Genomic DNA, 57,671 nt, shown 5'->3' with positions numbered 1-57,671 from the left:
CCGGGGAACTGCGGCTCGGCGCCGACGCCGCCGCCGGCGAAGGCTGGCTCGGCTGGATCTGCTACCAGCGCGCCGACTTCGCGGCGGCGCGCGCGGCGTTCGCGCGGGCCGCCGGGCACGGCGCCGAGCAGGGCGACGAGAGCGCCCGCGTCCTCGGTGAACTCGGCCTCGGCCTGACCGGCCACCGGCTCGGTGACCTGGACGCCGCCGAGACCCGGCTGTCGGACCTGCTCGCGGGCATCCCCGAGGACGGCGCGCCGCCCCTGTACCTGCCGCTGGTGCTCGTCGGCCTCGGACAGATCGCCGCGACGCGCGGCGAGACGTCCCGCGCCGTCCGCCTTCACACGCGCGCGCTGGACGCGGGCCGCGCGCTGGACGCCCCGCGCGACGTCGCCTTCGCCGTGGAGGGGCTGGCCGCCGCCGTCCACGGCGCGGGCGACTCCCGCCGCGCCGCGCGCCTGCTCGGCGCCGCGACGGAGACACGCGTCCGCGCCGGTCTGCCCCGCGCGCCCGTCGAGCGGCAGGACGCCGACCGCCTCACCGAGGACCTGCGCGCCGCGCTGGGCGACGACGCCCTGGCCGCCGAACTGGCGGCCGGGGCCAAGGAGGACGTCCCATGACGAAGGCCCGGCTCGGAGGCCGGGCCTTCGTCGGAAGCGGTCAGGACCTGCGGGCGCCGAGCGCCTTCATCGCGACCGGGAACTGGGCGTGCATCTCGCGCTTCCAGTAGCCCCAGGAGTGCGAGCCCTCACCGTAGAGGTTCGCCGAGACGGGGACGCCGAGCCTCTGCGCGCGGGCGACGAAGTCCTTGGTGGTCCGCTCGACCTGGCCCTCGCTCAGGTAGCGGATGTCCCACGGCGCCTTGCCCTCCGGGTCGAACGGGCCGGGCTTGCCGTTGCCCGCCGACACGTGCACCTGCGTGCCCTTGAGGCGGCTGAGCAGCGACGTCGGGTCGTGCGCCGCCCAGTTGCTGCGGTTGACGACCGGGTCGCCCCAGATGTCGGTCGCGTTGGTGCCCGCCCGGGTGTTCGTGTACATGAGCAGCGCCGGGACGCCGGGGCTGAGGATGGAGATCACGCCGCTGAACGAGCCGACGTACCGGAACAGGCCCGGCTGCCGCGCGGCGTAGGTCATCGCGCCCTGCGCGCCGGACGAGATGCCCATGGCGGCGCGCTCGCCGCCCGCGCGGAAGTTGCGCTCCAGCAGCTCGCGGACCTCGATGGTGTGGAAGGTCTCCCACGCCGGGTTGCCGCCCCGGCCGCCGTTGTACCAGTTGACGTACGAGCCGTTCACGCCGCCCTCGGGCATCGCGACGAGCGTGTCCCACTTGGACGCCACGGCGGCGATGTCGGTGCTGCGCGTCCAGGAGACCCACTTGTCGTTGCCGCCGTGGAACATGTACAGCGTCGGCCAGGTGCGCTGCGCCGTCCGCTTGTACCCCTTCGGCACGATCACGCGGACGTTGACCGACTTGCCGAGCGAGGGCGACTTGACGGTGAAGTCGAACTGCGACTTGCTCTTGTTGACCCACTTCACGCCGGTGATCGTCGCGCCGGTGGAGGCCGCGGTGTAGGCGGAGGGCTTCTGGAGCTGCGGGCCCGGGTTCGGCTGCGTCCCGCCGCCGGGCGGGGGCGTGCCGGCGTCGATGGGGGGCAGCGGGGAGTTGCCCTGCGGCTGCGTGGGCGGAGGCTGCGCGACGGTCGTCGGGGTGGGCGGCACCTGGAGCGGGCCGTTGAGCTGGGCCGCGGCGGGGTCGGCCAGCGGGCCTCCGTCGCCCGGGTCGTCCTTCCCGGAGGGGAGCAGGACGAGGACCGTGGGGACGATCGTCACGAGGGCGATGCTGCCGATGGCCAGGACGGCGTCGGTCCTTTTCCGCACTTGACTCTCCCTTGGGGTGGCAGCCAGACCTTAGCGGAGGAAGGCCGCAGCCACGGTGCGCACGGGATGAACGTGAACGAAACGATACTTGCGAGTACGTTAGCGCTTGCCGACAGGTTCCGGCCAGCGTCCCCCGAACACAGTTCACCGGCCGGACTCACGTGCTTGAGAGACAAACGACGCCGCCCGCCATGCCCCGGGAACGCCGAAAACCCGCCGCGCGGTGAGCACGGGGCGGGTGGACGGCTGAAGATCTCGCTCGATGCCACGCGCAGCGACGGCGCGGCGACGGACAGCGGTGCGGCTGCGGCCGGCAGTCGGACGCGGGCGTCGGCACGCCGACGTTCACGACGGCCGCGCGCCCACGGCCGTCAGCGGGCGCGCGGCCTTTAGTTGGTCGCGACGCGCAGCAGGAGCGTGACGAGCGTCAGCACGCCGACGCCCACGGCGGGCAGCATCCGCTGCGCCGAGTCGTGCGCGCGGCTGTGCAGCACGACGGCGCCGATCATGAGGACGAGCAGCGCCAGCGCGGCCAGAACGCCGAGCCAGCCCGCCCACAGCCCGACGACCAGCGCGGCGGCGCCGACGAGTTCCGCGATGCCGATCTGGCGGTAGCGGTCCCACGGGACGCCGAGGTGCGCGGCGATCTCCTGCTGCTGCTTGACGCCCTGGACCTTGCTCAGCCCCGCGGCGACGAAGACGGCGGCGGTGACCAGCGTGAAGATGACTGTGAGCACGAACACGAGGTCGGCATGCCCCGGTCTCGTTCAGGGAACGCCGGTCCGCAGCCCAAGTTACGGCCAACCCGGCACGGGCCCGACGTAGACCCAGGCCCCGTCCTCCCGGCTGAACGCGCTGTGCTCGGTGACCACCTCGTCCCGTCCGGCCTCGGTGTAGGCGACGGAGAACCGCACCGTCCCCTGCCGCTGCCCGGCACCCCCGGCCCCCGTCCGCTCGATCGTCAACCCCCTCCAGACGACCCGCCGGTCGAGCTCCATCACCCGGGGCCGCGTAGAGGAGTGCCAGCTCCCCAACAGGTAATCGGCGTCCCCGACGACGAACGCCGAATACCGCGACCGCATCAACTCCACCGCGGTCTCCGCCACCGCCTCCCCCAGATGCAACCGCCCACAACACTCGCCATAACCCCGCCCAAGATCACAAGGACAAACCCGCAACACCATCCCCCCATCCTGCCGCCCCCTCAACCCCACCGCCATCGACGCACCGGCCATACGCGCATCTCACGACAAAGCTGCCGAAAACCTGAGACGGGTTGCTGCGGGCTGCTATCAGTGAGGGGCGGTGGCGGTGACGGCGGCGAGGTGGTCGATGGCGGCGGGCGGATCGGCGGGGGAGACGGCACGGCGAGCGCGGGAGTACGCGCTGGAACTGTCGCGGCGCGCCGGGGCCGCGTACGCGGCGGCGGGACGGTACGCGGCGGCGGCCGCGGCCGAGCGGGCCGTCGCGGCGGTGCTGATCGCGCTGACCGGAGCCGGATGGCGCCTGCTGGTGGACCGCCGCTGGCCCGGTACCGCATCGGCGAACGTCGACATGATCCTGGTCGGTCCCGGCGGGGTCTACGTGATCGACGTCAAGCGCTGGAGGGACGCCCCGTCCGCCGCCGACGGGCACCTGCTCGCGGGCACCGAGCGCCGCGACGCCGAGATCGGCAAGCTCCTCGCCCAAGCGGCGGCGGTCGAGCGCGCTGTCGGGACGCTCGGCATCTCCCCGGTCGCCGTCCGCCCCATCATGATCTTCACCGGGCACCGGATCGACTCCGCGCTCGGCCGCGTGCGGCTGCTCGACGAAGGCACCATCGTCCGGACGCTCGTCGCCGAACCCCGCCGTTTCATGCCCGCGATGGTCCGCGCCGTCGCGACCTGCCTGGAGGAGGAGTTCCCCGCCTACGACGTCCCCGCCCTGGACGACACCCGCCCCGCCTCGCCCGGCCCGGCGGCCCCGCTTTTCGAGGTGGACGACGTCGTCGCGGCGGCCGTGCGCGGCGCCCTCGCCGAGCCGATCGAGACGTGGATGACGTTCCTGCACCCCGAGCAGGCCGCGCTGACCCGCCGCCACTGGAACGGCCCGGCGCGCGTGCGCGGCCCGGCGGGCACCGGCAAGACCGTCGTCGGCCTGCACCGCGCCGCACACCTGGCCGCCCGCGGCGCGGACCGGCTGCTCTTCCTCACCTTCAGCAGCAGCCTGCCGCGCGTCCAGGGCCGCCTGTTCGCGCGCATGGCCCCGGCCGAGGCGGCGCGGGTCGAGTTCGCCAACCTGCACGCGTGGGCGCTGCGGTTCCTGCGCGCCAGGGGCGTGCCCGTCCGGCTCGACCCGCGCCGGGCCGCCGACGCGTACGCGCGTGCCTGGCGGATGGCCGGGCAGGACAGCGTGCTCAGCGAGCTGGAGGCCAACCCGTCCTACTGGCGCGAGGAGATCGACCAGGTCGTCAAGGGCCGCGGCCTTGCCACGCTCGGCGCCTACCGGACCGTCGAGCGGCACGGCCGCCGCACGCCGCTCCAATTAGTGCACCGCGAGGCGGCATGGCTGCTCTACGAGGAGTACGAGCTGCTCCGCGCCGACGCGGGCGTCCACGACTACAGCGACGTCCTGCTCGCCGCCCTCGCGGAGCTGCGCGCCCGCCCCGAACGGTACGCGGCCGTCATCGTCGACGAGGTACAGGACCTGACCCTCACCGGCGTGCGGATAGCGCACGCCCTCGCGGGCGACGGCCCGGACGGCCTGCTCCTCATCGGCGACGGCCAGCAGTCGGTCTATCCGGGCGGTTTCCGGCTGGCCGACGCGGGCGTGGACGTCCGGGGCCGGGGCGCGGTGCTGCGCACCAACTACCGCAACGCCGCTCGGATCATGGAGGCGGCGTTCGCGGTCGTCTCCGGTGATCCGTTCGACGACCTGGAGGAGGCCAGCGCCGACGGCCGCCGCGACGTCGAGCCCACGCACCACGGCGGCATCGTCCTCACCGAGGTCGCGCCGGACGCCGCAACCCACGACGCGTGGCTCGTGCGGGCCGTGCGGGAGCACGCCCCCGACCCCGGCGGCGCGGCCGTGCTGTGCCGGACGCGCCGCGAGTGCGACTACTACGCGCGGTTGCTGACGCGCGCGGGCGTGCGGGTCACGCGGCTGGAGCAGTACGACGGGCACCCCGGCCCCGAGGTGAAGATGGGCACGTATGTCCGGGCCAAGGGGCTGGAGTTCAAGTACGTCTTCCTGCCGCGTCTCGACCTCGCCGTCGCCGAGCCGGAGGGCGGTCCCTCGGCCGAGGAGCGCGGTGCGCTGCGGCGGCGGCAGGTCTTCGTCGGGATGACGCGGGCCAGGGATTTGCTCTGGCAGGGGACTGTCGCGCCGTGACCTGCGGTTTCGGGAGTGTTGTGCGGGTCACATAGAGGGGCATGAGTCAGCCCGAGGAAGAGAAGCCGCTCGCGGATCGTCGTCGGCATCCTGAGACGCAGGTCGAGGGGGACGAGGATCTGGGGGACGAGTTCACGACGGGGCCCAGTGATCCGCCGAACGCCGACCAGGAGTCGGCGACCGGCGGAGAGGCCGAGGGGTATTCGTCACAGACGGAGATTCCCTGATCTTTCGCGCAACCCCCCGCGCGGTTCGCTCCGAAGGTCTTCGGAGACGGTGATCGAGCGGAAGGTGCGGGGGGGTCGGCGCGTGCGAGACGGCAGACGGATACGGACGGTGCCCGGGCGGACGGATCGGGTCGTGGTCGTCGGCGCCGGATTGTCGGGGCTGGCGGCGGCGCTGCACCTGCGGGGCGCCGGACGGGACGTCACCGTCGTGGAGCGCGACGCCGGGCCCGGCGGACGCGCCGGACGGCTCGACGTCGACGGGTTCCGCATCGACACCGGCCCGACCGTCCTCACGATGCCGCACCTGCTCGGCGAAGCCCTCGCCGCCGTCGGTGAGACGGTCGAGGACCGGCTCGACCTGGTCCGGCTCGACCCCGCCTACCGGGCGCGGTTCGCGGACGGGTCCGTCATCGACGTGCACACCGGCGCCGACGCGATGGCCGCCGAGGTCGAACGGGTCGCCGGGCGCCGCGAGGCCGACGGCTACCTGCGGCTCCGCGACTGGCTGACCCGGCTGCACGCCGTGCAGATGCGGCGGTTCATCGACGCGAACTTCGACTCGCCGCTCGACCTCCTCGTCCCCGACCTCGCCCGGCTCGCCGCACTCGGCGGCTTCGGCCGCCTCGATCCCAAGATCGGGCAGTTCGTCACCGACGAGCGGTTGCGGCGGATCTTCTCGTTCCAGTCGCTCTACGCCGGTGTGTCGCCGCAGAAGGCACTCGCCGCCTACGCCGTGATCGCGTACATGGACACCGTCGCGGGCGTGTACTTCCCGCGCGGCGGAATGGCCCGCATGGGCGAGGCGCTCGCGGACGCCGCGCGCGACGCGGGCGTCCGCTTCCACTACGGCGAGCGCGTCACCGCGCTGGAGCGCGGCGGCGACCGCGTCACCGCCGTCCGCACCGAGCACGGCCGCCACCCCTGCGACGCCGTCGTCCTCACCCCCGACCTGCCGCACGCCTACCGGCTGCTGGGCCGGACGCCGCGCCGCCCGGTGCCGCTGCGGTTCGCGCCGTCCGCCGTCGTGCTGCACGCGGGCACCGACCGCGCGTGGGACGGCTGGGGGCACCACACGATCTCGTTCGGCGGCGCCTGGCGCCGCACCTTCCAGGAGATCATCCGCGACGGCCGGATGATGAGCGACCCGTCGCTGCTCGTCACGCGCCCCACCGCCACCGACCCGTCGCTGGCGCCGGACGGCCGGGAGCTGCTCTACATCCTCGCGCCCGCGCCGAACCTGCGGAACGGCCAGGACTGGCGCGCGGACGGCCCGCGCTACCGCGACGCGCTCGTCCGCACCCTCGCCGACCGCGGCCTGAAGGACCTCGACGTCTCGATCGTCACCGAACGTCTCGTCACCCCCGCCGACTGGTCGCGCCGGGGCATGGCGTTCGGCACCCCGTTCGCCACCGCCCACACCTTCGCCCAGACCGGCCCGTTCCGCCCGCGCAACCTGGTGCCCGGCACCGCGAACGCCGTCCTGGCCGGGTGCGGCACCACGCCCGGCGTCGGCCTCCCCACGGTGCTCATCTCGGGCAAGCTCGCCGCCGCCCGCATCACCGGGGAGACGGCCCGGTGAGCACCGTCTCCGAACTCGACGCCGCCGGCATCCACGACCCCGGCCTGCGCGACGCCTACACCCGCTGCCGCGCGCTGCACGCCGAGCACGGGCGCAGCTACTACGCCGCGACCCGCGTCCTGCCGCCGGGACGGCGTCCCGCCGTGCACGCCCTGTACGGGTTCGCCCGGTGGGTGGACGACATCGTCGACGACCACGAGCGCGACGACGTCGCCGCGCTCACCCAGCTCGACGCGATCGAGGACGACCTGGTCACCGCGCTGGACGGCGGCCCGGCGCGGCGCCCGGTCGTCCGCGCCGTCGCGGACACCGCCGCCCGCTACGCCCTCGACGCCGACTACTTCACCGCGTTCTTGGCGTCGATGCGGATGGACCTGCGCGTCACCCGGTACGCCACCTACGACGAACTGCGCGCGTACATGTACGGTTCCGCCGCCGTCATCGGGCTCCAGGTGCTGCCCGTCCTCGGCACGTCCGTGCCGCGCGAGCGGGCCGCGCCGCACGCCGCCGCGCTCGGTGAGGCGTTCCAGCTCACCAACTTCCTTCGCGACGTCGCGGAGGACCTGGACCGCGGCCGCGTCTACCTGCCCGCTGACGTCCTCGCCGCGCACGGCGCCGACGCCGACCTGCTCGCCCGCTGCCGCCGCCGCGGCGTCCAGGACCCGCGCGCCCGCGCCGCGCTGGCCGAGCTGGTCGCGCTGAACCGGGCCGTCTACCGGGAGGCCGCGCCGGGCGTCGCGATGCTGCACCCGGTGTCGCGCCCGTGTGTCGGCACGGCGTTCCACCTCTACCAGGGCATCCTGGACCGTATCGAGGCCGCCGGGTACGACGTGTGGTCCCGGCGGCACCGGGTACCGCGCACGCGGCGCGCCCGCGTCGTGCTGCCCGCGTTCGGCCGCGCGCTGACCGCCCGTCTGCTCACCTCCTGACCGGAAGGACCGGCATGCCGTCCCCCGCTCGGCGCCTCCCGCTGCGCCGGATGCCCGCGACCACCTGGGCCCGTCAGGCCCCGACCTGGCGGGAAGCGACCCCGGCGCGCATCGACGGCGCGCTGCAACGGGCGCTGCTGCGTCCGTCGGGGAACTGGTTCGTGCTGGCGGCGGCGGACGAGATCCGCGCCGACCGGCCGTTCGGCCGCGTCGTCGCGGGCGTCGAGGTCGTCGCCTGGCGCGACCCGGACGGCACCCCGCACGCCGCGCCGGGCGCCTGCCCGCACCTGGGCGCGCCGCTGTGCCGGGGCGCCGTCGAGGCGGGCAGCCTCATCTGCCGCTGGCACGGCCTCGCGCTGTCCGGCGCCGGGTTCCCCGGCTGGCAGCCGTTTCCCGTGCACGACGACGGCGTCCTGCTCTGGGTGCGGCTGGACGAGGCGGGCGGCGAGGAGCCGCTGCCCGCGCCCGTCCTGCCCGAACGCCCGCAGGAGGCGGGGTCGCTCGCGGCGGTGGCGACGCTGGCGGGACGCTGCGAGCCGCAGGACGTCGTCGCCAACCGGCTCGATCCGTGGCACGGCTCCTGGTTCCACCCGTACTCGTTCGTCGGGCTGAAGGTCGTGGAGGTCTCCGACGGCAAGGACGGCGGCCCCGACCGCATGGTCGTGGACGTCGCCTTCAAGGTCGCGGGGCGTCTCGGCGTCCCGGTCCGCGCCGCGTTCTCCTGCCCCGAGCCCCGCACGATCGTCATGCACATCGTCGAGGGCGAGGGCACCGGCAGCGTCGTGGAGACCCACGCGACCCCGCTCGGCATGGACCGCGACGGCGTCCCCCGCACGGCGGTCATCGAGGCGGTCATCGCCACCTCACCGCGCCGGGGCTTCACCGCCGCCCGCAAGGCCGCCCCGGCCCTGCGCCCCCTGATGCGCCACGCCGCCCGCCGCCTCTGGCGCGACGACCTGGCCTACGCCGAACGCCGCTACTTCCTGCGCACCCGCTGACGGGCGCGGCGGGCGAGAGCGCGGGCGACAGGGGAGCGGCCCTCGGCAGGGACGGTCCACAGGGTGTGGCCGGGGAGGCCCCAGCGCGACAGCAGGTCGTTGGCGGCGAGGAAGCCCGTGGTGGCGGCGCGTTCCATGAGCGCGACGGGCAGGTCGGCGCGGACGTGGTCGCCCGCGACGACGACCCACGGGGACGCGCCCGTCACCGGGACGCGGCGCGCGTAGCCGCCGGGCGGGAACAGCGGGCAGTCGGCGCGCAGTTCGTGCCGCTCGTCCACGATCGCGGCGTTCCGCGTCTCGGGGTAGACGGTGTGCAACTGCTCGACCAGCCGGGCGCTCTCGGCGCCGACGTCGGCGTCCTCGGGCAGCGCGTACGCGTGCAGCTCGACCACCGAGCCGCCGGTGCGGGACGCCCACGCGCGCGACTCGTCCTCGTACCGCTCCAGCACGCTGATGTTGTCGAGCGTCGGGAACCCGCCCGTGCCCAGGAACCCGGGACGGGACGCGGCGACGGGACGGTCCAGCCAGAGCCGCGACACCAGGAACGGCGGCGCGCTCGGCACGTCCGCGACGAGCTTGCGCCACTCGGGCGCCCCCAGCTCGGGCGACGCCTCGCTCAGCCCGCGCAGCGCACCCGGGTCGGTGGCGAGCACGACCGCGTCGTACTCCTCCTCGACGTTCCCGGCCCGCACCGCGTGCGCCCGGCGCGTCCCCGCCCCGACCGACGCCACCGGCGCGCCCGTCCGGATCTCGGCGCCACGCCCGGCCAGGTGCGCGGCCAGCGGGTTCCACAGCGCCGCCGGGAACGGTCGGCGCGGGACGTCGAACAGCAGGCCCTCGCCGGACCCCAGGAAGTACAGATGGAACATCACGGCCAGCTCGGCCGCCGACAGCCGCCGCGGATCGGCGAAGAAGCTCCGCGAGAACACCTCGAACGCCAGATGCCGCGCCCCGGCCGGGAACCGCAGGACGTCGAGGAACGTGACGGCGTCCACCGCGTCGAGCCGCTCGTACACGCCGGGGACGTCCACGTCGAGCAGTTGCAGCGCGGCGGGCACGTTCACGCCCGCGACCTCCCGCAGCGGGAAGCTCGGGCTGCGCAGCGCGAGCGCGAACGCGTTCCACGGCGGCGTCGCCGGAAGCCCGGTGAACGTGTCGCTGCGCCCACCGGCGTCGACGAGCGGATAGTCGGTGAGCGGCGTCAGCATCGACAGTTCGGGGTCGCCGCGCCGCAGCAGCGCCCGCAGGTTGTAGTACTGCCGGAAGAACGCGTGGAACCCCCGGCTCATCGTGACGGACGAGCCGTCCGCGAGGGTCGTCTCCCAGCCGCGCAGCCGTCCGCCGAGGCCGTCCTCGCGCTCCAGCACGACGACCTCGACCCCGCGCTCGGCCAGCGCCGTCGCCGCCGCCAGCCCCGCGATGCCCCCGCCGACGACCGCCACGCGCGGCGTCGCGGCGGGCCGAGCGCCGCGCGGCGCCTCCGGCGGGATCGTCCGCGCCTTCGGGTCGCGGCCGGGAACGCTCACGCGCCGCCGCCGGCGCGGGCGAGGAACGTGTGCGTGATGCCGCGCTGCCAGCCGGGCAGCGGCACGGCGCGGACGGTGTCGTACCCGGCGGCCTCCAGCCGGGCGCGCAGCCCGGCGGGCGGGTCGAACTGGAGGACGCTGCGCCACAGGTACCGGTACAGCTCGGTGCGCCCGGTGAAGACGCGTCCCGCCGGGATCACCACGCCCCAGCACACCGCCGACCACACCGCCCGCGCGGCGGGGCCGTCCACCGAGTACTCGTGCAGCGCGACGCGCGCCCCCGGCTTGGCCAGCCCCCGGATGCCCCGGAGCACCTGGTCGGGGTCGGGGCAGTTGCGCAGCAGGTACGCGGCGAACACCGCGTCGACCCGGCCGCCGGTGTGCTCGCTCGTCAAGTCCTCCGCGCGGCTATGGACGAACCGCACGTTCGGCGGCCACCGCTTCGCGCGCGCCGCCGCGAGCATCCCCGCCGACGCGTCCACGCCGACGATCTCGGCGGCGGGCAGCACCCGCGCCAGCGCCGCCGTCGACGCGCCCGTTCCGCAGCCGAGGTCGAGCACCCGCAGCCCCGCGCCGTCGCGCGGCAGCCCGAGCCGCCGCGCCGACATCCGCAGATGCCGGTGGTAGCCGGGGTTCGCGCCGACGAGCCGGTCGTAGGACGGCGCCGCGACGTCGAACTCGTCGATGACCGCCCCGTGCTTCATCTCCCGCGCGGAAACCCCCATGCCCCTCCTGTCAACGGCTGGCACCCTTCCCACGTGCGATGCTATCGGGATGCGCGAGTTCGACGTGGTGGTCGTGGGCGGCGGCGCCGCCGGGCTCTCCCTTACCCACCGCCTGCGGCACCTGAACGTGTCCGTCGCGCTCCTGGAGGCCCCTCCCGGACCGGCGCGCTCCCCGGAACGCACCTGGTGCTACTGGGAGGAGGGGCCCGGCCGCTGGGACGCCGCGCTGACCGCCCGCTGGGACCGCCTGCGCGTCCTCGGCCCGGACGGCCGGGGCCGCACCGCGCCGACCGCGCCGCTCACGTACAAGATGCTGCGCTCGACGGACTTCGACGCGTATGTGCGCGCCGGGCTCGGGGGAGTGGAACAGGTCGAGGCGACCGTCACCGGCGTCACCGACGGCGCCCGCCGCGCGACCGTGCGCGCCCTCGACGCGTCCGGCGCCGAGGTGACGTACGCGGCCCGCTGGGTGTTCGACTCGCGGCCCGTTCCGCCGCCCCCGGCGCGGACCGCGCTGCTCCAGCACTTCCGGGGCTGGTTCGTCCGCACGTCCGCGCCCGACTTCGACCCGTCCCGCGCGACCCTCATGGACCTGCGCCCCCCGCAGCCCCCCGGCGGCGTCGCGTTCGGCTACATCCTGCCGCTGTCGCGGCACGAGGCCCTGGTCGAGTACACCGAGTTCACCCGCGCGCCGCTGACGTCCGGCCAGTACGACGCGGCCCTGCACGACTACACGAAGAACGTCCTGCGGCTGAGCCCGTTCGAGGTGACGTCCGTCGAGCAGGGCGCCATCCCGATGACCGACGCCCGCCACACCACCGCCACCGGACACCGCACGTTCCGAATCGGCGCCGCCGCGGGCGCCGTCCGCCCCGCCACCGGCTACGCCTTCAGCGGCATCCAACGCCAGACCGCCGCCGTCGCGCACCTCCTGGCGACGGGCCGCCGCCCGCTCCCGCCGGTCCCGCACCGCCCCCGCCACCTGACCATGGACGCCATCCTCCTCCGCGCCCTCGACACGGCCCGCGTCCCCGGCGCCGCCTTCTTCACCACCCTCTTCCGCCGCAACCCCCTCCCCAAGGTCCTCGCCTTCCTCGACGGCACCACCACCTTCCCCACCGAACTCCGCCTGGGCCTGTCAACCCCCCTCCTCCCGATGACCCTGACCACCACCGACCACACCACCGCCCGCCTCAGACGCGGGCGGGGGTGATGCGCAGCGTTCGCGTGCGGTGCAACTCCCACAGCAGCCAGCCGACCGAGACGGCCCCGAGCACCGCGTAGGCGGCGACGCCGCCGATGCCGTCCCAGCAGGCGTGCAGGGTCACGGTCGCCGCGAGCGTCAGCGGGACGGCCGCGAGGGTGCGCGGCGACGGCGCGGCGGCCCAGCGCCACAGCGCGCCGCACGCGAGTGCCGTCCACGCCATGTGCCCGGCCGGTGAGAGCAGCCCCCGCAGGAAGAGGGTCTGCTCGACGGCGCCGACGTCGCCGCGCGAGGCGATCAGGGCCGTGAACGCGTACCCCATCGTCTCCAGCACCGCGAACCCGAGGCCGACCGCGATCCCGAGCACGAGCCCGTCCGCCGTCCGCACGTCCCGCCGCCGCAGCACCGCCCACGCGAGCATGGCCACCGGGACGATGAGCTTGGCCGCCTCCTCGGCGAGCCCGATCCCGACGGCGGGCAGCGCCCCCAGCCGCCGGATCGCGTCGTACTCGACAATCCCCGCGGTGACCGTCCCCACGACGCCGCCGAACAGCGCCGCCGCCGCGAGGGTCGTCGCCGCGAGCTGCCACTCGCCGCTGCGGCCCGCCGCGAACGTCAGGAACGTCACCGGTACCAGCGCCGATCCCAGCAGGATCACCGTCGGCACGAAGTTCGGGTTCCCGGTCGCGACGAGCGTCGCCAGCACCGCCCCGAACAGCGCGCCTCCCACGACGAGCACCCCGGCCCACGCCCACTGCCGCATCACGTCCACGACCCACCGCCCGCCGCCGAAACCCGCAGAATGCCGGAATCCTAGGGAGCCGCCGACCCCCTGAGAACCCCTTCGGCCGTTGACCTGTCCCACACCGGCGAACCGCCATAATCGGGGTCCGATCGTCCCGGCGCCGCGAAACCGGTCGCCGCTCCCGCGAGGAGACCGAGCCATGAACCCCGACGGCACGAGCGACGGCGCGGCCGGTATGGCCGGGCGGCTGGACGCGGCGCGGCGGCGCCGGTTCGTGGGACGCGCGGACGAGCTCGAACTGCTGCGGGCCGCGCTGGCGGGCGACGCCGCGTTCTCGGTGCTGCACGTGCACGGGCCCGGAGGGGTCGGCAAGACCGCGCTGCTGCGGGCGCTGGGCCAGGTCGCGGACGAGGCCGGGGTGCGGGTCGAGCGGGTGGACGGCCGCGCCGTCGAGCCCTCGCCGCGGGCGTTCGCGCGGGTGCCGTCCGGCGAACGGGTCGTGCTGTTGATCGACACCTACGAGTCGCTGCGCCCGCTGGACGGGTGGATTCGGGAGGAACTGGTCCCCGGGCTGCGGGCCGACTCGGTCGTGGTCGTCGCCGGACGGGAGCCGCCGACCGCCGGCTGGTCCGCCGACCCGGCCTGGCGCGACCTGCTGCGCGTGGTGCGGCTCGGTGACCTGCCGCCGCGCGACGTCCGGGCGTACGCGCGAGCCGAGGGCCTCGGCGAGCCCCAGGCCGCACGGCTCGTCGCCGCCGCGCGCGGACACCCGCTCACCGTGACGCTCCTGGCCGACCTGCTCCGCGCGGACCCGGACGCCGACCTCGACCTCGCCGGCGCGCCCGACGTGGTCGGACGGCTCGTCGAGTGCTTCGTCGCCGGAGCCCCCGGCGAGCGCCACCGCCGCGCCCTCCAGACCTGCGCCCACGCCCGGTTCACCACCGAACCGCTGCTGCGCGCCGCGCTGGAGGCCGACGACGTCGCGGAGGTCTTCGGCTGGCTGCGCGGCCTGCCGTTCATCGAGCAGGGACCGCTCGGCCTGTGCCCGCACGACCTGGTGCGCGACGTCGTCTGCGCCGACCTGCGCTGGCGCGACCCGCCCGCGTTCGCCGCGCTGCACCACCGGATCAGGGACCATCTGCTCGGCCGGGTCCGCGCCACGGCGGGCCGCGAGCAGCACCGATGGGTGATCGACACCAGTTTCCTCATCCGGGCCAACCCTGCCGTCAGCGGCTACTGGGACTGGACCCGCGTCGGTGAGCACTACGCCGAGCCCGCGACCGCGCGCGACCGCCCGGCGATCCTGGCGATGACCGAGCGGCACGAGGGACCGGAGTGCGCCGCGCTCGCCGCGCGCTGGCTGGACCACCCGGCCGCCGTGACCACCGCGGTGCGCGGCGGGGCGTCCGGCGAGGCCGTGGGGTACGCGCTCGTCCTGCGGCTGCACGAGCTCCCGCCCGGCGACCTTGCGGCCGATCCGGGCGCCGCCGCGGCGTGGGCGCACGTGCTGGCGCAGGGGCCGCTCGAACCGGGCGCCGAGGTGACGATGAGCCGGTTCTTCATGGACGCCGAGCAGTACCAGGGTCCGTCCGCGACCCGGAACACGGCGATGGCGTGGCACACCCAGCGGCTGCTCACCAGCCCGGAGCTGGCCTTCGACTTCCTCTGCTCGTTCAGCGGCGACGCGCGCGCCTACGAGCCGATCATGGCGCATGTCGGATACGACCGGCTCGCCACGGCGGACTTCAAGGTCGGCCGCACCCGGTACGCCGCCTTCGTGCGCGACTGGCGGGGGCGGACGCCGCAGAGCTGGCTGGACATGATGGGCGACCGCGACCTCGGCGTGACCGGACCGGCCACGCCTCCGCCCCCGCCGTCGCGCGCCGACTTCGCCGACTGGGTCCGGCTCGGCCTGCGCCACCTGCACACCCCCGACCGGCTCGCCGTCAACCCGCTGCTGCGGTGCCGGATCGCGGGCGCCGCCGACCCCCTGGTGCTCCGCGAGACGCTGTGCGCGACCGTCCGCGAGGTCGGTGACGACCCGCGCACGCACGGGCTCTTCCTCGTCCTGGACCGCACCTACCTGCGGCCCGCACAGACTCAGGAGAAGGCCGCCGAATCCCTCGGCCTGGCGCTCAGCACCTACCGCAGGCACCTGGCGCGGGGCCTGGACCGCGTCACCGAGCTGCTGTGGGCCAGAGAACTGAACACCACCCGGATTGACGCGCGAATGACCACCGATCGGCCTGGCGGGTGAGCGTTCGCGCGGGACACCCTTCGCTCCCGGCGGCCTGTGGGGGCCGTGAGGAGGGAGCGTCATGGTCAGAACGATGCTGCGGCTGGGGGCGGTGGTGGTCCTGCTGGCCGCGTCCACCGGTCCGGTGTCGGCGGCGGACGCCGGGACCGCGTCCGCCGTCGTCCGCACCGAGGCGGGCGACGTCCGGGGGATCGCGGACGGCGCGCGGCGCGCGTTCCTGGGCGTCCCGTACGCGGCGCCGCCGGTCGGCGCGCTGCGGTGGCGCGCACCCGAACCGGCGCGTGCGTGGACCGGCGTCCGTGACGCGACCCGTCCGGGGTCGTCCTGCCCGCAGCTCGGCGTCCCCGGCGCGCCCGGACAGGTCCCCTCGACCGACGAGGACTGCCTGCACCTGAACGTCGAGACGCCGCGCGCTCCCGGCCGCGACCGGCCCGTCCTGGTGTTCGTGCACGGCGGGTCCGGGATCAGCGGCGCGGGGTCGCTCTATCCCGCCGCGACCCTGGCCGAACGGACCGGGACGGTCGTCGTCACCGTCAACTACCGGCTCGGCGCGCTCGGGCACCTGGCCCTGCCGGACCTGCGGGCCGAGGCGCCCGCGCTGAACTACGCCCTCCAGGACCAGCAGGCCGCCCTGCGCTGGGTGCACCGCAACATCGCCGCGTTCGGCGGCGACGCGTCCCGCGTGACGCTCGCGGGCGAGTCCGCCGGAGGCCAGGCCACCTGCGCGCACCTGACCTCGCCCGGCTCCGCCGGGCTGTTCCACCGGGCCGTCGTCATGAGCGGCGCCTGCGACCTGTCGTACCTGCCCGCCGAACCCGAACGGGCGTTCGCGATCAGCGGGAAGTACGCGGCCGACGTCGGCTGCCCCGACGGCCCCGGCCGGCTCGCGTGCCTGCGCGCCAAGCCCGTGGCCGACCTGCTGGGGACGGCGCCTCCGGCCGGCGACGGCCCCGCCGCGGCGATCCCCGGCTGGCCGCTCGTCTACGACGACGCGGTCGTTCCCGGCAACCCGCTCGACCTGCTGAAGAAGGGCAGGGGCGCGCGCGTTCCCGTCATGGTCGGCGTCACCCGCGACGAGGGCCGGATGCTCACCGCCGTCCAGTTCCAGGCGGTGACCGGCCGTGCCGTCACCGAAGAGGAGTACCAGCGGCTCCTCACCTCGGCGTTCGGGCCGCTGGCCTTCGTTCTCGGCGGGGTCTACTCGTCCCGGGGGTACGGCTCGCCGGAGAAGGCCCTGGCGGCGCTGTACACCGACACCCTGTTCGCCTGCCCCGCCGCGAAGATCGCCGCCACGCTGGCGCCCCGGACCCCGACCTACGCGTACCGGTTCAGCGACCGTGACGCGCCGAACTGGTACATCCCGGTCACGAACGTGGACCTGGGCGCCTACCACGCGGGCGAGCTCCCGTACCTGTTCGACATCCCCACCGAACGTCCGTTCACGGCGTCCCAGCGCGCGCTGTCGCACCGGATGATGGACCACTGGGCGTCCTTCGCCGCCACCGGCAGCCCCGGCGGCCCGGCCCCGTGGCCGCGCTACGACCTCCTCACGACGCCCTACAAGGACCTCCTCCCCGGCCCCGGCACCGAGGTCCTGCGCCTGGGCGCCTACCAGACGAGCCACAACTGCCTCCTCTGGGACGTCTTCGGCGCCCTGGGCTCCCTCACGGGCTAGCGCATACGGGAACCCCAGATCACCGAGCGCGAGCCGCACAAGACGACCGTCCCGTGGCCCCCGGCCCGATCGCTAACCTTGCTGCGGGAAAGGGGTGGTCCATGCCGCTTGAAGTCGGCCTGTGGCGCATCGACGACGGACCCGTCCGCGTCCCGCTGACCGCCGTCGCCTCGGAGACCGAACTCGAAGACCTCATCGAGGCCGACCCCGGCATCCTCGGCTTTCCGCTGCTGCTGATCGGACGCCAGGTCCGGACCGAGCACGGGAAGGTCGTGGACCTGCTCGGCCTCGACGCCGACGGCACCCTGCACGTCTTCGAGCTGAAACGCGAGCGGACGCCCCGCGAGGTCGTCGCGCAGCTCCTCGACTACGGGTCGTGGGCGAAGGGCCTCACCAACGAGGACATCCGCAGCATCTTCCGCGCGAGCCCGTACGGCGGCGAACTCGACCGGGCCTTCGCCGAACGGTTCGGCGCGGGCCCGCCGGACTCCCTCGGCACCGCGCACGCCCTGACCGTGGTGGCGGGCGACGTGGACGCCGCGACCGAACGGATCGTCACCTACCTCGCCGAGAGTCTCATCCCGATCAACGTGCTGTTCTTCCGTTCGTTCTCCGACGAAGGCCGCACCTACCTCGCCCGCTCCTGGCTCGTGGACGACGTCGCCGTCGCGGCGGCCGGCACCCCCACCCGGCAGGACAAGCGCGAGCCGTGGAACGGCCAGGACTGGTACGTCTCGTTCGGCGAGGAGTCCGGCGTCCGCAACTGGAACGACGCCCGCCGCTACGGCTTCGTCTCGGCGGGCGGCGGCGACTGGTACTCGCGGACGCTCAGCACGCTCCCGGTCGGAGCGCGCGTCTTCGTGCACATCCCCAAGTCCGGCTACGTAGGTGTGGGAACGGTGTCGGGGGAGGCCCGCCCGTTCGCCGACGCCGTCCTGACGGTCGACGGCGAGCCGCGCAGCATGGCCGACCTCGATCTGCACGCCGCCTACGACCACGGCCGCCCACCCGACGACCAGGACCGCCGCGAATGGATCGTCCCCGTCGAGTGGACGGCGACGGTTCCCCGCGAGGACGCCTTCTGGGTGCCGGGCATGTTCGCCAACCAGAACTCAGCCTGCAAACTCCGCGCCCGCTTCACCATCGACGAAGCCACCCGCTTCTTCGCCCTCCCCGACTGACCCGGCGAGGGCACCCGGACATAACGCACCGTGCCCGACCGGAAACCCGGTCGGGCACGGCCTGCCCAACTCGCACGCCCGCGCCTACGCGCGGTCGCCGGTGCCGCCCACGAAACGAACGCTCATGCCGATCCCTCCCCTCTAGACGTCCTCGGCCCGATGCGGAGCCGAGTCGGTGATCCCCAGCAGGCAAAGGCACACCATCCGCAGCACCCCGGCCGACCTGCCCGGGACGGAGGTGACCCGTCGAGCGACCGGGGCGCTCGGACGCGCCGCCCGGTCGAGCTGTGCGCGCAGCGGCGCCGCCGGATCGAGAATCGCGGCATACCGGCCGACCGCCTCGGCGAGCGACCCCCGGCCGGCGGCGGGAGCCGGGCGGGCGAGGGACACCGGCCTCCCGGCGGCCGCGGCGTACGCGGTCGCCGTGCCCTGGTCGCCGATGACGAAGTCCGCCGCCGCGACGGGGCCCTGCCAGCCCTGTCCGAGAGGCAGGAACCGCACCCGCTCACGCGCCTCGGCTCCGGTCCACGCCAGCACCTGCCGCCTGCCGTGCCGCACCCACACGTCGGGGTGCACGTAACAGACCCACCGGTCCCCGGAGACGGCCGATTCGGCGGCGATCCGTTCGAGCAGCGCCGGCGACCGGCCGAGCAACGAGCCCGATCCCCGAGACGAGAGCACGACGCCGAGCCGCCGCCCGAGACGTACGCCCTGCCGCTCCCGGTGCCCGTCCCGCTCGACGATCGCTCCGAGCAACGCGTCGTACACCGGGTCACCAACGACGACCGCGCACCGCCCGACGTCCGGCGCCGCCCTCTCCAGCCTGGAGACCGCACCACCGTGCGGCAGCCCGACGACCACGACGTCGTCGCGGCCCTCGCGCCCGCGGAGCAGGTCGCCGAGCGCACGAACGCACCGCCGTCCGTGGTGATCGACGACCTCGCCGTCCGGCGACACCTCCGGGAGCAGCAGCAACGCTCCCGGCAACGGGCCCACCCCGGCGGGACCGGCGGCGACCACCAGGTCGAACCGTTCCCGCGCGGCGCGGTCCCACGGGGTGGTGAGCGCGTCGGCGGCGGCCAGGAACTCCGCCACCCGGTCATCCGGCGGTCCCGGAGGCCGGGTGAACACCACCTGGACTCCCGCCACGCCCTCCACGGCCCGCACGGCGGCGATCAGCCGCTCGCCCGCCGCGACGCTGTGCACCACGACCAGCACCACGCGGCGCACCGGATACGTCTGCACGCCGCACGCGGCCGTCCACCACGGCGCGAGCCGGCGCGAGTTCGTCGTCCCCATCGTGTCCTCCTCGGCACTCGATCCGTTGCTGACCAGCGTCTCGGCCGGATGTGGAGAAAGCGTGAGGAAACCGTTGGGGCGCCCCGCCCGGGCGGATGTTCTGCTTCACTGAAACGCGATGGACGCGCGCACGGTCGACCTCCAGATCCTCGGCCCCGTGCGGTTGCTGGTGAACGGCGAACCGACGGCGCTGCAACCCCGGCTGCTCGCCGTGCTGGCGATCGCGGCGGTCAGCGACGGCAAGGCCACCTACACCGACCTGGACGAACGCCTGGGGCCGATCACCGAGGCCACCTTTCGCTATTACCGGTCGGCCTTGCGGAAGGCGGCGGGCTTCGACATCGTCCGCCAGCACGAGCGATCGGTGCTGGAGCTGGGGCTGCAGACGTCCGAGGTGGACTATTGGCGGTCCCGCAAAAAGTTCAAGGAGATCAGCGGGCTGCCCGCTGACCGGCAATACGGTCCCCTCCTGGCGGGAGCGGAGCTGTGGCGCGGACCGCCGCTGTCCGACCTGGACCAGCAACTCGTCTTCACCGAGGTTCTGGAAATCCGGCGGCAGAGCCGCAAGCCCTTCCTCGACCTCATCCGGATCTGCGCGGAACTGGAAGGCGCGGAACAGGCCATCGAGCACGCGGAACACGCAGACCGGCTGTTCGGTGACGACCACGAGATCCGACGTTCGCTGTGGCACCTGTGGGCGGAGACCGGACGAATTCAGACGTTGATCGACGATCAGCGAAGGCGGGAGGAACAGGCGAAGCGGCGTACCGCTTCGAAGATCGCCGAGCTGGAAGCCGAGAAGGGTCGGCGTGTCGCCTCGGAGTGCAGGGATCTGGAGGCTGAAAGGGATGAGTACATCGACTCGCTGCGCGCCGACCTGAAGGCGTTCTGCGAACGCGCACGTGAAGTGGCGAACGTGGCGCCGTTGCGACTGCCACATCAGCTGCCCGCGATCCGGGCTCGCCTGCGGGACCGCGATGACGCCCTGACCGCGCTCCAAGAGCTGCTCTCACCTGACAGCGGCGTCCGGGTCATGACCGTCTACGGCTTGGGCGGCCAGGGGAAGACGGAACTGGTGGTGACCTGGGCGCACAGCGTGGCCGGACACTTCCCGGACGGAGTTCTCTACGCGAATCTGCGGGGTCATTCCCCAGTGGGTGCTCCGATGGACCGCGACGCGGTGCTGGCGATGTTCGTCGAGGCACTGGGCATCTCGGGTACGAAGCGGAGCGGTGACGCTTTGCTCGCCGCTTACCGGACGGCGGTGAACACGCGCGCCCTCCTGGTCGTCCTCGACAACGCCCGGGACCATCGGCACGTCGCGGATCTCGTGGCGGCGAGCGGACGCAGCCGTACGGTCATCACGACCCGCACGGACGTGGCCGGCCGCGCGATGACCGAGGGGGCTCGCGTCCTGCCGCTGGGCCCGATCACGCTCGACGGATGCCTGGACATGCTGCGCGAGCTCGTCGGCGCCGCACGGGTCGACTCCGGGCGGAGCGCAGCCCGTGCCCTCATGGAGACATGCCACGGGATGCCGCTCGCCGCTTGGCACGTCGCCGGACATGTCCGCTGGCGCCGGCACGACAGTCTGGAAGACGTTCTGGCGAGGCTGGACTCCGAGAAGGCACTGCTGGGCGTGACGTCCGAAGGGGAGACGGCATTGCGTGATTCGCTGAGCCTGTCCTACACCCCGCTGTCGCCCGAAGCGGCCGCGGCGCTGCACGTCATCGCGATTCATCCCGGTCCGACCATCACGCTCGACGTCGTCGCTTACCTCTCCGGTACGCCGGAGCAGGTGGCGCGCCAGGCCACCGACGAACTCCTGTACAGCAATCTGCTGTACCAGTCGCCCGACCGGCGGTTCGAACTGCACGACCTCGTCCGGGCCTTCGCGCTGGAACGTGCTGTCGAGGAACGGTCGGGCGGTGGTGTGGACGCCGTGCGGGAGCGGCTGCTGCAATGGCTGCTGGCCTCCGCCCGGCAGTGCGATCGCGCACTCAGCTCGGGCCGGGAGCTCCCCGACGACCTGCTCCCGGAGGGGAGCGCACCGCTGCCAGAGCCCGAGGACGATGCCGCGGGACGCCAGTGGTTCGACCGCGAGCACGACACCGTGCTCGCGGTGCTCGACTCCCCGGATTTCCGCTCGTTCGAGCCCTACCGGTGGCGGCTGCCACTCGCCCTGTGCTCTTACCAGACGCGTAGTGGCGCCTGGTCCGTCGCAGCGCGTCACCTGGAGACGGCGTGCGAGATCGACAAGAGCGACCTGCTCGACCCACGGGATCGAGACCGCTATCAAGCGGTGTGCAGCCGCATGGTGGGAAATCTGCGACGCAAGCTGGGACAGTACGAGTTCGCAGCGGTCAGTCTGCGTAAGTCGATCACTCTCGCCGAGGGGATCGGCAGTTCGCTCGAGTCGGCCCACGGCCACCAGCACATGGGCGTCCTCCAAGAAGAGATGAGCCAGTGGGAGCAGGCGTTGCACCACGCGACGACCGCTGGTCGGCTCTACGAGGAGTTGGAAGACGAGCGGGGCATCGCGGCGACCCTCCCCACGATCATCAACTGCCATCTCAAGCGCGGCGAGATCGAAAGCGCGCTAGAAAAGGAGGCGTTCGCGGTCGACCTGATGACGCGGGCCAGCACGCCCTACAACCAGGGTGCTCTCCATCGCGTCCTGATGGAATGCCACCTGCGCGTGGGAAATCACGCGCAGGCCGTCGCACACGGGGAGTCGGCCCGCGCCTGCTACGTCGATTCCGGCGCCTCACCCAACGAGGCGCAGGTGCTCACCGGACTGGCCAGGGCCTACCGGGCGGCGGGCCGCGCCGCTGACGAACGAGCCGCGCTGGACGCTTTCATGGGCCTGTACGAGGGGCTGGGGCGCGGCACGCATGAGGTCAAACCCGAGGACAGGAAGGCGTTCGAGGCAGCGCGACGTCGCAGGGACGAGGTGACCCGAGACCCCGCCTGACCCCCTCAGTCCTGGGGCGGCCCGGGAATCTCCTCGTCCGGTGGCTCCCCGCCAGGTGCGTCCTCGTCGCGCGCGTTCCGCATCGGCAGGATGTACTCCTGCGCCTTCCGCGCGAGGTGCAGCGGCAGCGGCCTGCCGAGCACGTCGCGGTAGTCGGGCGCCTGCCGCAACTGGTGGACGGCCATCGCCACCGCGTGTGGATCGTCGCCGTCGCCCGGGTGGCAGCCGAGCACGGCGATCTCCACCAGGCCGGGGTTCCACGCCGGGCGGTCGACGTCGATGGTCCACTCACCGGCATGGTCGCCCTTGCGAATCCTCCGGCGATTCAGTTTGTGCGCCTCCACCGCGGAGCCGGACGCGGTCGAGGCCTTCGGCGCCGTGCTGTAGAAGACCCTGCCCGCCCCCTCACCGCCGACCCAGAGGTTGGAGGGCAGGCCGTGGACGACGCCTTCACGACGTGGAAGGCCCCACCACTGGGGCGTCTCGCGCTGGTCCGCAGTGCGCACCCGGACCAGCCGCAGCCAGGGGTACAGCGGGAAGGCGGGCGCCTGGCCCGTGCGGATGAGGTCTCGTCTCACCTGGCCGTCCTGCACCCACGTCCACAGGGAACGGATGTTCTGAGCGTCGACGAGCAGAACCGTGGGCCGGCCCCGGACGTGGTCCGAGTGGAGGACCCGTTGCAGGAACTCCTCCATCCTCGCGCGCTGATCGTCACGACTCCGGGACCAGTCGAACCACGGTTCGTCGGGGTCGCGCACATCGGCCAGGTCCCGGTCGGAGACGGCCGCGAGGACGGGCAACCGCCCCAGGAACCGCGGGTACGCCGTCCACGCGCCCCTCTCGGTGACCGCCCCGGGGTCCCAGCCGAGGACGGCGTCCGGCCCGTCGGCCCACGGACGCACCAGCACGGCGATCGGGAACTTCCCCTTGGCCGAGTAGGCGGTGCTGCCGCGCGCCTTCGTGGCCGTCCAGACGGCGAGGTACTGGGTATCCTCGGGCAGCCCGGCGGGAACGTCGGTGCGTGGCACGACGGTGGCGCCCAGTTGCCGGAGGGCGTCGAGCCACGCCGACTCCGCCGCGGAGGGCAGCGTCTTGCTGGACTGCGCCTCGCTGGACTGCGCCGTCGCGGGGGAGACGACGAACTGGGTGAGCACGCCGCTTCCCGCCGCGCCGAGCCGCAGTGCGAACTTGGGGTCGTTCAGCTCGCCGTACGCGGACCTGCCCGCGATCTCCACGAGCGCGACCGAGGGGACCGCCGTGTCCGCCCCGTCCTCGGCCAGGAACTCGCCCATGTCCGCGCGTCGTTCGCGGACCGCGCGGACGGCTCGGTCGGCCCTTCCCCGCGCCGGACGCGGCGGCACCCCCAGGCCGTCCGCCAGCCCGTTGTCCAGGCGCAGGCAGCGCAACGTCACCATCAACTCGTCCGTCGGCCACCGCAGTACGACGGGGTGGCCGCGGCCGCTGCGGTCGTGGTCCCGCACGCTCACCTCGCCCGCGCCGCCGTCCCCGTCGAGGCCGAGCGCGGCGGTGAGGGCGGCGACAGCCGCGTCCCGCGTTTTCTCGGTGCGCCACAGCAACCGGGCCGTGAACTCGGTCGTTCCGGACCATTCGGCGTAGAGCTTCGCCAGCGAGGCACGCCGCGCGCTCCCCAGGGCGGCCTTGGTCGCCGCGGTCCGTTCCGGAGACCCGTTCCGGCGGGCGTTCAGCGGCTTGCCCGCCGGCAGCCGCGACCGCGTGAGGTCGGCGGCCCGGACCAGCTCCGGGCCGAACGCCTGCTCGGCCCACGCGACCAGACGGGACCGCTCATGGGACATGAATCCCGCCCCGACGCCGTGTTCGCCCATGTGGGTGCTGTGCACGACGAACGCGTCCACCCCCCGTTCACCGTCGAACCACCGCTCCGGGTCACCGAGAAGCTGCGCCGGTTCCGGGAACGTTCGCGCGCGCATGGCCAGCCGCCGCATCAGCTTCGCGGGATCGCCGCCACGCCACGCGTGCCCGTCCCCGTTCCCGACCACGTACGCCACGCTGTACCGGTCGCCGGGCGGGACGCCGGGAAGCCACGCTTCGAGCGGGCGGAGGTAGACCGCGCTGCCCCTGCGGTAACCCAGACGGAGTGACCCCGTCTTCGCATCGGTGCGCGTCGCCCACCGGCGTACGCCGAAATGCACATGGACCCGGGGGCGCGGATGGAACGGCACCGTGTGCAGCGTGACGGTCGCGCACACCGAGAACCACCAGCGCCGTCCGCTCGCGTCGTCGTGGGGAAGCGGCTGGGACATCAGCTCCGCGCCCTGCTGACGGGACCGGCGCGCCACGGAGCGGAACCGCAGCACGTGCTCGCCGGAATCATAGGGCGGCAGCTCTTGAATCCGCCGGGCGAAGTGCTGGGTCGCCAGCAGGTACTGGAGGCCCGACGGCTGCGCGGTCCCGCCGTCACCGACGCCGCACCGCAGCAGCGGAACGTCCTCGCGCCGCCAGACGGGCGACTGCTCACGCAGTGCGTCGCATACGCGCTCGACCGCGTCCCGATGCTCGTCCTCGGGACGCAGTTCCTCGATCCAGTAGTCGAGCAGCCGCAGCAGGACGGGCACCGGCAGCGGCTCGCCCGCCGTGTCCACGGGGCAGTACAGCCAGGTCCGCGGACCCGCCTCGGAGGCGACCGGACGGGGCAGCACCGCCAGACGCACGTCCAGCGCCTGGAGCAGCGCGTCCAGCCGGCGGGTCGGCGGCAGCAGGACGCGGATGCGGCCCTGCCGGGTGAGGTTGCAGAGGTCGACCACATGCTCGGTGATCCGCTCGGGGAACTCCAGCGTGTGAAAGCCCGCAGTGCGGTCGCCGCCATCGTCGGCGGGCTCGTACGCCGCCCGGCGGATCGCGTCGTAGGGCACGGCCATGCTCTAGCCCCTCTCCCCGTCGCCGGAGCCGGGATCGTCCAGATCGGTCGGGTCGACGTGGGCGAGCAGGTCGCACAGCGCCAGGTACACGGGCTCGTACAGGAGAGTGGCGAGTTGCGCGTCCGCCGGATCGACCGGGGCGTCGTCCGGCAACGGGGCCAGGTAGGGGCGCAGGACGTCCCGGATGTTGTAGAGCAGGCTGGTCTTGGCGTTGTCGCGCCGTACGGTCGTCGGCCGGGCGCCCGGCGCCTTCGCCGCCGCGAGCCCGGGAGCGAACTTCGCGTCGACGAACACCACCCGGGCGGCGACGCCGCCGCGGACGAGCCGGCCGATCACCTGCCAGAGGACGACGAGCTGGTCCCACGCGAAGGATCGCAGCTCCTCCTTGCTCAGCGCGGAGTACGCGTACCGGCGCGTGAGCAGCCGCCCCCACTCGCTGCGCGCCGAGGTGCGGAAGGCACGGGCGGCGGCGTCGAGTGAGGCGTGCGCGGCGGTCAGCTCACTCAGCGACGCGGGCTCGGCCCCGGACACGCCCAGGCCCCGGGTGACGCGGCTCTCCCAGTCGTTGATGGCCAGGACCGACAGGCCGACGTCCGTCGGGACCGGGTGCGGGCGCGTGAGCAGCAGCGCCACTCCGAGCGCCGCGTTCTGGTTCCTGTTCAGGATGTTGTGCCCGCGTTCGACGGCGAGCAACGGTGCGACGAGCACGTGGAGCATGGCGTCGGTGGCGAGGTGGCCCACCTCCCCGCGTCGCACGGTGCCCGCCGGCACGGCGTCGTCCGCGCCGCCGACCGCCTCGGTGACGTCGGCGTCGTCGGCCACGAGTGCCTTGACGTGCCCCTGCCAGTCCGGCATGGCGTTGAGCTGGTCGGCGACGGACCGCGCGTCCTGGTAGCTGTTGACCAGGAGCAGGGCACGACGCCGGCGCGGGTCCTCGACGTTGTTGATCTCCTCCTGGAGCGGGGAGATCCCGTGCGGTCCCGGCTTGCCGAGCCGGTCCACCACGGCGCGCAGCAACGACGCCTGAACGCGGCGCGGCTGGCCGGAGACGCTGATCGGCTCACCGTCGTCGCCGTAGCAGAAACCCGTGCTGAACACGGTGTTGCGCAGCCGCGTCCTGGCCTCCGCCGACGGACCCAGGACGGCTCCCACCGGTGCGACGACGTGCGAGCGGGTCGACGTCCCGGCCCAGCTCGTGCCCGACAGCAGCAGCACGTGCGGCCCGCCGCGCCCCGCAGCGGTGTCGGCGCCCAGCGAGGGGAGGGAGAGCAGCAGTTCCCGGCCGACCCCGGTGCAGCGGAAGAACCGCAGCGTTCCGGTCACGGCTTCGGCTGCCGCCTCCCGCTCGTCCACGACGTACTGGAATCCCAGCACGTTGCCCATGGGGGACTCCGGTACGAGCGGCATGTAGTCCATGGGCGGGCGGCGCACCAGCTCGTTGTCCGCCGAGTTCAGCCGCATCGCGTCCTCGACCTGCGGCCACAGGTAGGTCAGCCGGTCCAGCCGGTGGTGCAGGGCCGACAGCAGCAGGGTGAACTCCAGCTTGCTCGCGAACGGGACGTCCTCGTCGTCCGGACCCGGCTCGGCGCTCTGCGCGGCGTCCTCGTCCGGTTCAGGCGCGGCGTCCGCTTTCATCGCCCGTAGCTCATCGAGGACCGAGTCGAGCCGCTTCGCCGCGGACAGCGGGTTCAGCGTGTGCAGCAGGTCCTGCGTCGCCGCGGCGAGGCGGTCGGCGACCGACTCGTACGGGCCCTGATCGCCCAGCGGGTCGTCGCGGAACTGGTCGAACGCGGCTTCCATCCGTGCACGCGACGACGTGGGCCCGTCACCGGCGCCCGCCGGTGCCCGCTCGCCGCTGGGCGGCGGATCGTCCGTGCGGAACAGCTCGGTGAGGAGCTTCGCCTGGAGCGTCCAGGAGTTGAAATACTCGATCCCCACCCACTCGCGCAGGCGCTCGTTCGCGATCAGCATCGCGTAGAGCAGGTTCGTGGCGCCGGTGACCACGGACAGCGCCACCTCCCAGTCCCGCACCCTCCGGTCGGAGAGCTGAATGCGTCCTTCCTGGGAGAGTTCGCTGATGCTGTGCGTGTGCAGGGTGTCCAGCCACGAGTGCGGCCCCCGCGACACGAGCGTGGCCGTGGGCGCGAACATCAGGTCCAGATTCATCATCACCCGGTCCGCCTCGTCCACGACGATGATGTCGCTGCGCAGGCAGGCCAGTTCCAACTGCCGCAGGCTCACCCCGCCCAGCTCGGGGGCGACCGGGCTCATGACCAGTGACGCCATGTTGGCGATCCACACCCGCGCGTCCACCTGGGCCCGCGCGGCGCCATGCCGTGGGCAGGCGTGCCACAGCGGGCAACCGGACGGGCGGGGGCGCCGCCGGTCGTCGGGCTCGCCGGTCGCGGCGTAGAGCCGCGAGCACGGTGCGTCGACCGGCCGGACCGGTCGTTCCGCCCCGCGCAGGGCGTCGAGCGGGCAGGCGGTGCTCAGATCGCCGAAGCCGTGCTCCTCGTGGTGCCCTGCCAGCAGCAGGTGCCCGCGCCCCGCGAGCCTGCGGTGTAGCCCCTCGACGTGCTGCTCGCGGGTGGACGACCCGATCACCGGCACCACCGCCCCGTCGCCGAGGAAGCCGCGCAGTTCCTCCGCCGTGCGCAGTTGTTCGGCGACGTCTCCGACCACCAGCGTGATCCGCAGCGGCTGGTCGCGGCGGACCGCCCAGACGGCCAGCACCTTCATCAGCGTGCTCTTGCCCACCCCGACCATGCCGACCGCGTGCAGCAGCCCGTCGAGCCGCAGCGCCTCGCCCGGGAGGAAGTCGCCTCCGTGTGAGCCGCGGACCAGCAGCCGGGTCTGGTGGACGCTCTCCCACCAGTTGGCGCGCTCGCCCGGCGCCGCGCGCCCGTCCATCCACGCCGCCGCCTCTTCCAGTTCCGTCCAGGGAACCTCCAGCGCGGCGCCGTTCGTCGGCGTCGATGTCGTGAGGTCGTGCGGCGGCGACGGCTCCGGCCGGTCCGCGACGTCGTCGGGAATGGTGACCTCGACGCGCTCGTCACGGTCGAAGTAGAAGTGGTCACCCGCTTCGGCCGGTGCGAGAGGCCGTTCCACGAAGTCGGGCAGCGTCTCCAACGCCTTCTCGTAGACGTCGAACCGGCCGGTCAGCGCGGTGGCCCCGGTCCATTCGAACGAGCCGAGATCCGCGGCGAGCCGGAACGCGCGGACGCTCGGGTCCAGCGCGCGGTAGTCGCGCAGCGCCTGGACCCACGCCTCCCGCCGGCGCAGTGGCCACAGCCGGTGCCGGACACACGTGATCATCCACTGCTGCTCCGGCGTGCGGGCCAGCCCTGCCGCCTGGGCGAACGGATAGCCGCCCAGCAGCGCCCAGACCGACGTCGGCGGCTGCCGCTCGTCGAGCCGCCGCAGCAGCGTCAGACCCAGCTCCACCGGGCACAGCACCTCCAGCGGCACGCGCGGCGTCCCGTGCCCGAGTCCCGCGGCAAGCTCCGCGTACCATCGCCCGCTACGCACGTCGGCTCTCCTCACGGACCATCGTGGTGAACTCCTCCTCCGAGCTCACCCGCGGCGTCTCGCTCGGCGGGGTGGTCTGATCGCGCACCACGTGCAGGTAGTCCGGGTCCGCGTCGACCCGGTACTGCGCCACCACCCAGGTCACGGGGCTGACACCGTCGAGTGCCGACGCCGCTGCGATCGCCCGGCCGAGCAGTGCCGGGTTGTGCCAATCGACGAGGGTCGCGTTCCACGAACGTCCCGGTACGTCCACCCGCAGGCCGCCGGGTCCGCGCGGTGGCCAGCGCGTGACCGCGACCCCCGGCACCGACAGGACGTCCGCGACACGCAGCACCGCCCGGTCCGGCCCGGAGACGAACTGCCGGTGTCTCCTGTCGCCCTGTAGCCGGACCTTGGCGTCCCAGTCCACCGGCTCGCCGACGAAGATCTCGTCGCCGCACTCCTCCCGCTCGCACCACCAGGTCTCCGTGAAGGTCCGGCGCACCGGCGTTCCACAGCACGCGCACGGGTAGACCTCGTCCCCTGCGGCGTACTCCGGGCCGATCGGACGGTAGAAGTCGCCCAGATACTCGCCCAGTTCACCGAGCCGACGGTCGAACCCCACCCGGTTGAGCGCATCGTTGGTGAGCATCGGATGCGTCGCCAGAACCTCGCGCAGCAGACTGAACGCCACGGCCTGGTTGCGTTCGGCGGCGAGGATCGCGAGCCGCGTCACCGGCTGCGCGGCCGCGCGGATCGGATCGCCGCTCTCCGCGCACAGCGCGATCTCGTGGCACAGGGCCGTCGGCGCTCCCGAGGCGTCGTCGACCAGGAGACCGTCCGCCGGGTAGACGGCGTCGGGCAGCCGCAACGGCCAGTCGCCGAGCGGAAGTTGATATCCCCAGCGGATCATCTCCGGCACCGACCCAGGCGCCCGCGCACGCTGACGCAGGCAATGCAGGACGATCCGATTCAGAGCGCCCTGGATCTCGTCCGGATACGGCATCCGGAACGCCGTCAGGTTCCGCAGCTCATCGACACGCACCAACGCGCTCGCCACCGCGCCGAGTACCCGCTCGTGCGACGCCTCGTCGTTCACGCCGTCGGACCTTCCGCACGCAGCACGTGCCGCGCACCCGGCGCACACCACCGGCGAACCTCGCAGCTCCCGCAGGCCCGGCCCGGCGTCGCCTCGAACGCCGCGTCGGCCAGCAACGGGACGACGAGGTCGCCGATGATCCGGCGGGCCTCCGCCACGACGTCCGGATCGTCCGGGTTCCACTCCTCCAGCGCGCAGCCGTCCGGGCGCAGGTGCTCCAACTCGACTCGCGAGCGGGTCACCTCACCGCCGAGCGCCCCGGCGGCCAGCATCAGAACCGCCAGCGCGAGCTGCGGGAACTGCCGCAGCAGGGGAAGATCACGCCGCAGCCCGCGCGACGACGTCTTGGTCTCCCGCCATACCCAGCCGCCGGAACGCCGGTAGAGCAGATCGGGCGCTGCGACGAAGACCACGCCGAGCCGCTCGTCGTGGACGACGACGAGATCGCGCGCCGCACCGTCGTCCTCGTCCACGTCGGGATAGGGGCAGAACGCCGAATGCCGCGCCAGCATCCGTGCCGCCGGACTCCGGCCGTCCTCAGGCAGCGCTGCGACGGCTGCGTCCATCGGCTGTTCCGGCGAACACCGGCGAGTGGGGGAACCGGCCCCATGACGATCCCGCAACGCCGCGTCCACGGCCCGGCCCACGAGGATCGGCAGGCTCTCGGCCGGCCCGGCGTCGCGGATGTGCAACTGCATCAGCAGGTGATAACGCGCCGGGCAGTCATGGTGGTAGCGCAGGTCGGTGACGGAGAGCGACCGCCTTGGGCCGCCAGTGGCGGGGACGTGCGGCAGCAGGTCGCCCGCCGGGAGCGCGGAGCAGTCGGACGTCTGCGGGCAGCGCGCGCAGTCACCGCCCGTCCGGCGCGCGGTGTCGTCCACGACCTCGATCAGACGCGGCGCGACCTCGTCGCGGGCGCGCCGCCGGATCTCGTCGGCCGTCCACTCGAGGACCGGTTCCGCGACCGGTGACGCCGCCCCGAAGACGATCACGCGCACCCGGTCCGGAGTCCCTGATCCGCCGAAGGCGGCGACGTTCGCCGCCGCCGCGCGGACGACCGGCGGACGCTCTTTCGGAACGGTGTGCCCGAGCAGCCATATCTCCCGGACCGAGCCGTCGTCGGACTGGTAGCGCCGTCCCCAGCAGGTCTGCTCGTAGCGGCGCACACCGCGGTGGTCGGGAGCGTCGCGGCGGTGCACGACCTTCCACTCGGACCGCACCGGCCGTCGGCAGGGAACCGCGGCCGCGGCCTGCTGGGCGTGCCAGGCGGCCCGGTAGTTGCGGAACGCCTCGACGGACCAGGAGACGAGACCGTCATGGGCGGGAGCGGATCGCGAGCCGAACGTGCCTCGGGTCCGCCGGAGTTCTTCCACGACGGCGTCCTCGTCCTGTCCGCCGAACTCGACCCGATCGAGGGCGGCCATGAGGGGGCCCAGCGCGAAGGTCTGCAACGGCGAGCCGGTGCGGGGACGGCCGTGGGGCGATGGGCGCACTTTCAACGCCAACGCCTGGGGGCAGCCAGTAGAACCGGCGTCCGTCGCGCTGACGCGGATCACTTGACCTTGATCCTTCACGCCGCCCCCAGGGTGTGAGTTCGTACGCTCATCCGGCTCTGCGAGCGATTATCACTCGGAATCATGAAAAGTGGAGCAGTTTGTGACATTCCATCGGCTACGGTTCGTCTCCATGGGGAGCAGAGCAGACGGCGCCGAGACGCAACTGGTGCCGGGAACGGTCGTCGGCCAGCGGTTTCACGTGGGCAGACAAGTGGGCCAGGGCGGGATGGGCACCGCCTACAAGGCTCGCGACCTGGAAACCGACAAGGACGTGGTCGTCAAAATACCGCAATTGTCTGCTATGTCTGATTTCGAGTCAGCGGTTCGGGAGCGTGTCAGAAAGAGATTCACCCGGGAGGCGAAGCTGCTGCGCAAGCTCCATCACCCGAACATCCCGGCCGTCATCGACGAGGGTGCGCACGGCGCGGTGCGCTACATCGTGATGACCTACATCGAGGGACGCGAGCTCTCGGAGTTCCGCCGCAGCAAACCGCCCAGCCTGCTGGAGTTCGCCGCGATCGGCACGTCCGTCGGGCGTGCGCTGGCCGCCTGTCATCGGGAGGAGATCCTGCATCGCGACCTCAAGCCGGACAATCTCATGATCGGCGACAACGGTGTCGTGTATGTGATCGACTTCGGGATCGCACTGCCGCTGGGCAAGGAAGCGACACGGTATACGGAGAACTGGGTGGGAACCGATGCCTACATGGCTCCGGAGCGGTTCTCCAACGGTGACCAGCCGGAGCAGTCCGACCTGTACAGCCTGGGCTGCGTGTTCTATTTCATGATCGTCGGACGCCCGCCGTTCGAAGGCGATTGGGAGCAGATCAAGAGGCAGCACCTGGAAGACCCGCCGGTGCCGCCCTCACGGCTCGTCAACAGGGTGCCGCGCCGTCTGGAGGAATTGACCCTGGCCCTGCTGGCGAAGAGGATCGAGGACCGGCCGAACCTGGACGAGACGCTCGCCGTGCTGAAGCGGTACCTCCCTGCCAAGGGCGACCCCGAGCCGAACCCCGTCCGCCGCCCCGACGTCACCGTGCCCTATCGCGCCCCGGCCACCGTCCGCCGTCCGGAGGCCGCCGCCGCCTCCCGAGCCCAGACCTCCCAGCCGTTCGTCCCCCGGCAGCGAAGCGGCTTGCTCACGACCGCCGAGATCAGCGAGACCCTCCACCGCGCCAGCACCGAACAAGCCCGCGGCGACACCACCACCGCCGCCCGAACCCTCCACGAGCTCCACGACCGAGCGATCGAATCCTTCGGCCCCAACAGCCCCAAACTGCTCCCGATCAAGTCGGCCCTCCACCTCCTGGACGGCCCCTGACCGCCACCGCCCCTGGACGCCCCTCCACGGCTCGGCCGGGAGGCCGCACGTGCACCGCGCGACGCGACACCTCGCAGACCAACGGAACTTCACCCAGCGAGAACCGGAACCACAGGCCCGGGCCAATCATCGTCGGGTCCGTCCTCGCGCCTGACTCAAACCGACGGCGATCAACGGAACCGACATGCCGCGGACGCCCAGCTCGACGCGATGGTGGCCCTCGTTATCGAGTGATGTAGGTCACATTTTTACTCTGGCTTGACCTCTTCCTCTGACTCACCGCCAGTGGCTACTTTGAGCCGTCTCTTCAGTCTGATCTTGAGCAGACTCCGCCTTCCCTTCCTCGCTCGTCGTGGCCGGGTGGCGAGCTCAAGTCTCCTGACAGAGTCATCAACTGGTGACTGTGCGACGAACTGCCTACGGCGCACCTGGCTATCGGGAGGCGCGTCGTGCGTTGGGTCGTTGCGCTGGCGTCGGCACCTTTGGTGGCGGCGTCTCTGCTGGTCGTCCCGGCCTCGCTTGTCGCACCGCCGGCTCGGGCCGACACGCCCCCGGCCTCGATGGTGACCGAATCGGCCGCCGCAGCAGCCGCCCAGAAATGGGACAAGCCGGTCGTGGTGTCGTCCTTGACGAGTAGTCGTCGGCAGGTGAGGGCACTTCCCGACGGGAATCTCGAAGCGACGCTGAACGCCCGTCCGGTGCGCGCGCTGAAGGATGGCGCGTGGGCCGATATTGACACCCGGCTGCGCAAACGTCCTGACGGGGGACTGGAGCCGGTCGTTGCGCCGGTGGGCCTGGTCTTCTCCGGCGGTGGTGACGGTCCCTTCGTGCGCATGACGCGCGCCAACCGGCAGCTCGCCCTGACCTGGCCGCACGGTCCATTGCCCGCGCCGTCCGTGCAGGGCGACACCGCCACCTATGCCGAGGTGCTCAAGGACGTCGACCTGGTCGTGCGGGCTACCGACATGGGCTTCACCCATGTACTCAAGGTGAAGACCCCCGAGGCGGCCAGGCTTCCAGCGGTCACGCGGCTGGAACTGGAGCTGGACGCCGCCCAGATGAAAGTGAGCGCTGATCCGGACGGCGGTTTGAAGGCGGTCGATGAGGCGATCGGCGGCACGGTCTTCCGGGCGGCGCAGCCGATCATGTGGGATTCCTCAGGCACGCAGGCGTCTCCCGCGCCCACACCCGAGACGGGTCGGACCTCCGGTACCGGAACTGCCGCGACACCCTCTCGGCCTGCTGCCACACCGTCGGCCGGGGCGCTCCCGACGGCTACCCCGAGAGCCCAGGCCACCGCGGCCACCGATCCCATCACCGAGGACCTGAGCGAGGGCCCCGCCGAGACCTCGCGTCGCGCGGACATCAAGGCCACGCCGCAAGGCGGGAAACTTGTTCTGGAGCCGGACACCTCGTTGTTCACCGCCCCCGGCACGACTTTCCCCGTCTACCTGGATCCCGACTGGCAGTCGCCGGGCGAGTCCAAGTCCGTCATGGTGGGGACGCGCTACAGCGACGCCTCGTGGGAGGACGAGGGCATGGGCCTGTGCGACGACTCCGACCCGTACATGGGCGGCCAGTGCGGCGGCTCGCACGTCAAGCGGCTGTTCTTCGGGTTCGTTCTCCCCGCGTCGGTCAAGAACACCAAGATCGTGAAGGCCGAGTTCAAGCCGTACCAGACCGGTGCCTACAACTGCACCGCGGCCGAGGCCGAGGTATGGAAGACCAAGGGCGTCGGCGGTACCACCAGGTGGAGCACCCAGGCGGCCTCGGGCTTCTGGCAGCGGAAACTGGTGGAGAGGAGCTTCAACTACGGCAACGAAGGCGTCGGCTGCGCCAACAGCACCGTGGTGCTCCAGGACGCCCGGCTGCTGGACGAGGTGCAGAAGACCGCCAACGGCAGCGGCTCGCTGTGGCTGGGCATGAAGGCCGGAAGCGAGAACTCCACCCGGTACTGGAAGCGGTTCAACAACGACGCGGTCCTGCGGATTCTCTACAACCTGCCGCCCAAGGTTCCGTCCAACGTGCAGATGGTGGCAGAGGGGGCGAACTATCCCTGCCGGGACCGGAGCGCCAGCATGCCGTACCTGCGCGCGTGGCCGAGGTTGTCCGCCAAGATCACCGATCCGCAGGGCAGTGATCGGGTCCAGGCCGAGTACCTGATCGGGTGGGGCGACGCCAACGGTGCCGGTTTCCAGTGGCGCATCGGTGGCCCGTCGCTCGGCCCTGACGCTCAGCCGCTCTACTCGGCGGGCGGGAACTCCGGTTCGACCTTCACTAAAGAGGTGGGGCCGTTGGCCACCTCGCGTGGCATCCCCAAGAACGTCCCGATCGCCTGGGCGGTCCGTGGTCACGATTTCAAGGACGGGCTGGAGAACGATAATCCCGCGAACTGGTTCAGCTCCGGTTACTTCAGCGGAACGAGCACCGCGAACGGCGGCCTCGGCCACTACTGCTGGTTCGTCTACGACGACGCCGCGCCGAAGCCGCCCACCGTCACGTCGGTGAAGTATCCCGCCGATGGCGCCGAGCACGATGCCGTCGACGTGCCGGGTGATTTCACGGTCACTGCCGCGCCGGGTGAACCGATCAGCAAGTTCGGTATCCAGTTCACTCCGCCGGGGAAACCCGCCGAGACGATCGAGTGGAAGAATCTCGGGACGACACCTTCTGCCGGTTGCGATGCCAGCAAGTGCACCTTCACCAAGACACCTCACCTGAAGGGCGAATGGCGACTGGACGTCATAGCGGTGGATCGCGCCGGCCGTTCCGGCAGTTCGGCGCCCTACACCTTCCGGGTAGGACAGCTTCCGACCGAGGAAGCGCATTGGCGGCTGGATGAGCCCTCCGGTGCGAAAGAGGTGAAGGACGAGATTGCGACCGACCTCTACCAGGCCATCAGCTTCTACAGTGGTAAATGCCTGAACGTTGAACAAGGCTCGAACGCCAACGGCGCCCATGTCGTTCAGTGGGACTGCGCCGGCGTGGATTGGGAGCGCTGGAAATTCACGCACCAGGGCGGTGACGTGTACAGCATCTCGAGTAAGCGCAGTGGTAAATGCCTCGACGTTGAAGGATCGCCACCGTCGACCGCGAACGGTGCACACGTCATCCAGGCCACCTGCGCCTCGACGCCTAGTCAGTCGTGGAAACGCATCAAGCTGGCGAGCGGCTTCTATCAGCTCGCCTCGCAACACAGCAACAAATGTTTGAACATCGCCAACGCGGCCGAAGGTGATGCGCTGAACAACGGCGCGCATCTGACGCTTTGGGACTGTCACGACATCGCATGGCGGAAATGGCAGCTTCTCTCGGTGAACGAGGCGAAGATCGTCGGCGATGACGCCGCGTTGGGTGTCCGCGCACGCGTCGGTTCCGACGCGCTGAAGCTGAACTTCGACGGTAATGCCGCAACGACCGGTTTCGCCGAGACGCAACTACCGGTGGTCGACCCCTCGAAGAGTTTCTCGGTGTCCGCATGGGCCAAGCTGAACAACGCATCGGGAACGGCGACGATCGCCGCACAGGACGGCTCGACGAACAGCTCGTTCTTCCTACAGTACGCAGGAGGCAACCAGCGTTGGTCGATGTCGTCGGTCACCGGCGACACGGCCGGTGCCGCCGGAGTGCGAGCACTCTCGAGCGAAGCGCCGAAGATCGGCCAGTGGACACATCTGGTCGGGGTCTACGACGCGACGACGAAGACGCTCAAGCTGTACGTGGACGGACGTCCGCAAGGCACGACGGCACACAACGGCGATGCCTGGTCGTCACCGAAGAGGCAGGCGTTCAGCATCGGCCGCGCCAAGTACAACGGGGCGAACACTCACTTCTTCCCTGGAGAGATCGACGATGTCCGGGTCTTCGACCGCGCGGTCACCGCGGACGACGCTCAGCGTTGGTACCGCTCAACGGTGCAGGCCACCTGGAAGCTGAACGCCCCCGCGGGCACGAACACCGTGGTCCCCGACGACTCGGGAGCCGGAAACGGCCTGTCCCTCAAGGGCGGCGCGCAGATCAAGCCCGATGACGACGAAGTCTGCGATCAGTTCACCGGTGGATGCCTGGCGCTCGACGGCAAACGCGCCGACGGTACCGGCGCCTGGGCGCAGACGGCTGGCCCGTTGGTCGACACCAGCGGAAGCTTCACCGTGGCCGGCTGGGCGGATATCGGGGCGGACCAGCCGACACGGGCGATGACGCTGTTCGCGATGGCGGGTGCGAAGCAGAGTGCGTTCACGGTCCGGTTCAATCCCGAGGCGGCACCCAACCCCTATTACGATCCCGACCGCGACCCGCCCTCTGCCCGGTTCAGAGCGGCATGGGAGCTGGAGACCGCCGACAAGGACACCGACGGCGCGTCCGTGGTGCGCTCGACCGTTTATCAGAGCCAGGACTGCAACATCTGCATCGGTGAGGGGCCTGACCACCTGATGCTGTCCTATGACGCGGTCAACAAGATCATGCGGCTCTACGTGAACGGGCGCCTGGACGGCACGGAGAACTCATCCTTCAAGGGTGGCGTGACCGGATTCAAGGCGTCGGGCCCGCTGCTGATCGGTCGTCGACTGGCCGACGGTCAAACTGCTGACAGTCACCTCACTCGGGAGTACTTCGCCGGCGTGCTGGACAACGTGTGGGTTTACAAGGGCGCGTTGTCGAATGATGAGGACCTTGCCCGTCTGGCGAATCTCGAAGAGCTCGACTCCTTCGCCGGCAACCCTCAACTGCCGGAGACCTACGACTGACCTTCGTTCCAGGTTCTCGCCCGGTCCAACAGCCGGGCGCGCACCTCGGACAAGCACGTGCTCGTGCCGTTTGATCTTGCCGTTGGGCCGGTCCTGCCATGTGTGCGGGGACGGGAATGTGCGTGGAGGAAGTTGTGCGCAGGGTTGGTCGTCCTCGATTGCTGCTCGGTCGGCCTGGCGGCCGTGCACGAGGCGCTGTCGCGGCAGCACTGACGGCCGTGCTGGCCGTGGGCCTGGTGTCTCCGGTACCGGCGCAGGCCGCCCCCGAAGACGGGCGCCGATTCTCCGACAGCAAGCCCGTCAAGGGACATGCTCTGAAGCCGCGGGCGCGCAAAGCGACGTCCGCCGGTCTGACGGCCGAAGCGCCGAGGACGCCGTCCTGGCCGAAGCCGGGTGCGGCCGAGGTGAAGGTTCCGGCGAAGGGCACCTGGGGACGTGCCGGTGAGCTCCCGGTGTGGGTGGCCGAACCGCAGCCGGGCACGAGCGGTGACCGGAACAAGGCCGTCGCCAAGGACCCGGCACGTCAGGTCGCGGTGCGCATTCTGGACCGCAAGTCGACTCAGCGCGCCGGCGTAGAGGGCGTGATGCTGGCCGTCAGCCGCACGGACGTGGCCGCCGCCGGGCAGGTCACCGTGGGGCTGAGCTACGCACAGTTCGCCGCGGCGTTCGGTGGAGCGCACGGCTCCCGCCTGCGCCTGGTGCAGTACCCCGGTTGCGTCCTCACCACGCCCGACCGGACCGAGTGCCGCAAGGCCACGCCGGTGAGCACCACGCACGATCCCAAACAGCAGACGCTGATCGCGCAGGTGCGGGCGGCAGCCGGTGCGCCGACCCCGTCGGCGACGCCGGGCACCTCGCCCGCGTCGCCCACGCCCACGGCCTCAACCTCCGCGAAGCCGTCCGCCGGCGCGACGCCCGGTACCGCCGAACGGCCCGCTTCGCCCAACGCTGCCGCTCCGCAGGCCGGAACGAACGCGGTGACGGTGCTGGCGACCCAGGCCGGGGCCAGCGGCAGCCAGGGTGATTACAAGGCGACCTCGCTGACGGCGTCGTCCACGTGGGCCGTTGGAAACAACACCGGTGAGTTCACCTGGTCTTATCCAATGCGGGTTCCTCCGGTGCCCGGCGGCATACAGCCCGACGTGAAGCTGGGCTACTCCTCGGGTGGCGTCGACGGCCGGACCGCCAACTCCAACTCTCAGTCCTCGTGGGCAGGTGACGGGTTCGACCTGTGGCCGGGCTATATCGAACGTCGCTACAAGCCGTGCGAGGACGACGGCGCTCCCAAGGACCAGCACGGCAACTCGCCCGGCGACCTGTGCTGGGGCTATGACAACGCGACGCTGAGCTGGAACGGCCGGGGCGGTGAGCTGGTCCCGGAAGGCGCCGGAAAATGGCGGCTGAAGTCCGATGACGGCACGCGCATCGAGCGGCTGACGAATGCCGGCGTCGCCAATGGCGACAACGACAACGAGTACTGGAAGATCACCACCACCGACGGCACCAGCTACTACTTCGGCTCCAACAAGGGAACCGACGGAGCCAAGCCCGCCACGGGGTCGACCTGGACCGTCCCGGTGTTCGGCGATGACGCCAACGAGCCCTGCAACAAGTCCAGCGGTTTCAAGGACTCCTGGTGCCAGCAGGCATGGCGATGGAACCTGGACTACGTCGTCGATCCCGACGGCAACGTCATCACCTACTACTACGACACCGAGCAGAACCACTACGGCCGCAACCTCAAGGCCGAGGATGAAACCCCCTACATCCGCGGTGGCGTGCTGAACCGCATCGAGTACGGTCTGCGGTCGGACAATCTGACGGCCAAGGCACCGGCCAAGGTGGTCTTCAACAGCAAGGAACGGTGCCTGGACACCGACACCAACTGCGAACCAGGCAAGATCGACTCGAATCCGAACCTGTGGCCTGACACCCCGTACGACCTGAACTGCAAGTCCGGCACCGAATGCAAGGACTTCAAGGGAACCGTCTCCCCGACCTTCTGGACGCGCAAGCGCCTGGACTCGGTGAAGACCCAGGTGATCAAGTCTGACGGCACGTTCCGCGACGTCGACTCCTGGCAGCTCTCCTACCGGTGGGGCACCGCCGACTACGACTACTCGCTCCTGCCGATCTCGATCCAGCACACCGGCCACGCCGCCTCGGCAGGCCCGATCACCCTGCCCAAGACGACGTTCGACTACGAAGAACGCGACAACCGCGTCGCGGGCGCCGCCACCGGCAAGTTCATGCGCTACCGCCTGGACTACATCGCCGACGAACACGGCGGTGAGGTCTCGGTGGCCTACAGCACCGCGCAGTGCACGAGCACGAGCCTGCCCCAGCCCGAGACCAACACCAAACGGTGCTTCCCGGTCTACTGGGCGCACGACGGCGGCATGGACCCCACGCGGGACTGGTTCCACAAGTACGTCGTCACCCACGTCATCGCGCGCGACCGGACGGGCCGCACCGCGGACATGGTGACGAAGTACGTCTACGACGAGGGCACTGGCGCGGCCTGGCACTACGACGATGACGACGGACTCACCAAGGAGAAGCACAAGACCTGGAGCCAGTGGCGCGGCTACAAGAAGGTCAGCGTCCTCAAGGGTTCCGATCCGCTCAACGGCATGGTCGAGCAGACCGACACCTATTACCTGCGCGGCATGCACGGAGACCGTAAGTCCGCCACGGACGAAACCCAGAAGCGTGAGGTCACCGAGTCCGACGGCAACGGCGGCACGGTCACCGACGAGGACCCCTACGCGGGACGCGTTCTCCGCACGGTGCAGCTCGACCAGCCCGGCGGCCAGGTGCTGAAGTGGTCACACGAACTACCGCGCAAGTTCCAGACGGCCTCCAAGACCCGTCCCTGGGGGACGATCACCGCCAACATCGCCGTCACCCAGTACAGCCGAACATTCACACCAACGGGCACATCCACCTGGCGCACGGCGGAAACGCGCACAGAACACGAGGCGGCCACCGGCCGACCGCTGTGGATCTCCGACAACGGAGACCTGGCCAACAGCGCGGACGACCGCTGCACACGCACGACCTACGCGGACAACACCACGGCGTGGATTCGCGAACCGGTCGCCCAGCAGGAGGTCACCAAGGGCAGCTGTCTGTGGACGGGTCTCGACCGCCGCTACGACGTTCTCTCCGACACCCGCACGTACTACGACGGCACGTCCACCACGCCCAAGTCCGCGTTCAAGTCGGTGACGAAGGGACGAGCGACCTATAGCGAACGTCTCGTCTCGCACGCCGCAGCCGACGGTTCACAACCGACTTACCAGAAGGTCTCGGCGACGACCGAGTTCGACGAGTACGGCCGTCCGAAGACCGTCTCGGACGCCAAGAACAACATCGTCACCACCGCCTACACCCAGACCCCGGCGACCGGTCCGGGCCTCACCACCAGAGTCGTGGTGAACAAGCCCACGGTCACCAAGACCGGCGGCAGCACCCTCAAGCTGGCCAGCACCACCGCGCTCGACACCGCCTGGGGCGCGCCCATCACGCAGACCGAGGACGCCGACGGCGTCGCCGGAGCCGCCGGTGGGAAAACCGAGTTGTTCTACGACGCGCTCGGCCGGCTGACCAAGGTGTGGTTGCCCGACCGCAACCGCACCGGCGGCCAGACCAACAACCTCGAGCACAGCTACCAGATCGAGGACGGCAAGCCGGTCGTCATCGGCACACGCACCGTCACCAACAACGGCGCCCTCGGCCAGCCGACCTATCAGTTCTATGACGGCTTCCTGCGACCACGGCAGACGCAGGCGCCCGGCCTGAACAACGGCCGCGTCATCACCGACACCATGTACGACGGGCGGGGCAACGTCGCCTGGACCTACAACGGCTACTACAACGACCAGTCCGCGCCCATCACCACGCTCTTCGGCCCCGACATGCAGGGCCTGGTCAAGAGCCAGACGCGGTACACCTACGACGGAGCCGGGCGCACCATCCGTAGCGCTCTGCTCAATGGCGCCGGCGACACCGCCGAAGTCTTCGCGGCCGCCTACGCGTACGGCAGCGACGGTACAGGCGACTGGGTCAGCGTCACCCCGCCGGACGGCGCCACACCCACCACGACGTGGACGAACGCCCGTGGCAAGACGTTGCGCCTGCGCCAGTTCAACGCGACGTCCCCCACCGGCAGCAACTACATCGACACCAGCTACGTCTACGACGCCGCCGACCGTCCGACCAAGACCACCGGCCCCGGCGGCAAGGTCTGGGAGTACACCTACGACGCCCGCGGCCGCGCTACCAAGATCATCGACCCCGACAGCGGTATCCGCACCAGCACCTACGACGAGCTGGACCGTCTGACCTCCACCACCGACGCGCGCTACACCGAGACCGACAAGACCAAGGGACGCCTGTTCCACGAGTACGACGCTCTCGGCCGCAAGACCCAGGTGCGCGCCAGCAACAGCAACGGTGAGGCCGGCAACGTCATCACGGCGTGGACGTACGACACCGCCCGTAAGGGACAACTCGACACCGCGACCCGCAAGGCGCTCGGCGCCGACGGCACGACCACCTACGACTACACCAGCACCGTCAACACCTACGACGCCGCCAACCGCCCGACCCGCACCACCATCACCGTCCCCGCAGGTGCCGAAGGCGGCCTGAGCGGCACCTACCAGTTCAACACCGCCTACAACCCCGACGGCACGCTGCAATCGGGCAGCATGCCCGCCGCCGGCGGGCTCGCCGCCGAAGTCGTGTCCTTCACCTACGACGAGTTCAAGCGCCCGCTGACGATGTCGGGGCTGTCGTCCTACGTGACCGGGACCGCGTATTCGAACCTCGGCCAGATCCGCAACTACCTGCTGGCCGCAGGCGGCAAGACCGTCACCGCCGGATTCGACTACGACGACGCCACCGGACGCACCACCCGCGCCACCGTCAGCCGTGAAGGCATCGCCGGCTACGACCGCGACGCCGCCTACACCTACAACGACGCCGGGAACATCAAACGCATCACCGATATCACCGGTCATGCCACCACCGGCGGAACGACGACCGACGTCCAGTGCTTCGGATACGACCGGCAGGGCCGTCTCACCGACGCCTGGACCCAGACCGCCACCGCGTGTCCCGCGACACCAGCGACCGCACAGATCGCCGGACCCGCGCCCTACCGCAAGCAGTACAGCTATCACCCCGACGGAAGCCGTACCAAGGAAGAAAGCTGGGGAGCGGGCGCGAACGGCGGCACCTGGCAGGCCAAACGCGAATACAAGTACGCGGGCGACAGCGGTGTCAGCACCACCTACAAGGGGCACCAGCTAGCGAGCTACACCGAGCAGAGCAACGTCGACAATCAAGAGCCGCTGAAGACCCACGCCTTCACCTACGACGCCATCGGTAACACGGCCCAGCACACGATGAACGGCAGTGCCCAGAAGTTCACCTGGGGCGCCGACAATGAGATCACCCGCACAGAAGACCCCACTAACGGTGTCAGCACGTTCGTCTATGACGCCGACGGCAACCGCCTGATCCGCCGCGACAAGAGCGGCAACACTCTCTACCTGCCCGGAATGGAACTCCGCCAGATCGGCACCGCCGCGTCGACTGCGACCCGCTATTACTCCCACGCGGGCAAGACCGTGGCCATGCGCACCGCCACCGGCGTCACGCTCCTGGCCGGCGACCACCACAACACCTCCGAACTCGCCATCGAGGCCGGCAACCTCACCAAGATCAGCCGCCGCAGAACCCTCCCCTTCGGCGAAGACCGCGGCGGCTCCACCGGCACCTGGCCCACCGCCATGGACAAGGGCTTCGTCGGCGGCACCAAGGACAACACCGGCCTCACCCACCTCGGCGCCCGTGAATACGACCCCGCCACCGGCCGCTTCATCAGCGTCGACCCCATCCTCGACCAAACGGACCCACAGTCCTGGAACGGCTACGCCTACGCCGACAACAACCCCATCAACGCCAGCGACCCCTCCGGCCTCATGCTCGACCACCCCAACAGCCCACCCGGCGGCCTGTACCCCGGAGACCCGCCCAGCCCCAAGCCCTCTCCCGGATGCCGACGCGGCTGCTGGGACAACAGCCCACCCGCCCCGAGCCCGCCCATCCGACGAAACCCCAAGCCCAGCGGCGGCGGCAACTTCTTCAGAGGCGTAGGCAACGGCTTCATCAACACGGTCATGATGGGCCCCAAGAAGATCGCCCATATCGGTGTCAACGCCTTCGAATGCGCCAAGGGAGACGGAAGCTCTTGCCTCCAGGCCCTCGGAAGTGCTAGCACAGGCCTCGCGTTCAACGGTCGCGAGTTCAACTTCTTCGGCGGTGATACGGATTCCAAGGCACACGTCACCGGAAGCGTTCTGGGTGGCTTGCTAGTGCCTCTCCCCGGTGCGTCGGCGGCGGGGTCTGTAGCCAAGGGCGGCCGGCCGCTAGCGGCGGTAGCCGCCCGAGTCCTTGGTCGATGCAGTAGCTTTCTGCCCGGGACGCGAGTTCTCATGGCCGATGGTTCGCGAAAGCAAATTGAGAAAATTGCGCGAGGTGAAAAGGTTCTCGCCACCGATGTTAAAAATGGAAAAACGGAGGCTAGGCGCGTCGCGGGCGCTATTTTGAGTCGTGGCAAGAAGAAGCTTGTCAAGATTTCTGTAGCAGCGAAAAGTAGCCGAAGTTGGGCCACGGTCGCTGATTCCCGAATCCGAACGCCAGGATTCCATCTACCGAACGATCAGTACTTGATTGCTACTGATGAGCATCCCTTCTGGATTGGCGGCTCGACTCGTCGGTGGGTCCCTGCTGCGGATGTCGAACCTGGTATGTGGCTGCGGGACGCACAGGGTCAGTCGGTCCAGGTGTCGTCTGTCCGCACTTGGGTAGTTGGTGACCAACGCGTCCATAACCTCACGGTCTCCGATCTGCACACGTACTATGCGGTAGCGGGTGAGGTGCCGGTACTGGTGCACAATTGCGGCGGAATGAAGGCTTCCGCTCAGGTTCGCAATCTGGTAGCGCGGGGTAAGACACGCGAAGCCGCTGATGTTCACTACGAAGACATGGTGCGAGCGCGTACGGGGGGTACGTCTCAGATAATCAATGGGCGAGAGGTGGATGCGGTCACGGATGATGCGCTTATTCAGGTAAAGCGAACTTGGACGGCTGTCAACCGGCCGAAGAATTTTTTGAGTAAATCGACGAGAAGGCAGATCGCGGCGACAATTTCCAGCGCGGAGGAGATGGGTGTGCGAGCCGAGTTCTGGTTCAAGTACGGCGTCCACAGCGATGTTCGCAGCTATATCGAGAGAAAAGGTGGCATCGTACACACCGGTTTCGGGGATTAGGGGAAATGTCGAAATACTTTAATGTCCGTGGGTTTATCGACTGCGAATATTCGGATATAAGAACCATCCAAAACATAGTGGAAAATTACCACGGAGTGGGGGATAGGTTCCATCTATCGAATGAAGCAATTGCTCTTTATATGCACGGTTGGTTGTACCAAGAAAAAGAAATAAATTGGGTTTCCCATGTATTCTTCGGAGCTTCTATGAGGTCGGGTGGTGTCGACCTCTTGCTAGCTCAGTTGAGGCAGATCGCCGAGGTGCTCCCCGAAGTAGAAGGCCGATTTTTCGTGGACGATGACGAGTGTGGCCCTTCTCAGCGCTGGGAAGTGGGCACTGGAATCGTATCGGTCCATCAGGGTGAGGTGTGACTTGCTGATTGGCGCAGCCGTTCAGTGATAGCTGCACCCCGACGCCGTCGGCCTTGATTCACCGGTGCTGAGTGGTCAGGCGTCCGACCGTGTCGTGTGTGAGGAGGCTAATCTTAGACGCGGTTGTTGGGCCAATTTCGCGCATGACTGGAGATGTGCCTTGACGATGGCGTCTGAGGGCGTTCGGTGCCGAGGCTGCTGTTGATCCTGCGTGGCTGACGAACGCGGCGACGGCTTGTTCGCTCCCGCTCGAGTGGTTCAGGAGGTCGGCGGTGCTGGTGTGCAATACAGGCGACGTGGCGATCATGCGGCGGAGGAAAATTGAGGACGAGCCCCTAACGACGGCCGAACGCCGATGTAGCGGTGTGACGTGCCTGCTTGCACATGGCATCCGCTAGCTCTACCGGCCTATCGATTACCGTGTTTCTTTTCTTTGGTGGCATGTATAAATGCGTTTCGCAACGCCAGCTTTTCCGAATTGAGGCCGACTCTATCTGGCTTTGAACTGTCCTGTGAGGCGGGTGCGACGGCGATTTCACTGTGCGATGAGTCCAGCTCGCCGCTGCGTCCACGATAAGCAATAGCTCCTCAAAGTGCATGGCCGCGACCTACGAATCTCGCTGCACGGTGAAATGCTGGACCACACCGCGGACCGCGATCGACGGCCTGGGCAACACCCCGTAGTACAGACCGTCGGCTTCACGGGCAAGCCCAGTGGATCGACTGTCGGACATCGTTCCCGGCTGTGTGTGCGCCCCCGGCAGGATTCGAACCTGCGGCACCCGCTTTAGGAGGGTGATCGCGCCCGTGGGGGAGGGGTTGGCGATCACGGGTGTGGTGAGGTATGCGCGGGTCAGCGGCCATGTGCCGTGTGGGCGTCCGGGGCATCGAGTGGTGTCCCGCGTGGCCGTTGGTGCCATCCCCGTGCCATCTGGCACGTGCTTGTCACTGCTCTTTCGAAGGCCGGCCGCCTCTACGGGAGCGACGTGCAGCTAGTTCTTCCTCGGCTGCGGCTAGGTCGGCGCGGTCGTGGTCGTCGCCGTGCTGTGTAATGCGGGCGCGCATGTGGTCAAGGAGGTCTGCGGTCCGTTCGGTGCCGAGCCGGGCGACGACACGGCCGTACGCCTCCCACATCGGAAGCGGTACGCGTATCGGTCTCGTCGGCGTTCGGCGCGGCTGTTCGGACATGCGGCACTCCCTCTGAATCGTGTAGCTACAGGAATCTTTGCACACCCCTTGTGTAGCTACCAGGTTTCGTTTACTGTGTAGCTACCAAGTAAACGGGGCGCAGGGGAGAACGACATGGCAGCCAAGACCAAGACGGCGACGTGCCGCCGATGCCGCGCCACCCTGCGCAGTGCCCGCACCGTCGCCGCCGGAATTGGTGACCGTTGCGCCCGCAACGAACGCCGCGAGGCCGCCGCCCGCCTCACCACCGCGACCGCCGCCGTCGACCTGTCCGCCTTCAAGGACGCCCGCACCGTCCTGGGCAAGGCCGAACAGCTCATCGAGGACGCCGCGATCCTCCCCACCCGCCACCACGGCCAGTACCTCGCCACCGGCTCCGACGGCCTCGCGACCTACCTCGTCGACACCGTCGAACGCTCCTGCACCTGCAAGGCTGGCGCCCGCCTCGGCCGCTGCAACCACCTGGTCGCCGCCGACATCCTCGACCACTGCGCCGCCCTGGCTGCATAGACCCGGTGCGGCGGGCGTCAACTCAACCACTGGCCCGGTCCCGCGCGCCCGCCGCACCGAACAAACTCAGCCCCCCGCACGGCACCACCCGACGTCGCGGAAAACCGCCCGCCGGACCACCAACCCGAGAGGGAGGAGACGGACCATGAGCACCGTCACCGACATCAAGCACACCCGCACCCGTACCCACCGCGCTGCGAAGACCGCCGTCTGCCCGACGTGGTGCGTCAACACCCACGACCACCCGCTCAACGTCGAGCACTTCGGCGACGTCCGGGACGTCGAGCTGAGCAACCACTTCGACACCGACCTGAACGGTCGCCCGATCGGGCTGGAGATGACGGCGCACCTGCGCACGCCCGAGCACGACCCGAGCGGCGTCGCGAACGTCTGCGTCGGCAACCACGAGCAGAACGCCGACACCACCATGACCCTCGACGAGGCCGAGAACTTCGCGTTCGCGCTGCTCCGCCTCGTCGCGCAGGGCCGCAAGTAGCACAAGGCGGGCACCGCCCGGCGACCCTACCGCCGGGCGGTGCCCTTGATCCGGACCTATCTGAGAGGTCAGACCCATGCACAACCTTACGGCCGGCATCACCCCCGACCCGGCTCCGCTGTCCGACGACCAGCGCGACGGCACGAGCTGCGTCGTGTGCCGCACCGACTACCGCACGACCAACGTTCCGAGCGCGCCCATCGGCAAGACGTCTGACGGCGCGCAGCTCTTCGCCTGCACGCATTCGTGCGCCGTCCTCACCGAACCGCCCGTGTGCCCCGGCTGGTGCTCGCGCGCCAACCACATCGCCGAGGACGGGCGCCTCCTCGACCACCTGGCGATCGTGGGCCGGACCCGCCTCGTCCACGGCGACGGGCGCCGCGGAGTCTTCGGCGTCCGCCTGGTGCAGGGTCGCGCCGCGACCAAGCCGGGCATCGGTATCCACGTCTACAGCAGCGACCGCGAGCACGAGCAGCCGCGGATGTTGTGGCTCAACATGCGCAAGGCCGAGGTGTTCGCAGAGATCGCCGATGCGTTCGGTGGCGTCGACCTGGCCCGTCTGGTGCGCAAGGCGCTGGACCGCGCCGCCGCCGAGCAGGAGCAGGAGGTCGGACAGTGACGAACACACACCCGTCCTGCCCCTCCTGGTGCCGTATTCGGGACTGCGCGGGCTCGCGCTGGGGCAACCACTGGGGAGACGTCGACGACTGGCCCCGACCGGACCGGGACATCCTCGTCGCCATCCGTTCGACCCGCACCGGCCGCCCCGAGATCCTCGTCCAAGCCGAAGGGTGGACGGAGGACGGCGACGCCGTCCAGTTGGGCACCGCGACCATGAGCCCGGTCGTGGCGCTCGCGACGGGGTTCGTGGCTGGAGGCCGCATCGGCACGGCACTGCTCTCCGCCGCCGCTCAGTCCCGCGTGCCGGGCCTGCCCCGCCGTGCCGAGCCTGTCACGGTCGCTGAGCGCTACGCCGACCCGATCAGCCGGATGCGCATCATCTCGGCGCCTCCCATGGTGCGCCTCATCACCAACACGCCCGGCTCGGAGCATCGCATCGAGCTGACGTACGAGCAGGTCGACACCCTCGCCGACTTCCTGTGCCTCGCCAAGGCGCCGCTGTGGCTGTGGCGTGGCCTGGTCGAGGCGTCGCAGATGGCGGAGAGGGACACGGCGTGAGCGGCGAGGACAGGGCGATCCGGTGGGGGCTGTACGCCTCACTGTCGGCCGTGACCGTGATCGCGGTCGTGATCTCCTACGGTCACATCCTCGACCTCGCCGAGGACAATGGGGAGGACGGGTTCGCCGCGCGAGCCGGTGCGCTCACCGTGGATGGGCTCATCCTCACGTGCTCGCTGGTGATCGTGAAGGCGGCCCGGAACCGGTCGCGACCGCCGGTCCTGGCGTGGTTGATGCTGCTGCTCGGCATCGCGGCGACGATGGCGGCGAACGTGGCGCACGGCCTCGACCACGGGTGGACGGGAGCACTGGTCTCCGGGTGGCCCGCGCTGGTCGCGACCGGCTGTTTCCACCTGGTCATCGGGGAGATTCGCCGTAGCCCGGACTCGCCGTCGACGGCTGGTGAGCCGTCGGCGGCGTGGCCTGCGTTCAATGTCGAGGACGCAGGTCACGCGGTAGCTGGGGATGCGCGGTGGGAGACGGTCACGGCCGCGGTGTCGGGATCGAGTAACGGCATCGAGCAGGGCGGACCGGTCGAGCTCACGGCGCCGATGGCGCGCAGCCTCGACCTCGCCGACGAGCACGGCCAGGACCCGGGCGAGAGCGCCGGTCGCGACCGGCTGGAGCACGCGACCGGGTGGCCGGTCACCGAGCCGACCGGGGAGGTCGGCCGCGCCGTCTCCGGCGAGGTCGAGGCGGACCCGGTTGAGCCCGGCGGAACAGAGCTCGCCGAAGTGGTCGCGACCGCTCGCGACCGGTTCGCCGATGTCCTCGCGACCGGGGACACCCCGTCGATCCGAGCGCTGCGGCGAGAGCTCAAGATCGGGCACCCGCGCGCCGTCCGCATCCGCGACGCGCTCGCCGAAGCACGAACCTGATGCGCTGGCCCTCGCACAGGGTCGGGTCAACCGGCTCGTGTGCGAGGGCTACAGGCCGTTCTCCGCGCACCAGGCTTCGAGCTGCTGCACGGGCACCGTGCCGGGGGAGCGCTGCACGAGCTGCGCCAGGGACGGCATCCGCGATGCCAGCGCCGACGTCTGCGCCTGCGTCCGAGCTGTCAGCGCCTCGACATCACCCACCGGTGCGGAGTCATCAGGGCCGGGCTCACCGGAGCCAGCGGCGAGGTTCCGCGCACGGTCGAGGTGAGCGCACATATCCCGCGCCGGCCGGTCGACCGACGCGGCCGCCGAGGACGAATTCGAGGGGCGCGCTGCGGGTTCCTCGCTGCTGCTGCACGAGGCCACCGTGACCGCGAGCAGGATGGCCGGTGCGTGGCGAAGGGCGTGACGAAGAGGGTTCACCCAGCAGAGTGAAGCGCGCAGCGCTCGCAGCGGCGACCTCTTGGCCACCCACGGCCAGACCACAACGAGAACACAGCGAGGGCGGAGCACCATGGCGGTACTCCGCTGGGTCGCCTGCGAGATCACCGTGCGGTGGCCGGATGGCCGGACGCGAACCGTGCGAGGGAAGGGTGACTGCCTCCTGGGCACGTGCCCGGCATCCGAGACTAGCTACTCCCCAGGATCGCCGAGCGGGAGCGAGCATCGCGGGTTTCACGGCGCGGGTTCGGTGAGGACGTAGAGGACGGCGGCGAGGGTGGTGCCGCTCATGAGGTGGCCGGCGGTGACCAGGTCGCGGATGTCGTCGAGCGGTACCCACTCCACGCGTGAGGACTCCCAGTCCTCGGTCGGGTCGCCGACGAAGGCGGCGTCGTCGGCGCGGAAGATGTGGTGCGTGCTGTCGCTGATGCCGGGCGTGGGCGTCACGGTCAGCAGCGGGCGTAGCGGGCCCGGCCGCCATCCGGTCTCGGCCTCGCATTCGCGGGCGGCGGCGGTGGCGGGGTCCTGGTCGTCGTCCTCGATGCGGCCGATGGGGATCTCCCATCCCCACGCGTCGGTGATGAACCGGTGCCGCCACATCATCAGCACGCGCCGGTCCTCGTTCACTGCGACGACGCCGGCGCCCGGCGGGGTGCGGATCAGCCGGTGGTCGAGCGTGCGGCCCTGGCCGATGTCGACCTTGGCCATGCGGATGTCCAGCCATGGGTCGGTGTAGAGCGGTGTCTCGTCGCGGACGGTCCAGCGCATCGGCGTTCCCCGGAGTCGGTGGCAGATCACCGGCCACGGTATCGGCGCGGCTACATCGGCACGTCGAGATGCTGCACGGCGCGTTCGCGAAGATCGCGCACGGCTGCGGTGTCGTGGCGGGCCAGGGCGTCGACGACGTCGCGGACCCGTTCGGCGATCCGACCGGACTCCATGCCCGCGGCGCGGTCGAGCATCTGTTCGCCGATGTCGGCGGCGTGCTCGACCTCGCCGCGCTGGGCGAGGATGAGCGCGAACGTCGCCAGGCGGTGCGCCTGCCCCCGGGTGTGGACGTCGTCGGGCGCGAGCGCCTGCTCGGCGTGCTCCTGGGCGGCGCGCAGATCACCCAGGCGGCGCAGCGCCTCGGCGTGCTGGGTGGCGACCAGGCCGGGCTGGACGTAGCCGGTCTCGGGCGGCTCGTTCTCCCGGCGGATCTCGACGCCGTACGAGCGCGCCATGTGCCGGTGGCACCCGGCGGTGTCGCCCATCCGCGCGTACGCCTTGGCCTGGAGCGCGTGCAGGTCGACCACCAGCGCCGGGGACAGGTGCCCGCCCGCGCCGCGCAGTGCGGTCTCGGCGTACTGGATCACCTGCCGGTACGTGCCCCGGTACATCGCCTGGTTGGCCAGCAGCGCCACGACATACCCGCCGAACGACCGCGAGCCCGACGCCTTGGCCATCCGCAGAGCGTGCAGCAGGTACCGCTGCGCGAGCGGCTGACGGTCGGCGTCGTAGGCCGAGATGCCCGCCAGCGCGACCAAGCCACCGGCGGCGCGCAGCAGCTCGCGGCCGGTCGCATCGTCGTAGGTGCCCTTCACCAGCGGGGCCACCTGCCGGTGCAGGTAGGCCACCACGCGCGGCCGGACGGGCACCCCGCCGACGCGCCGGTACATCTGCTCGTAGCGGTCCCGCGCCGCCCGCACCCGCTGCACCTCGGCGACGCCGACGCGACCCGGGCCGCGGTGGGAGACGTCGCGGTCGTCGGGCGGGTTCTCCCACTCGAACACCGGCGCCACAGCGGCAGGGCCGCGCAGCAGCGTCGTCCGGGCGACGATCTCGGACCGCTGGTCGTCGCCCCGCCACAGCGCGGTGGCGTGCGACAACGCCGTACCCAGGTCCGGCGGACCGTCGCCGGGCGACCCGGCGCGGTCCATGCCGATGTCGCCGAGCGTGAGGACCCGGCCGAGACGGGCGCCGAGGATGTCGCAGATCAGGTCCGGAGCGGCGCCGCGCGGGATCGCGTGGTCGCGGACCCAGCGCGCCACCGACGTGTGGTCGTACCGCGTCGCCGCGCCGTGGTTCATCCGAGCGGCGAGCCCGGCGTACGACATGCCCGCCTCGCCGAGCAGGGCGTCCAGCAGCAGATTCGGTTCCACGGCGCTCCGTCCGTCTGGCGTAAGCGCAGTGTAGGAGCGCCATCACAGGGCGCGGCAAGACCCGGCGCGCAATCCGTTCACACCCCGTGTGAACGACGACCCTCGCCCGCGGGTGCTTCACACCTGCCGCAGCTCTTCACCGCACGGGCACGCTGGCGGCATGGAGACCACACAGGTCACACCCGAGGAACTGCACCAGCAGCACCCCGGATGGACGGTACGCCGCGAGCAGCTCCCCGTCGGCGGGGAGACGTGGACGGCCACCCGCACCCGGCTCCTCACCCACCACGAGGTGTCGGCCGGCCACCGCCACACCCTGGCCGCGCCGACCGGCGAACACCTGGCCCGGCTGCTGCTGACCCAGTCCGACGAGTGCCTGAAGCTCAAGGCCGACTTCCCCGGCTGGTCCATCCTGCTGACCGACCGCCGCCGCTGGTGGGCGCTGCGCACCCGGCACGTCGTCTCCGACCTCATCGCCGACACCCTCGATGGCCTACGCGAACTGCTCGACGAGCAGACCCTCGCCGAACGCGAGGCCGAGCGGTGAACGCGACCCCGGCGTACCGCGTCGACACGGCCGTGATCGACCTCGCGCCGATTCACGCGGCCGAGGTCGCGCGGCTGCACGGGCAATTCCCGGCCGCCCGCGTCTGGTTCGGGCACCACACGCGCCGGTGGTGGGCGATGGACGGCGCGTGCCTCGTCGAGGGCGCGACGCCGGACGACCTGATGAACGCCCTCATCGCCGCCGAGATGCGGCGGTGGGGCCGATGAACTGCGGGCACGGCGTGGGGCGTCCGGGAGTGCGCCGCCGTGCCCGCGCCTACCCCCGGCCTGGTGTGCAGCGGGCGCGCCGCACCGGGCCGGGGTCCATGCGCCGGACGCGGGGGGCGTCCGGCACGCGCGGCCCGGGGCAGCTCTTCCCCGCCCCGGGCCGCGCACCCCGAGACGGCGCGCTCCCATACCGGCGACACGCCGCCGCGCCCGCGCCTGGCCTGGCTGGTTCGGGGCGCGTGACGACGCGATCGGTCAGGCGGCCGAACGATCGTGAGCAGCCGAGCGTTGCAGCCGAGAATTTTTGTGTTGATGACCGTTCGTGCGTGGCGGCTTTGCTTACCAGCCAGTCACAACTAGGAAGGAGTCACCCCCCCGAGATGGAGCAACCACCCCCCGCACCCAGAAGGGTGTCACACACAGAGGTTATGTTGATGACAACAAACAAGATCGCCCCGGGGAGTAGCGATGAAGAGGAAGCGAAAGGGGAAGGCGACGTTCCAGCCGGACCCAGAGTGGGAGGAACGGCAACGCTCAGTCAGGGAGGCGTGGAAGCTGGGGAGGCAGACAGCGAAGAGGAGCGGATCGTCGACAGCGAGCCGCGACCGCATGTACCCGGGCCGCGGTCGGACCGATCGGTGACCAAGGACTTCACCCCACTCTTCGGCGCCCAGCACGAGGCTCGCTACCTTCGGCGCCACCTCATCGACGAGTACGAGCGGCGCCACAACTGCCGCCTCATCGTCATGATCGACGTCATCCACGCAGACAGCGTCACCTACTTCGCCGAACTTCTCCACGACGCCAACCCGAAGCAGGACCTGCACCTGCTGCTGTGCTCGCCGGGTGGAGACGGCGAGGTCGCCGTCCGGCTCGCGCGGCTCGCACAGGCCAGCTGTAGGCGCCTCTGTGTCGTCATCCCCGACATCGCCAAGAGCGCAGCAACGATCCTGGCCCTAGGCGCGCACGAAATCATCATGGGTCCGAGTTCGGACCTCGGCCCGATCGACCCGCAGATCTTCCTCCCCGACCGGGGCTTCGTGAGCGCCAAGGAGATCATCACCGCTGTCAACAGCGCACTGAGCGACGTCGAAACCCGGCCCAACACCGATCAAATCCACGCCATGCTGCTGGGCAGCGGAGCCATCGACGCCAGCACCTTCCAGTTCGCCCAGTCGGCGCTCGGCCGGACCGACGACATCGCCCTCCAGGCGGTAAGCGCGAACCCGGAACGCACCCAGGAAGAGGCGGCGGCTCTCGCCAAGCGGGTAACCCATCAGCTCGTGCACGATCCGAGGATGCATTCGGCTGTCGTGGGTGCGACTGAGGCCAAGGCGGTCGGCCTCCCGATCCGTGAGCTGGACGCACAGTGCGATGACTGGCAGGAAATCTGGCGCATTTGGACTCGCTACTTCGCACTGGGCGGCCTCCGTGCCCTCTCGGTGTACGAGAGCCGGGCGGCATCCCAGGTGATGCGTGTGGAGACTGAGTAGCCAAGGACCCTCCGACCGCGAAGCGCCCCCGCCCTTCTTCGGAAGGACGGGGGCGTTGTCATCGGGGCCATGCGCTGGCCCCGATGAGCGGCGGCGCGGCGGACGCGGCCCGCGCCGCTCCGATCGGGATGCGCGCTCCCAGCACGTCCTCGTCCGCGCTGGCCTTGCGGAGCAGCGCCGCCTGAATCTCGGCGCGCCGCTGCTCCTCCGAGCCCTGTCCGGACGCTGCGCCGAAGCAGATGCTGGCGACCTGGCCGAGCTTGTCCCGGCGAAGGACGGGTGCGGGTGGGTGGAGGGAGCCGTGCGAGGTGGGGGGCGTGATGGTGGCGATGGCGCGCAGCTCGGCGACGGCCGCACCGCGCGCTTCGCCGGTGGGGGCGGTCTAGGCGGCGTGGCGGGAGACGGCGCCGTGGAGGCGGGCGGTGATGATGCGGTCGGGCGGGGGTGAGGCGGGCATGCAGGTCAGGGTAGGGGTGGGCGGTTTGTGTCGCAGAGACGAGGGCGCGACACGCCGGTTATCACTGAACCGCAATGAAATTCTTATCGCGACGATTCGATCACACTAGGTAGTCGAACGCGAGTTCGAGCAGGTAGGCGAGTTGCCTGCATGATGCACGCGACCGCGCAAGTGACCGCTTTGGGCGATTGGTCCGCTATCGACGATCGCCGCGCGTTCGTGATCTTGTGCGCGAGGTGGCAGGATCTTTCGCCAGACGAGAAAAGGCCCCGCGCGATGGAGGTCGCCGGGGCCTGGCTCGTCCTCCACACCAACGCTGCGACGCACGAAAGGACGAACATGCGCGACGATAGCAGCATGCCCGCGGTCCCTGACAGGGGGGACTCGCCCTTCGACCAGATCCGGCGCACCGACGCCTTCGGCAGGGAGTACTGGACCGGCCGCGACCTCCAGCCCCTCATGGAGTACGCGCAGTGGCGCGACTTCGCCACCGTCATCCGCAAGGCTAGCGACGCCGTACTACTCGTACAGGGTAACGACGCAGCTCAGAAGCATTTTGCGGAGACGCGCAACAAGGTCTCGATCGGCTCGGGCGCCCAGCGGGAGGCGCAGGACTATCGACTCACCCGCCTCGGCGCCTACCTCGTCGCAATGGCCGGCGACGACACCAAGGAGGCCGTCGCGCGGGCGCGGATCTACTTCGCCGTCCGCGCTCGCGAGGCGGAGGTCGGTGAGATCACCGAGGCGGAGAGGCGGCAGACCGCACTGGCCCGCGCTCGCGAGATGGTCGACTACAAGGTCTTCCGCGACATGATGGCCGAGAACGCGCCCGACTACGCGCCCAGCAACCGGGAGACCGGCATCTTCTTCGGGATGATGCAGAACCAGATCTACCGGCACCTGACCGGCATGGACGCCAACCAGATCAAGCAGGCGCGTCCCATCTACCACTGGCCCGGACGCGAGAACGGCAAGGACGAGCCCGGCCCGAACAGCAAGCACCGGAAGGTCGCCAAGAACTACCTGACCCTGCCGGAGCTGAACAAGCTGGAGCGGATCGTCGGGCGGCTGTGCCTGCGCGCGCAGGACATCGCCGAAGACGGTGCCCGGCTGAACATGAGCCAGTGGCTCGCGCTGGTCGACGCCGAGCTGGAGCTGCTCGCTCGCCCGCTCACCGCCTGACCGCGCACACGACAAAGCGCCCCGCCGCCCTCCGAGGAGAGCGACGGGGCGCTGTCGCGAGGCGAGGCGGTTGCTCCAGATCGCCGATCAGGTTACCGACTGATTGCGTGGCGTGACATTGTGGACCACGCTACGAGATGGTGAGTCGGCGCTGGCGCGGAGCGGATTACCTGATCACTGGCCCGGTCCCGCCCGGTCCGCGTCGGCGTCGAGCACCCTCGTACCTGCGACAAGGTCGTGGACGCAAGGATCAGCGGCGACGCGGACGCTCCGAAACCGGGCGCACTTCACCAGCTTGCTGAATCTCGGCGATCTGGCGTGCCGAGAACCGCAGGTAGCGGCCGACGTAGGTGGCGGGGATGGCTCCGGCGGCGGCCTTGTCTGCGAGCCAGCGGGCGCCGACGCCGAGGTACTCGGCGGCTTCAGCGGCCTTGTAGAGCCGTTGCACTCCCCCGCACGTCGGGCATCGTTGATCATCTCCTGGCGGAGCTTCCATGGTGTCCCCCCACAGCAGGCGGCCCCGTTGCCTTGGGCCTACCCGCGCCGAGCGGGCGCGCCTCTTGCCTGGATGGGACGCGGGCGATGCTGGAGGGGACACGTTGGTTGCCGTCTGGGGGTGCGCTAAGCGATCGAGCCCAAGGGAGCGTGGTCATGCGCCGAGCCGCGCGGGCGCATCCACGAGGATTGTCACGGGGGCGGGGGCTGGGGGAGGGAGTTACAGGTCAGAAGCGGTTTTCAGTCTGTGACGATGCTGCTAGCACCGCCGTGACAGTCACTCCGCGTGTCCGTGACGGGATGCATGGGGCGTCTCCGTGACGGTACGTGGCCGTGACGATTGCCGTGATGTTCGTCTGGCGCCGTGACAGTTGCTCGCAGTGGTCGTGACATCCGTGACACTCACCCTCCGCGTAGGCGTCAAGATCAAAAAGAGCCGCACGGCGAACGCCTACGCGCAGCCGTATGCGTGGGCCGACGGCTTGCCCGGTGCATCGCGGCCCGCGTTACTGAGCGGCATCTAGGGCACCCTTCCTTGTGATCTCAGGTTGGCGTAGCCCTTGGCCAGCCAGTGCTCCGCCTCGATCCGCGAGGCGATCACCCCGTGATTGCACAGATGAATCACCGGCGCCCCCGACCGTCCGGGCGCCAGCGACGCGCCGTCCCCACCCCGCACCAGCGGCGCCGGCGCGAGCCGAGGCCGCACGATCTCCTCACCGACGACCCGCCCGGAGTTGATCGCCTCAACAAGCTGCGGCACGGCCTTCGCGCGGGACCGGGCGACGATGAACTCGCCCGCCGTCGCCTTGATGAGGTTGCGGTCCTTGCCCGGACGCCCCCGAACCCAGCCGCCGCCCGCATACCCCGGGATGCCGCCCGGCCCCGGGTCGCCGGCGACCCCGGCGAGCTTGGCCAGGGCGATCTCGCGGCCGGTGACGTACCCGTCGACGAAGTCGTCGCCGAGCCGCTGCACGGCGCCGCCCTTGGCGTATCCGGCGGCCTTGGGCCACCGCCACTGATACCCGCGGC

Annotated in this window: 39 protein-coding genes (2 of these 39 running past the window's edge); 23 read left to right on the top strand and 16 right to left on the bottom strand. The window is 70.8% G+C overall.

Annotated elements, in window-relative coordinates; translation table 11 throughout:
• Positions 1-620: the final stretch of an AfsR/SARP family transcriptional regulator gene (locus tag C229_RS0115275; protein WP_018655953.1), read on the top strand. 2,440 nt of this gene lie to the left of the window's left edge; the window shows 620 of its 3,060 coding nt (coding positions 2,441-3,060); the start codon falls outside the window, past its left edge; it ends in the stop codon at positions 618-620.
• Between the two features lie 40 nt (positions 621-660).
• Here the strand turns inward: C229_RS0115275 and C229_RS30745 are convergent, their stop codons facing one another.
• The 3 genes from C229_RS30745 to C229_RS0115260 form a co-directional block, all read right to left on the bottom strand.
• Positions 661-1,878: an alpha/beta hydrolase gene (locus tag C229_RS30745; protein ID WP_051108982.1), complete on the bottom strand. Its 1,218-nt coding sequence runs from the start codon at positions 1,876-1,878 to the stop codon at positions 661-663.
• A 389-nt stretch (positions 1,879-2,267) separates the two neighbouring features.
• Positions 2,268-2,621, bottom strand: a complete 354-nt coding sequence (locus C229_RS0115265) for a DoxX family protein (protein WP_018655952.1) — start codon at positions 2,619-2,621, stop codon at positions 2,268-2,270.
• A 51-nt stretch (positions 2,622-2,672) separates the two neighbouring features.
• Positions 2,673-2,984, bottom strand: coding sequence for a YchJ family protein (locus tag C229_RS0115260; protein WP_018655951.1), 312 nt, complete (start codon positions 2,982-2,984; stop codon positions 2,673-2,675).
• A 205-nt stretch (positions 2,985-3,189) separates the two neighbouring features.
• Here C229_RS0115260 and C229_RS0115255 point away from each other — a divergent pair, with 205 nt between their 5' ends.
• From C229_RS0115255 to C229_RS0115235, 5 genes are all read left to right on the top strand, one after another.
• Entirely contained in the window at positions 3,190-5,247 is a 2,058-nt protein-coding gene (locus tag C229_RS0115255) for a nuclease-related domain-containing DEAD/DEAH box helicase (RefSeq protein ID WP_205624490.1), read from the top strand.
• Between the two features lie 41 nt (positions 5,248-5,288).
• Positions 5,289-5,474: a hypothetical protein gene (locus C229_RS0115250; protein ID WP_018655949.1), complete on the top strand. Its 186-nt coding sequence runs from the start codon at positions 5,289-5,291 to the stop codon at positions 5,472-5,474.
• Positions 5,475-5,583: 109 nt separating this feature from the next.
• Positions 5,584-7,053, top strand: coding sequence for a phytoene desaturase family protein (gene crtI, locus C229_RS0115245; protein ID WP_240487268.1), 1,470 nt, complete (start codon positions 5,584-5,586; stop codon positions 7,051-7,053).
• The gene (locus C229_RS0115240) at positions 7,050-7,982 is read left to right on the top strand and encodes a phytoene/squalene synthase family protein (protein WP_018655947.1); all 933 of its coding nucleotides are present in this window, start codon (positions 7,050-7,052) and stop codon (positions 7,980-7,982) included. Before crtI ends, C229_RS0115240 begins: the two co-directional genes overlap by 4 nt.
• A 14-nt stretch (positions 7,983-7,996) precedes the next feature.
• Positions 7,997-8,980, top strand: coding sequence for a DUF5914 domain-containing protein (locus C229_RS0115235; protein WP_018655946.1), 984 nt, complete (start codon positions 7,997-7,999; stop codon positions 8,978-8,980).
• On the opposite strand, the gene C229_RS0115230 is transcribed toward C229_RS0115235, so the two are convergent.
• Together C229_RS0115230 and C229_RS0115225 are read right to left on the bottom strand one after the other, a co-directional pair.
• Complete coding sequence (locus tag C229_RS0115230) at positions 8,959-10,506, bottom strand: FAD-dependent oxidoreductase (RefSeq protein ID WP_018655945.1); 1,548 nt, start codon at positions 10,504-10,506, stop codon at positions 8,959-8,961. The genes C229_RS0115235 and C229_RS0115230 overlap by 22 nt on opposite strands.
• Positions 10,503-11,231: a class I SAM-dependent methyltransferase gene (locus tag C229_RS0115225; RefSeq protein WP_026313820.1), complete on the bottom strand. Its 729-nt coding sequence runs from the start codon at positions 11,229-11,231 to the stop codon at positions 10,503-10,505. The genes C229_RS0115230 and C229_RS0115225 overlap by 4 nt, the downstream gene beginning before the upstream one ends.
• A gap of 49 nt (positions 11,232-11,280) precedes the next feature.
• Between C229_RS0115225 and C229_RS30740 the strand changes: the two genes are divergently transcribed.
• Positions 11,281-12,444, top strand: coding sequence for a lycopene cyclase family protein (locus C229_RS30740; protein WP_018655943.1), 1,164 nt, complete (start codon positions 11,281-11,283; stop codon positions 12,442-12,444).
• On the opposite strand, the gene C229_RS0115215 is transcribed toward C229_RS30740, so the two are convergent.
• Positions 12,425-13,198, bottom strand: a complete 774-nt coding sequence (locus C229_RS0115215) for a PrsW family intramembrane metalloprotease (RefSeq protein ID WP_033424435.1) — start codon at positions 13,196-13,198, stop codon at positions 12,425-12,427. The two genes, C229_RS30740 and C229_RS0115215, sit on opposite strands and share 20 nt — an antisense overlap.
• A 181-nt stretch (positions 13,199-13,379) precedes the next feature.
• Here C229_RS0115215 and C229_RS30735 point away from each other — a divergent pair, with 181 nt between their 5' ends.
• From C229_RS30735 to C229_RS0115200, 3 genes are all read left to right on the top strand, one after another.
• The gene (locus tag C229_RS30735; RefSeq protein ID WP_018655941.1) at positions 13,380-15,437 is read left to right on the top strand and encodes an AAA family ATPase; all 2,058 of its coding nucleotides are present in this window, start codon (positions 13,380-13,382) and stop codon (positions 15,435-15,437) included.
• A gap of 61 nt (positions 15,438-15,498) precedes the next feature.
• A complete protein-coding gene (locus C229_RS30730; RefSeq protein WP_018655940.1) occupies positions 15,499-17,112 on the top strand; it encodes a carboxylesterase/lipase family protein in 1,614 nt (537 codons plus the stop codon).
• Positions 17,113-17,213: 101 nt separating this feature from the next.
• Complete coding sequence (locus tag C229_RS0115200; protein ID WP_018655939.1) at positions 17,214-18,293, top strand: PDDEXK family nuclease; 1,080 nt, start codon at positions 17,214-17,216, stop codon at positions 18,291-18,293.
• 141 nt (positions 18,294-18,434) lie between these two features.
• Here the strand turns inward: C229_RS0115200 and C229_RS0115195 are convergent, their stop codons facing one another.
• Positions 18,435-19,592 (bottom strand): hypothetical protein, encoded by a 1,158-nt coding sequence (locus tag C229_RS0115195; RefSeq protein ID WP_018655938.1) that lies wholly within the window; start codon positions 19,590-19,592, stop codon positions 18,435-18,437.
• A gap of 118 nt (positions 19,593-19,710) precedes the next feature.
• Here C229_RS0115195 and C229_RS0115190 point away from each other — a divergent pair, with 118 nt between their 5' ends.
• Positions 19,711-22,566, top strand: a complete 2,856-nt coding sequence (locus C229_RS0115190) for an NB-ARC domain-containing protein (protein ID WP_018655937.1) — start codon at positions 19,711-19,713, stop codon at positions 22,564-22,566.
• 5 nt (positions 22,567-22,571) lie between these two features.
• Here the strand turns inward: C229_RS0115190 and C229_RS0115185 are convergent, their stop codons facing one another.
• The 4 genes from C229_RS0115185 to C229_RS0115170 are packed head-to-tail and all read right to left on the bottom strand — an operon-like array spanning position 22,572 to position 31,562.
• Positions 22,572-25,463, bottom strand: coding sequence for a pPIWI_RE module domain-containing protein (locus C229_RS0115185; protein ID WP_018655936.1), 2,892 nt, complete (start codon positions 25,461-25,463; stop codon positions 22,572-22,574).
• Between the two features lie 3 nt (positions 25,464-25,466).
• Positions 25,467-28,991, bottom strand: coding sequence for a pPIWI_RE_Z domain-containing protein (locus C229_RS0115180; protein WP_026313819.1), 3,525 nt, complete (start codon positions 28,989-28,991; stop codon positions 25,467-25,469).
• Positions 28,984-30,069 carry a pPIWI_RE_Y domain-containing protein gene (locus tag C229_RS0115175; RefSeq protein WP_018655934.1) on the bottom strand — a complete coding sequence of 362 codons (1,086 nt, stop codon included), beginning with the start codon at positions 30,067-30,069 and terminating at the stop codon, positions 28,984-28,986. The genes C229_RS0115180 and C229_RS0115175 overlap by 8 nt, the downstream gene beginning before the upstream one ends.
• Positions 30,066-31,562, bottom strand: coding sequence for a PD-(D/E)XK nuclease family protein (locus tag C229_RS0115170; protein ID WP_205624489.1), 1,497 nt, complete (start codon positions 31,560-31,562; stop codon positions 30,066-30,068). Before C229_RS0115170 ends, C229_RS0115175 begins: the two co-directional genes overlap by 4 nt.
• Before the next feature lie 193 nt (positions 31,563-31,755).
• Between C229_RS0115170 and C229_RS35800 the strand changes: the two genes are divergently transcribed.
• The 8 genes from C229_RS35800 to C229_RS32940 all read left to right on the top strand — a co-directional run bounded on the left by C229_RS35800 (position 31,756) and on the right by C229_RS32940 (position 49,659).
• A complete protein-coding gene (locus C229_RS35800; RefSeq protein WP_155884846.1) occupies positions 31,756-32,946 on the top strand; it encodes a serine/threonine-protein kinase in 1,191 nt (396 codons plus the stop codon).
• A gap of 449 nt (positions 32,947-33,395) precedes the next feature.
• Positions 33,396-37,694, top strand: a complete 4,299-nt coding sequence (locus C229_RS0115160) for a LamG-like jellyroll fold domain-containing protein (protein WP_155884845.1) — start codon at positions 33,396-33,398, stop codon at positions 37,692-37,694.
• A 122-nt stretch (positions 37,695-37,816) separates the two neighbouring features.
• Positions 37,817-45,037 (top strand): restriction endonuclease fold toxin, encoded by a 7,221-nt coding sequence (locus tag C229_RS35795; protein WP_155884844.1) that lies wholly within the window; start codon positions 37,817-37,819, stop codon positions 45,035-45,037.
• A 1,673-nt stretch (positions 45,038-46,710) separates the two neighbouring features.
• A complete protein-coding gene (locus C229_RS0115150) occupies positions 46,711-47,106 on the top strand; it encodes a DUF6011 domain-containing protein (RefSeq protein ID WP_018655929.1) in 396 nt (131 codons plus the stop codon).
• 145 nt (positions 47,107-47,251) lie between these two features.
• Positions 47,252-47,602, top strand: coding sequence for a DUF6907 domain-containing protein (locus tag C229_RS0115145; protein ID WP_018655928.1), 351 nt, complete (start codon positions 47,252-47,254; stop codon positions 47,600-47,602).
• 76 nt (positions 47,603-47,678) lie between these two features.
• Positions 47,679-48,221 (top strand): hypothetical protein, encoded by a 543-nt coding sequence (locus C229_RS30720; protein ID WP_018655927.1) that lies wholly within the window; start codon positions 47,679-47,681, stop codon positions 48,219-48,221.
• Positions 48,218-48,781, top strand: a complete 564-nt coding sequence (locus C229_RS0115135) for a hypothetical protein (protein ID WP_018655926.1) — start codon at positions 48,218-48,220, stop codon at positions 48,779-48,781. Before C229_RS30720 ends, C229_RS0115135 begins: the two co-directional genes overlap by 4 nt.
• A complete protein-coding gene (locus C229_RS32940) occupies positions 48,778-49,659 on the top strand; it encodes a DUF2637 domain-containing protein (RefSeq protein ID WP_018655925.1) in 882 nt (293 codons plus the stop codon). Before C229_RS0115135 ends, C229_RS32940 begins: the two co-directional genes overlap by 4 nt.
• 48 nt (positions 49,660-49,707) lie before the next feature.
• On the opposite strand, the gene C229_RS30710 is transcribed toward C229_RS32940, so the two are convergent.
• The 3 genes from C229_RS30710 to C229_RS0115115 form a co-directional block, all read right to left on the bottom strand.
• Complete coding sequence (locus tag C229_RS30710; protein WP_018655924.1) at positions 49,708-49,860, bottom strand: hypothetical protein; 153 nt, start codon at positions 49,858-49,860, stop codon at positions 49,708-49,710.
• Positions 49,861-50,334: 474 nt separating this feature from the next.
• A complete protein-coding gene (locus C229_RS0115120; protein ID WP_018655923.1) occupies positions 50,335-50,868 on the bottom strand; it encodes an NUDIX hydrolase in 534 nt (177 codons plus the stop codon).
• 50 nt (positions 50,869-50,918) lie between these two features.
• Entirely contained in the window at positions 50,919-52,241 is a 1,323-nt protein-coding gene (locus C229_RS0115115; protein ID WP_018655922.1) for an NsdA family TPR-like regulatory protein, read from the bottom strand.
• 160 nt (positions 52,242-52,401) lie between these two features.
• Between C229_RS0115115 and C229_RS0115110 the strand changes: the two genes are divergently transcribed.
• The 4 genes from C229_RS0115110 to rhuM all read left to right on the top strand — a co-directional run bounded on the left by C229_RS0115110 (position 52,402) and on the right by rhuM (position 56,147).
• A complete protein-coding gene (locus C229_RS0115110) occupies positions 52,402-52,788 on the top strand; it encodes a hypothetical protein (RefSeq protein WP_018655921.1) in 387 nt (128 codons plus the stop codon).
• Positions 52,785-53,015, top strand: a complete 231-nt coding sequence (locus C229_RS34690) for a hypothetical protein (RefSeq protein ID WP_018655920.1) — start codon at positions 52,785-52,787, stop codon at positions 53,013-53,015. Before C229_RS0115110 ends, C229_RS34690 begins: the two co-directional genes overlap by 4 nt.
• 638 nt (positions 53,016-53,653) lie before the next feature.
• Entirely contained in the window at positions 53,654-54,508 is an 855-nt protein-coding gene (locus tag C229_RS34685; protein ID WP_026313817.1) for an SDH family Clp fold serine proteinase, read from the top strand.
• Positions 54,509-55,322: 814 nt separating this feature from the next.
• The gene (gene rhuM / locus C229_RS32935) at positions 55,323-56,147 is read left to right on the top strand and encodes a RhuM family protein (RefSeq protein ID WP_169513842.1); all 825 of its coding nucleotides are present in this window, start codon (positions 55,323-55,325) and stop codon (positions 56,145-56,147) included.
• Between the two features lie 250 nt (positions 56,148-56,397).
• On the opposite strand, the gene C229_RS30700 is transcribed toward rhuM, so the two are convergent.
• Positions 56,398-56,595: a helix-turn-helix domain-containing protein gene (locus C229_RS30700; protein WP_018655917.1), complete on the bottom strand. Its 198-nt coding sequence runs from the start codon at positions 56,593-56,595 to the stop codon at positions 56,398-56,400.
• 567 nt (positions 56,596-57,162) lie between these two features.
• Positions 57,163-57,671, bottom strand: the end of a protein-coding gene (locus C229_RS32930) for a C40 family peptidase (protein ID WP_018655914.1). It continues 3,217 nt past the right edge of the window; 509 of the gene's 3,726 nt are visible here — the last part of the coding sequence; its start codon lies beyond the right edge, outside the window; the stop codon is at positions 57,163-57,165.

It is taken from the genome of Actinomadura flavalba DSM 45200 (assembly GCF_000374305.1).
GTDB lineage: Bacteria > Actinomycetota > Actinomycetes > Streptosporangiales > Streptosporangiaceae > Spirillospora > Spirillospora flavalba.
The sequence above is the reverse complement of the archived record's forward strand: the minus strand, read 5'-3'. Positions and strand labels throughout refer to the sequence as shown.

What these genes read in the sequence shown, in the direction of transcription:
- C229_RS0115250 (WP_018655949.1), top strand. Translation starts at nt 5,289, where the DNA reads ATGAGTCAGCCCGAGGAAGAGAAGCCGCTCGCGGATCGTCGTCGGCAT.
- C229_RS0115235 (WP_018655946.1), top strand. Translation starts at nt 7,997, where the DNA reads ATGCCGTCCCCCGCTCGGCGCCTCCCGCTGCGCCGGATGCCCGCGACC.
- C229_RS0115225 (WP_026313820.1), bottom strand. Translation starts at nt 11,231, where the DNA reads ATGGGGGTTTCCGCGCGGGAGATGAAGCACGGGGCGGTCATCGACGAG.
- C229_RS30740 (WP_018655943.1), top strand. Translation starts at nt 11,281, where the DNA reads ATGCGCGAGTTCGACGTGGTGGTCGTGGGCGGCGGCGCCGCCGGGCTC.
- C229_RS0115215 (WP_033424435.1), bottom strand. Translation starts at nt 13,198, where the DNA reads ATGCGGCAGTGGGCGTGGGCCGGGGTGCTCGTCGTGGGAGGCGCGCTG.
- C229_RS30735 (WP_018655941.1), top strand. Translation starts at nt 13,380, where the DNA reads ATGAACCCCGACGGCACGAGCGACGGCGCGGCCGGTATGGCCGGGCGG.
- C229_RS30730 (WP_018655940.1), top strand. Translation starts at nt 15,499, where the DNA reads ATGGTCAGAACGATGCTGCGGCTGGGGGCGGTGGTGGTCCTGCTGGCC.
- C229_RS0115200 (WP_018655939.1), top strand. Translation starts at nt 17,214, where the DNA reads ATGCCGCTTGAAGTCGGCCTGTGGCGCATCGACGACGGACCCGTCCGC.
- C229_RS0115195 (WP_018655938.1), bottom strand. Translation starts at nt 19,592, where the DNA reads ATGGGGACGACGAACTCGCGCCGGCTCGCGCCGTGGTGGACGGCCGCG.
- C229_RS0115190 (WP_018655937.1), top strand. Translation starts at nt 19,711, where the DNA reads ATGGACGCGCGCACGGTCGACCTCCAGATCCTCGGCCCCGTGCGGTTG.
- C229_RS0115185 (WP_018655936.1), bottom strand. Translation starts at nt 25,463, where the DNA reads ATGGCCGTGCCCTACGACGCGATCCGCCGGGCGGCGTACGAGCCCGCC.
- C229_RS35800 (WP_155884846.1), top strand. Translation starts at nt 31,756, where the DNA reads ATGGGGAGCAGAGCAGACGGCGCCGAGACGCAACTGGTGCCGGGAACG.
- C229_RS0115150 (WP_018655929.1), top strand. Translation starts at nt 46,711, where the DNA reads ATGGCAGCCAAGACCAAGACGGCGACGTGCCGCCGATGCCGCGCCACC.
- C229_RS0115145 (WP_018655928.1), top strand. Translation starts at nt 47,252, where the DNA reads ATGAGCACCGTCACCGACATCAAGCACACCCGCACCCGTACCCACCGC.
- C229_RS30720 (WP_018655927.1), top strand. Translation starts at nt 47,679, where the DNA reads ATGCACAACCTTACGGCCGGCATCACCCCCGACCCGGCTCCGCTGTCC.
- C229_RS0115120 (WP_018655923.1), bottom strand. Translation starts at nt 50,868, where the DNA reads ATGCGCTGGACCGTCCGCGACGAGACACCGCTCTACACCGACCCATGG.
- C229_RS0115110 (WP_018655921.1), top strand. Translation starts at nt 52,402, where the DNA reads ATGGAGACCACACAGGTCACACCCGAGGAACTGCACCAGCAGCACCCC.
- rhuM (WP_169513842.1), top strand. Translation starts at nt 55,323, where the DNA reads ATGCCCGCGGTCCCTGACAGGGGGGACTCGCCCTTCGACCAGATCCGG.